The sequence below is a fragment of the Enterobacter sichuanensis genome, from assembly GCF_002939185.1.
GTDB lineage: Bacteria > Pseudomonadota > Gammaproteobacteria > Enterobacterales > Enterobacteriaceae > Enterobacter > Enterobacter sichuanensis.
The window spans coordinates 56,820-113,525 of record NZ_POVL01000006.1 but is presented as its reverse complement, the minus strand read 5'-3'; the positions used below and the strand labels follow the sequence as shown (position 1 = coordinate 113,525).

The 56,706-nt window shown below is 56.5% G+C and carries 56 protein-coding genes and 1 pseudogene (1 of these 57 cut by a window edge); 43 read left to right on the top strand and 14 right to left on the bottom strand.

Annotated elements, in window-relative coordinates; all coding sequences use genetic code 11:
• On the top strand, positions 1-152 hold the 3' end of the coding sequence (locus C5687_RS04895; RefSeq protein ID WP_104556512.1) for a YjbH domain-containing protein. The gene continues 1,945 nt to the left of window position 1, outside the view; only the last 152 of its 2,097 coding nucleotides appear in the window; its start codon lies beyond the left edge, outside the window; the stop codon is at positions 150-152.
• Between the two features lie 79 nt (positions 153-231).
• On the opposite strand, the gene C5687_RS04890 is transcribed toward C5687_RS04895, so the two are convergent.
• The gene (locus C5687_RS04890; protein ID WP_104556511.1) at positions 232-684 is read right to left on the bottom strand and encodes an acyltransferase; all 453 of its coding nucleotides are present in this window, start codon (positions 682-684) and stop codon (positions 232-234) included.
• 96 nt (positions 685-780) lie between these two features.
• Here C5687_RS04890 and psiE point away from each other — a divergent pair, with 96 nt between their 5' ends.
• Complete coding sequence (gene psiE, locus C5687_RS04885; protein WP_000202963.1) at positions 781-1,191, top strand: phosphate-starvation-inducible protein PsiE; 411 nt, start codon at positions 781-783, stop codon at positions 1,189-1,191.
• A 97-nt stretch (positions 1,192-1,288) separates the two neighbouring features.
• Here psiE and malG read toward each other — a convergent pair whose 3' ends face one another.
• The 3 genes from malG to malE form a co-directional block, all read right to left on the bottom strand.
• Positions 1,289-2,179: a maltose ABC transporter permease MalG gene (malG, locus tag C5687_RS04880; RefSeq protein WP_104556510.1), complete on the bottom strand. Its 891-nt coding sequence runs from the start codon at positions 2,177-2,179 to the stop codon at positions 1,289-1,291.
• 14 nt (positions 2,180-2,193) lie between these two features.
• Positions 2,194-3,738: a maltose ABC transporter permease MalF gene (gene malF, locus C5687_RS04875; RefSeq protein WP_104556509.1), complete on the bottom strand. Its 1,545-nt coding sequence runs from the start codon at positions 3,736-3,738 to the stop codon at positions 2,194-2,196.
• 120 nt (positions 3,739-3,858) lie between these two features.
• Positions 3,859-5,049: a maltose/maltodextrin ABC transporter substrate-binding protein MalE gene (malE, locus tag C5687_RS04870; protein ID WP_059386340.1), complete on the bottom strand. Its 1,191-nt coding sequence runs from the start codon at positions 5,047-5,049 to the stop codon at positions 3,859-3,861.
• 370 nt (positions 5,050-5,419) lie between these two features.
• Here malE and malK point away from each other — a divergent pair, with 370 nt between their 5' ends.
• From malK to ubiA, 5 genes are all read left to right on the top strand, one after another.
• Complete coding sequence (malK, locus tag C5687_RS04865) at positions 5,420-6,529, top strand: maltose/maltodextrin ABC transporter ATP-binding protein MalK (protein WP_104556508.1); 1,110 nt, start codon at positions 5,420-5,422, stop codon at positions 6,527-6,529.
• Between the two features lie 71 nt (positions 6,530-6,600).
• Positions 6,601-7,914, top strand: coding sequence for a maltoporin (locus C5687_RS04860; protein WP_094919308.1), 1,314 nt, complete (start codon positions 6,601-6,603; stop codon positions 7,912-7,914).
• Positions 7,915-8,028: 114 nt separating this feature from the next.
• Complete coding sequence (gene malM / locus C5687_RS04855) at positions 8,029-8,982, top strand: maltose operon protein MalM (RefSeq protein ID WP_025758984.1); 954 nt, start codon at positions 8,029-8,031, stop codon at positions 8,980-8,982.
• Between the two features lie 180 nt (positions 8,983-9,162).
• Positions 9,163-9,660, top strand: a complete 498-nt coding sequence (gene ubiC, locus C5687_RS04850) for a chorismate lyase (RefSeq protein WP_025758980.1) — start codon at positions 9,163-9,165, stop codon at positions 9,658-9,660.
• 12 nt (positions 9,661-9,672) lie between these two features.
• Positions 9,673-10,542, top strand: coding sequence for a 4-hydroxybenzoate octaprenyltransferase (gene ubiA / locus C5687_RS04845; protein ID WP_025758979.1), 870 nt, complete (start codon positions 9,673-9,675; stop codon positions 10,540-10,542).
• 88 nt (positions 10,543-10,630) lie between these two features.
• On the opposite strand, the gene zntA is transcribed toward ubiA, so the two are convergent.
• The gene (gene zntA, locus C5687_RS04840) at positions 10,631-12,802 is read right to left on the bottom strand and encodes a Zn(II)/Cd(II)/Pb(II) translocating P-type ATPase ZntA (protein WP_104556507.1); all 2,172 of its coding nucleotides are present in this window, start codon (positions 12,800-12,802) and stop codon (positions 10,631-10,633) included.
• A gap of 76 nt (positions 12,803-12,878) precedes the next feature.
• Positions 12,879-13,505: a lysoplasmalogenase gene (locus C5687_RS04835; protein WP_025758977.1), complete on the bottom strand. Its 627-nt coding sequence runs from the start codon at positions 13,503-13,505 to the stop codon at positions 12,879-12,881.
• A gap of 129 nt (positions 13,506-13,634) precedes the next feature.
• Here C5687_RS04835 and C5687_RS04830 point away from each other — a divergent pair, with 129 nt between their 5' ends.
• Entirely contained in the window at positions 13,635-13,991 is a 357-nt protein-coding gene (locus C5687_RS04830) for a DUF2500 domain-containing protein (protein ID WP_059386343.1), read from the top strand.
• A 60-nt stretch (positions 13,992-14,051) separates the two neighbouring features.
• On the opposite strand, the gene C5687_RS04825 is transcribed toward C5687_RS04830, so the two are convergent.
• Both C5687_RS04825 and rsmD read right to left on the bottom strand, forming a co-directional pair.
• Positions 14,052-14,333, bottom strand: coding sequence for a DUF1145 family protein (locus tag C5687_RS04825; protein ID WP_008500088.1), 282 nt, complete (start codon positions 14,331-14,333; stop codon positions 14,052-14,054).
• Positions 14,317-14,919, bottom strand: a complete 603-nt coding sequence (gene rsmD, locus C5687_RS04820; RefSeq protein WP_047957528.1) for a 16S rRNA (guanine(966)-N(2))-methyltransferase — start codon at positions 14,917-14,919, stop codon at positions 14,317-14,319. Before rsmD ends, C5687_RS04825 begins: the two co-directional genes overlap by 17 nt.
• Before the next feature lie 127 nt (positions 14,920-15,046).
• Between rsmD and ftsY the strand changes: the two genes are divergently transcribed.
• From ftsY to livJ, 6 genes are all read left to right on the top strand, one after another.
• Entirely contained in the window at positions 15,047-16,510 is a 1,464-nt protein-coding gene (gene ftsY / locus C5687_RS04815; RefSeq protein ID WP_025758974.1) for a signal recognition particle-docking protein FtsY, read from the top strand.
• Positions 16,511-16,512: 2 nt separating this feature from the next.
• A complete protein-coding gene (ftsE, locus tag C5687_RS04810) occupies positions 16,513-17,178 on the top strand; it encodes a cell division ATP-binding protein FtsE (protein ID WP_025758973.1) in 666 nt (221 codons plus the stop codon).
• The gene (gene ftsX / locus C5687_RS04805) at positions 17,171-18,226 is read left to right on the top strand and encodes a permease-like cell division protein FtsX (RefSeq protein WP_025758972.1); all 1,056 of its coding nucleotides are present in this window, start codon (positions 17,171-17,173) and stop codon (positions 18,224-18,226) included. Before ftsE ends, ftsX begins: the two co-directional genes overlap by 8 nt.
• A 251-nt stretch (positions 18,227-18,477) precedes the next feature.
• The gene (gene rpoH / locus C5687_RS04800; protein ID WP_008500093.1) at positions 18,478-19,335 is read left to right on the top strand and encodes an RNA polymerase sigma factor RpoH; all 858 of its coding nucleotides are present in this window, start codon (positions 18,478-18,480) and stop codon (positions 19,333-19,335) included.
• Between the two features lie 137 nt (positions 19,336-19,472).
• Positions 19,473-20,738 (top strand): 4-aminobutyrate--2-oxoglutarate transaminase, encoded by a 1,266-nt coding sequence (locus tag C5687_RS04795; protein ID WP_104556506.1) that lies wholly within the window; start codon positions 19,473-19,475, stop codon positions 20,736-20,738.
• Between the two features lie 197 nt (positions 20,739-20,935).
• Complete coding sequence (gene livJ / locus C5687_RS04790; protein ID WP_141237280.1) at positions 20,936-22,036, top strand: branched chain amino acid ABC transporter substrate-binding protein LivJ; 1,101 nt, start codon at positions 20,936-20,938, stop codon at positions 22,034-22,036.
• Between the two features lie 90 nt (positions 22,037-22,126).
• Here livJ and panM read toward each other — a convergent pair whose 3' ends face one another.
• Positions 22,127-22,516: an aspartate 1-decarboxylase autocleavage activator PanM gene (gene panM, locus C5687_RS04785; protein ID WP_025758967.1), complete on the bottom strand. Its 390-nt coding sequence runs from the start codon at positions 22,514-22,516 to the stop codon at positions 22,127-22,129.
• Between the two features lie 424 nt (positions 22,517-22,940).
• On the opposite strand from panM, the gene livK reads away from it, so the two are divergent.
• The 10 genes from livK (at position 22,941) to ugpQ (ending at position 33,048) form a co-directional block, all read left to right on the top strand.
• Entirely contained in the window at positions 22,941-24,050 is a 1,110-nt protein-coding gene (gene livK / locus C5687_RS04780; RefSeq protein WP_025757804.1) for a high-affinity branched-chain amino acid ABC transporter substrate-binding protein LivK, read from the top strand.
• A 46-nt stretch (positions 24,051-24,096) separates the two neighbouring features.
• Positions 24,097-25,023 carry a high-affinity branched-chain amino acid ABC transporter permease LivH gene (gene livH / locus C5687_RS04775; protein WP_025757805.1) on the top strand — a complete coding sequence of 309 codons (927 nt, stop codon included), beginning with the start codon at positions 24,097-24,099 and terminating at the stop codon, positions 25,021-25,023.
• Positions 25,020-26,297 (top strand): branched chain amino acid ABC transporter permease LivM, encoded by a 1,278-nt coding sequence (gene livM / locus C5687_RS04770; protein ID WP_104556505.1) that lies wholly within the window; start codon positions 25,020-25,022, stop codon positions 26,295-26,297. The genes livH and livM overlap by 4 nt, the downstream gene beginning before the upstream one ends.
• Entirely contained in the window at positions 26,294-27,058 is a 765-nt protein-coding gene (gene livG / locus C5687_RS04765) for a high-affinity branched-chain amino acid ABC transporter ATP-binding protein LivG (RefSeq protein ID WP_025757808.1), read from the top strand. Before livM ends, livG begins: the two co-directional genes overlap by 4 nt.
• A 1-nt stretch (position 27,059) precedes the next feature.
• The gene (gene livF / locus C5687_RS04760) at positions 27,060-27,773 is read left to right on the top strand and encodes a high-affinity branched-chain amino acid ABC transporter ATP-binding protein LivF (protein ID WP_008500102.1); all 714 of its coding nucleotides are present in this window, start codon (positions 27,060-27,062) and stop codon (positions 27,771-27,773) included.
• 257 nt (positions 27,774-28,030) lie between these two features.
• A complete protein-coding gene (gene ugpB, locus C5687_RS04755) occupies positions 28,031-29,347 on the top strand; it encodes a sn-glycerol-3-phosphate ABC transporter substrate-binding protein UgpB (RefSeq protein WP_045285563.1) in 1,317 nt (438 codons plus the stop codon).
• Between the two features lie 156 nt (positions 29,348-29,503).
• Positions 29,504-30,391: a sn-glycerol-3-phosphate ABC transporter permease UgpA gene (ugpA, locus tag C5687_RS04750; RefSeq protein WP_104556504.1), complete on the top strand. Its 888-nt coding sequence runs from the start codon at positions 29,504-29,506 to the stop codon at positions 30,389-30,391.
• Positions 30,388-31,233, top strand: coding sequence for a sn-glycerol-3-phosphate ABC transporter permease UgpE (gene ugpE, locus C5687_RS04745; protein WP_047957533.1), 846 nt, complete (start codon positions 30,388-30,390; stop codon positions 31,231-31,233). Before ugpA ends, ugpE begins: the two co-directional genes overlap by 4 nt.
• Before the next feature lies 1 nt (position 31,234).
• Complete coding sequence (locus tag C5687_RS04740; RefSeq protein ID WP_025757813.1) at positions 31,235-32,305, top strand: sn-glycerol-3-phosphate import ATP-binding protein UgpC; 1,071 nt, start codon at positions 31,235-31,237, stop codon at positions 32,303-32,305.
• Positions 32,302-33,048: a glycerophosphodiester phosphodiesterase gene (gene ugpQ, locus C5687_RS04735; RefSeq protein WP_047957535.1), complete on the top strand. Its 747-nt coding sequence runs from the start codon at positions 32,302-32,304 to the stop codon at positions 33,046-33,048. The genes C5687_RS04740 and ugpQ overlap by 4 nt, the downstream gene beginning before the upstream one ends.
• On the opposite strand, the gene C5687_RS04730 is transcribed toward ugpQ, so the two are convergent.
• Entirely contained in the window at positions 33,032-33,409 is a 378-nt protein-coding gene (locus tag C5687_RS04730; RefSeq protein WP_095452264.1) for a DUF2756 family protein, read from the bottom strand. The genes ugpQ and C5687_RS04730 overlap by 17 nt on opposite strands.
• A gap of 123 nt (positions 33,410-33,532) precedes the next feature.
• Here C5687_RS04730 and ggt point away from each other — a divergent pair, with 123 nt between their 5' ends.
• Complete coding sequence (gene ggt, locus C5687_RS04725; RefSeq protein WP_176472248.1) at positions 33,533-35,278, top strand: gamma-glutamyltransferase; 1,746 nt, start codon at positions 33,533-33,535, stop codon at positions 35,276-35,278.
• Between the two features lie 42 nt (positions 35,279-35,320).
• Here the strand turns inward: ggt and yhhY are convergent, their stop codons facing one another.
• On the bottom strand, positions 35,321-35,809 hold the full coding sequence (yhhY, locus tag C5687_RS04720) for an N-acetyltransferase (RefSeq protein WP_059386348.1): 489 nt from the start codon (positions 35,807-35,809) through the stop codon (positions 35,321-35,323).
• A 256-nt stretch (positions 35,810-36,065) separates the two neighbouring features.
• Between yhhY and C5687_RS04715 the strand changes: the two genes are divergently transcribed.
• The 5 genes from C5687_RS04715 to gntU all read left to right on the top strand — a co-directional run bounded on the left by C5687_RS04715 (position 36,066) and on the right by gntU (position 41,017).
• Positions 36,066-37,103 (top strand): oxidoreductase, encoded by a 1,038-nt coding sequence (locus C5687_RS04715; RefSeq protein ID WP_025757821.1) that lies wholly within the window; start codon positions 36,066-36,068, stop codon positions 37,101-37,103.
• A gap of 123 nt (positions 37,104-37,226) precedes the next feature.
• A complete protein-coding gene (locus C5687_RS04710) occupies positions 37,227-37,922 on the top strand; it encodes a pirin family protein (RefSeq protein ID WP_025757822.1) in 696 nt (231 codons plus the stop codon).
• Between the two features lie 101 nt (positions 37,923-38,023).
• Entirely contained in the window at positions 38,024-39,019 is a 996-nt protein-coding gene (gntR, locus tag C5687_RS04705; RefSeq protein WP_025757824.1) for a gluconate operon transcriptional repressor GntR, read from the top strand.
• A gap of 126 nt (positions 39,020-39,145) precedes the next feature.
• A complete protein-coding gene (gene gntK / locus C5687_RS04700) occupies positions 39,146-39,673 on the top strand; it encodes a gluconokinase (RefSeq protein ID WP_025757825.1) in 528 nt (175 codons plus the stop codon).
• 3 nt (positions 39,674-39,676) lie between these two features.
• A complete protein-coding gene (gntU, locus tag C5687_RS04695) occupies positions 39,677-41,017 on the top strand; it encodes a gluconate transporter (RefSeq protein WP_045285558.1) in 1,341 nt (446 codons plus the stop codon).
• A gap of 106 nt (positions 41,018-41,123) precedes the next feature.
• Here the strand turns inward: gntU and plsB are convergent, their stop codons facing one another.
• A complete protein-coding gene (gene plsB / locus C5687_RS04690) occupies positions 41,124-43,544 on the bottom strand; it encodes a glycerol-3-phosphate 1-O-acyltransferase PlsB (RefSeq protein WP_025757827.1) in 2,421 nt (806 codons plus the stop codon).
• Positions 43,545-43,698: 154 nt separating this feature from the next.
• Here plsB and C5687_RS04685 point away from each other — a divergent pair, with 154 nt between their 5' ends.
• From C5687_RS04685 to C5687_RS04670, 5 genes and pseudogenes are all read left to right on the top strand, one after another.
• Positions 43,699-44,067: a diacylglycerol kinase gene (locus C5687_RS04685; protein ID WP_047957539.1), complete on the top strand. Its 369-nt coding sequence runs from the start codon at positions 43,699-43,701 to the stop codon at positions 44,065-44,067.
• Between the two features lie 108 nt (positions 44,068-44,175).
• Positions 44,176-44,784 carry a transcriptional repressor LexA gene (gene lexA / locus C5687_RS04680; protein WP_025757830.1) on the top strand — a complete coding sequence of 203 codons (609 nt, stop codon included), beginning with the start codon at positions 44,176-44,178 and terminating at the stop codon, positions 44,782-44,784.
• 63 nt (positions 44,785-44,847) lie between these two features.
• Positions 44,848-46,185: an MATE family efflux transporter DinF gene (dinF, locus tag C5687_RS04675; protein WP_104556503.1), complete on the top strand. Its 1,338-nt coding sequence runs from the start codon at positions 44,848-44,850 to the stop codon at positions 46,183-46,185.
• A pseudogene (locus C5687_RS25250) lies at positions 46,182-46,256 on the top strand (hypothetical protein); the annotation flags it as partial. The gene dinF and the pseudogene C5687_RS25250, both read left to right, overlap by 4 nt.
• A 49-nt stretch (positions 46,257-46,305) precedes the next feature.
• On the top strand, positions 46,306-46,515 hold the full coding sequence (locus C5687_RS04670) for a CsbD family protein (protein WP_014882139.1): 210 nt from the start codon (positions 46,306-46,308) through the stop codon (positions 46,513-46,515).
• A gap of 49 nt (positions 46,516-46,564) precedes the next feature.
• Here C5687_RS04670 and zur read toward each other — a convergent pair whose 3' ends face one another.
• On the bottom strand, positions 46,565-47,077 hold the full coding sequence (gene zur / locus C5687_RS04665) for a zinc uptake transcriptional repressor Zur (RefSeq protein ID WP_025757832.1): 513 nt from the start codon (positions 47,075-47,077) through the stop codon (positions 46,565-46,567).
• A 115-nt stretch (positions 47,078-47,192) separates the two neighbouring features.
• Between zur and C5687_RS04660 the strand changes: the two genes are divergently transcribed.
• From C5687_RS04660 to pspG, 4 genes are all read left to right on the top strand, one after another.
• Positions 47,193-47,681 carry a cupin domain-containing protein gene (locus tag C5687_RS04660; protein WP_025757833.1) on the top strand — a complete coding sequence of 163 codons (489 nt, stop codon included), beginning with the start codon at positions 47,193-47,195 and terminating at the stop codon, positions 47,679-47,681.
• Positions 47,682-47,853: 172 nt separating this feature from the next.
• Positions 47,854-49,164: a conjugal transfer protein TraF gene (locus C5687_RS04655; protein WP_025757834.1), complete on the top strand. Its 1,311-nt coding sequence runs from the start codon at positions 47,854-47,856 to the stop codon at positions 49,162-49,164.
• Between the two features lie 82 nt (positions 49,165-49,246).
• Positions 49,247-50,242, top strand: a complete 996-nt coding sequence (gene dusA, locus C5687_RS04650) for a tRNA dihydrouridine(20/20a) synthase DusA (protein WP_104556502.1) — start codon at positions 49,247-49,249, stop codon at positions 50,240-50,242.
• 136 nt (positions 50,243-50,378) lie between these two features.
• Positions 50,379-50,621, top strand: coding sequence for an envelope stress response protein PspG (gene pspG, locus C5687_RS04645; protein WP_025757837.1), 243 nt, complete (start codon positions 50,379-50,381; stop codon positions 50,619-50,621).
• Between the two features lie 184 nt (positions 50,622-50,805).
• Here the strand turns inward: pspG and C5687_RS04640 are convergent, their stop codons facing one another.
• Positions 50,806-51,789, bottom strand: a complete 984-nt coding sequence (locus tag C5687_RS04640) for a quinone oxidoreductase (protein ID WP_045285555.1) — start codon at positions 51,787-51,789, stop codon at positions 50,806-50,808.
• Positions 51,790-51,849: 60 nt separating this feature from the next.
• Here C5687_RS04640 and dnaB point away from each other — a divergent pair, with 60 nt between their 5' ends.
• The 4 genes from dnaB (at position 51,850) to aphA (ending at position 56,650) form a co-directional block, all read left to right on the top strand.
• Complete coding sequence (gene dnaB, locus C5687_RS04635; RefSeq protein ID WP_025757838.1) at positions 51,850-53,262, top strand: replicative DNA helicase; 1,413 nt, start codon at positions 51,850-51,852, stop codon at positions 53,260-53,262.
• A gap of 16 nt (positions 53,263-53,278) precedes the next feature.
• Positions 53,279-54,358, top strand: a complete 1,080-nt coding sequence (gene alr / locus C5687_RS04630) for an alanine racemase (RefSeq protein WP_095450296.1) — start codon at positions 53,279-53,281, stop codon at positions 54,356-54,358.
• A gap of 117 nt (positions 54,359-54,475) precedes the next feature.
• On the top strand, positions 54,476-55,669 hold the full coding sequence (tyrB, locus tag C5687_RS04625) for an aromatic amino acid transaminase (protein WP_104556501.1): 1,194 nt from the start codon (positions 54,476-54,478) through the stop codon (positions 55,667-55,669).
• A gap of 267 nt (positions 55,670-55,936) precedes the next feature.
• Positions 55,937-56,650 carry an acid phosphatase AphA gene (gene aphA / locus C5687_RS04620; protein ID WP_047957545.1) on the top strand — a complete coding sequence of 238 codons (714 nt, stop codon included), beginning with the start codon at positions 55,937-55,939 and terminating at the stop codon, positions 56,648-56,650.
• Positions 56,651-56,706 lie beyond the last annotated feature (56 nt).

Below are 56,706 nucleotides of genomic sequence, written 5' to 3'. Positions count from 1 at the left end.
TGTCGATTCCGCTGGATCTCTTCTCGTCAGGCCCAACCCGCAGCCGTGCGGCCATTGGCTGGACGCCGCTGACGCGTGACGGCGGTCAGCAGCTGGGTCGTAAGTTCCAGCTGTACGACATGACCAGCGATAAGAATATTAACTTCCGCTGATGCCTGATTGCCGGGCGGCACTGCGTTGGCCCGGCCTACGGTTTCGTAGGCCCGGTAAGCGCCAGCGCCACCGGGCGACCTACAGGCGGCGCAGAAGCCTCGCCGGGTTCCCGGCATAAATGCCTTTCTCGGTGATGGATTTGGTTACCACGCTGCCTGCGCCAATCACCGCGCCATCGCAGATGGAGACCGCCAGGATGGTGGCACCGCTGCCTATCGATACATCATTCCCTACGGTAATTCGCCCCCAGCTGTTCCGGTCAGCATTGGGTTTGCCTTCGCGAAACAGGTCGTTGGCAAACATCGCACCATGGCCGATAAAACAGCGTTCGCCGACAGTGACGTACTCACAGATGAAGGTGTGCGACTGGATCTTGCTGTCGTCGCCAATTCGCGTATTGCCCTGAATTTCAACAAACGGGCCGACGAACACCCCGTTACCGAGCACGCAGTCATAAAGATTGGCCGGTTCGTACACGGTGACATTTTCGCCACAGGTGACGTTACGAACCCCGGTGGGTTTGCGCTCCATCGTTTACCTCCGTACATAAAACATAATTAAAAAATATAGATCCACGTCACATTTTTGCGTTATACAGGAACCTCGCCCTGGAGAATGAGGTGCTGTATGACATCCCTGACTCGCCCGCGCGTTGAGTTTATCTCAACAATCCTCCAGACCGTGCTGAACCTCGGTCTGCTGAGCCTTGGCCTGATACTGGTCGTCTTTTTGGGTAAAGAGACGGTGCATCTGGCGGATGTGCTGTTCGCCCCCGAGCAAACCAGCAAATATGCGCTGGTGGAAGGACTGGTGGTCTACTTTCTCTACTTTGAATTTATCGCCCTGATTGTGAAGTATTTTCAGTCAGGCTTTCACTTCCCGCTACGCTATTTTGTCTACATTGGGATCACCGCGATAGTGCGGCTGATCATCGTCGATCATAAATCTCCCCTTGATGTGCTGATCTACTCGGCGGCGATCCTGCTGCTGGTGATCACCCTTTGGCTGTGTAATTCGAAGCGGCTTAAGCGAGAATAAAAAAATGGCGCTCCGAAGAGCGCCTAACAACAGTCACAAGTTGGGTCAATACAATACGTCTAAAGTTGAGGGTTGCAGTGGCATAACAAAATGAAACTTAACCTTTCACACCGCCCGCCGTCAGGCCGTTGACCAGCCAGCGCTGCGCCAGCAGGAACACCACGGTAATCGGGATGGCAGAGAGTACGGCCGCTGCGGCAAAGTCACCCCACAGGTAGTTTTGCGGGTTGAGGTATTGCTGCATCCCTACGGCCAGGGTGTAGCTGTTAACATCGCGCAGCAACAGCGACGCGACAGGCACTTCGGTGATGGCGGCGATAAACGACAGGATAAACACCACCGCCAGGATTGGCACCGAGAGCGGCAGCAGCACCAGACGGAACGCCTGCCACGGGGTTGCCCCATCCAGCGCGGCTGCTTCTTCCAGCGAACCGTCGATGGTTTCGAAATAGCCTTTAATTGTCCACACATGCAGTGCGATACCGCCCAGATAGGCGAAGATCACGCCGCCGTGGGTGTTGAGACCGATAAACGGCACATACTGGCCCAGACGGTCAAACAGGGCATACAGCGCCACCAGGGAGAGCACTGCCGGGAACATCTGGAAAATCAGCATCCCTTTCAGCAGCGTTGCTTTGCCCGGGAAACGCATACGGGCGAAGGCGTAAGCGCAGGTGGTGGAAAGCGTCACGATACCAACCGCCGTAATACCTGCGATTTTCACCGAGTTCCACAGCCAAAGCAGGACCGGGAACGGCGGCGGCGTGACGCGGCCATCCGCATGTTCCACACTGAAGCCCAACGCGAGCTTCCAGTGCTCCCAGGAGATTTCGTCCGGGATCAGGCTCCCGGTGGCGAAGTTACCCGAACGCAGGGAGATGGCGATAACCATCAGCAGCGGGAACATGATCGCCGCGATAAAAATCAGCAGACCTAAGTGCGTCACGAGGAGGCGCAGTTTTTGAGATTTGGGTTGTACCATAGCCATGATCGTTGCCCTCCTTAGTCAAATTTCATACGTGTGGCTTTCAGATTCACAATCGCCAGTGCGCCAACCAGCAGGAAGATCAGGGTGGCAATCGCTGCCGCCAGACCGAAGTCCTGTCCGCCGCCGCCTTCGAAAGCGATACGGTAGGTGTAGCTCACGAGCAGGTCGGTATAGCCTGCCGGCGTGGTGGTGCCAAGACGGTCCGGACCACCGTTGGTCAACAGCTGAATCAGCACGAAGTTGTTAAAGTTAAAGGCGAAGCTGGCGATCATCAGCGGCGTCAACGGTTTAATGAGCAGCGGCAGCGTAATCTTAAAGAAGTTCTGGAACGGGCCTGCGCCATCCATCGCTGAGGCTTCGTACAGGTCGTCCGGGATGGCCTTCAGCAGACCCATGCACAGGATCATCATGTACGGATAGCCCAGCCAGGTATTCACAATGATAATCATCGCGCGGGCGGTGGTCGGGTCGCTGAACCAGGCTGGTTTGATGCCAAACAGCGCGCTCAGCATCATGTTGATTTCACCGAAGCTCTGGTTAAACAGCCCTTTGAAAATCAGAATCGAGATGAACGACGGTACGGCATAGGGCAGGATCAGCAGCACGCGGTAAATCGCTTTCCCTTTCAGGGATTCCCACTGAACCAGGCAGGCCAGCACCATGCCCACGGCCACGGTCAGCAGCACGGTCAGCACCGAGAAGACGACTGTCCAGACAAAGATGGCGAAGAACGGTTTCTGAATACCTTCGTCGGTGAACACGCGGGTAAAGTTGTCCCAGCCGATGGTCACGGTATAGCCCGGGCTGAGTTTGTCATCACCCCATTTGCCGTCGGCGGTAATGGACTGATAGAAACCAATGTCGTTGTTCGGACGATATTTCACGCCGCTCTGGTTGTTGGTCAGTGTGCCGTCATCCGCCAGGGTGTAGAGCGGCTGTGTGCCGGAGAACTGGCGCAGCGAGCTCATCGTCACTTTGCTTTCGTCTGGCAACACGGCAGTGAGCTGGGTCAGCGCCTGACGGTTCTGGGTAATGACGCGCAGGTTGGCGCGTTCACCTTCCGGCAGGGCGGCAGCCTCTTTTAAGGCCAGCTTCTGTTCGCCGCCGAACGTGAAGGCGTCGGAGACATAGTATTTGCCGCTAGCTTCGTCAGTGAGCGCTAACTTCCACTCTTTACCGGCAGGATACAGGCCGAAGTTAAAGGTCTTGCCGGCCTGATAAGAGCGGTCCAGCAGGACCTGCTGCGCGCGTTCCTGCGCAAGCTGGTTGGTGCTGCTGTAGTTGGTAAACGCAATGGCGATAGTACAAATCAGCGGGAAAAGGACAAACAGCCCCATCCCGGCCACGCCCGGATAGACATAACGCCAGGCATAGGTTTTACGGTTGGCGAAAATATACAGGCCAGCAGAGCTTAAAATCAGCGTCATGATGGCAAACAGATATTCCCCTTGTACGTACATTAAAACAACAAGGTAACCCACCAGCAGACTCAGCAGACCTATCGCTGACCATTTCAGCGTGTCGCTTTGCCACCAGCGTTTCTTTTTAATGACATCCATGGGGTTTTTCCTCTACAACGGTGAAAACTTATCGTCAGGTGGCGCTGCGCTTACCTGACCTACGGATCGTGCCGTAGTCGTAGGGCGGGTAAGCGCAAGCGCCACCCGCCGTTTTTCTGCTTACTTGGTAATACGACCCTGTGCATCTTTCAGCGCGGCATCGACAGTCTGACGACCGCTTGCGGCGTTGATGACGGCAGTACGAGTGGCGTACCAGAATGCGGCCATCTGTGGGATGTTCGGCATGATTTCGCCTTTCTGGGCGTTATCCATGGTGGCGGCGATACGGGGATCTTTCGCCAGCTGATCCTGGAAGGATTTCAGCGCAACAGCCCCCAGCGGTTTGTCCTTGTTCACTTCATCCAGACCCTGATCGGTCAGCAGGTAGTTTTCCAGGAACTCTTTCGCCAGCTCTTTGTTCGGGCTGGCGGCGTTGATACCGGCGCTCAGCACGCCAACGAACGGTTTAGACGGTTTGCCTTTGAAGGTTGGCAGCAGCGTCACGCCGTAGTTGATTTTGCTCTTGTCGATGTTGCTCCAGGCCCACGGACCGTTGATGGTCATCGCGGTTTCGCCTTTGTTGAACGCCGCTTCTGCGATGGAGTAGTCGGTATCCGCGTTCATGTGTTTGTTCTTGATGAGGTCAACCAGGAAGGTCAGGCCTGCTTTCGCGCCAGCGCTGTCTACGCCCACGTCTTTCACGTCATATTTGCCGTTTTCAAACTTGAACGCGTAGCCGCCGTCGGCTGCAATCAGCGGCCAGGTGAAGTACGGCTCCTGCAGGTTGAACATCAGCGCGCTCTTGCCTTTCGCTTTCAGCTCTTTATCCAGTTTCGGGATCTCTTCCCAGGTTTTCGGCGGGTTAGGTACCAGGTCTTTGTTGTAAATCAGAGACAGGGCTTCTACCGCAACCGGGTAAGCGATCAGTTTGCCGTTATAGCGAACGGCGTCCCAGGTGAACGGGAACAGCTTGTCCTGGAAGGCTTTGTCCGGGGTGACTTCAGCCAGCAGGCCAGACTGTGCGTACCCACCGAAGCGGTCATGTGCCCAGAAGATAATGTCCGGACCGTCACCCGTTGCCGCAACTTGCGGGAATTTCTCTTCCAGTTTGTCCGGGTGCTCTACGGTGACTTTGATACCGGTGTCTTTCTCGAATTTTTTACCCACTTCGGCCAGGCCGTTATAGCCTTTGTCGCCGTTAATCCAGATAACCAGCTTGCCTTCTTCAATTTTGGCGAGCGCCGGTGCGGAAATCATCATTGCTGCGAGGGCGGACAATGCGAAAACGCGTGCGCCAGTCTTGATATTCATATCTGCCATCCTTTTTGGTGATGTCTCATGGTATGACTTCAGTGGTTCAACGTGACTCAGTCTCCTTATTTGACATCCTCTTTCCATCCTCCCAACCCCTACGCCCCACCCCCCGTTTGTGTGATCTCTGTTGCATAAATTTAAGTTATGAGTGCTGGCGCACATAAAAACACACTGAATTTTGCAGGCCGCTTCACGAATTTCGCCTCACCCCGCCAGCGACGGTCGCAGAGCCTGCTCTCTCATCCTCCCGCCTCCTCCCCCATAAAAAAGCCGGGGGGTGGAGGATTCAGGAAAGTAATGGATACCCCATAGTGAACTTATCTTGAATGTTTCTGTCGGTGACAGGTTGTAACGAAGGGAGAAGGGCATGGCGAGCGTACAGCTGCGTAATGTAACGAAAGCCTGGGGCGATGTTGTGGTGTCGAAAGACATCAATCTGGACATCCACGAAGGTGAATTCGTGGTATTTGTCGGCCCATCAGGCTGCGGTAAATCAACTCTGCTGCGCATGATTGCCGGTCTTGAAACCATCACCAGCGGCGACTTGCTGATCGGTGATACCCGAATGAACGACATCCCACCCGCCGAACGTGGCGTCGGGATGGTGTTCCAGTCTTATGCACTCTATCCCCATCTTTCCGTGGCCGAGAACATGTCCTTCGGTCTGAAGCTGTCCGGCGCGAAGAAAGAGGTCATTAACCAGCGCGTCACCCAGGTGGCGGAAGTGTTACAGCTTGCGCACCTGCTGGAGCGTAAACCGAAAGCGCTTTCCGGCGGTCAACGTCAGCGTGTGGCGATTGGCCGTACCCTTGTCGCCGAACCGCGCGTGTTTCTGCTCGATGAACCGCTTTCCAACCTGGATGCCGCTCTGCGCGTCCAGATGCGTATCGAAATCTCCCGTCTGCATAAACGTCTTGGCCGCACAATGATTTACGTCACCCACGATCAGGTCGAAGCGATGACTCTGGCGGACAAAATTGTGGTGCTGGATGCCGGTCGCGTGGCGCAGGTGGGCAAACCGCTGGAGCTCTATCACTACCCGGCAGACCGCTTTGTTGCGGGCTTTATTGGCTCGCCAAAGATGAACTTCCTGCCCGTCAAAGTGACCGCGACAGCCATTGAACAGGTACAGGTGGAGCTGCCAAACCGTCAGCAAGTCTGGCTGCCGGTCGACAGCGCCAACGTACAGGTGGGGGCAAACATGTCCCTCGGTATTCGTCCTGAACATTTACTGCCGAGCCACATCGCCGATGTGACGCTGGAAGGTGAGGTTCAGGTCGTCGAACAGCTTGGTCACGAAACACAGATTCATATCCAGATCCCCGCCATTCGTCAGAACCTGGTCTACCGCCAGAATGACGTGGTGTTGGTAGAAGAGGGTGCCACATTCGCTATCGGCTTGCCGCCAGAGCGTTGCCATCTGTTCCGTGAGGATGGCACTGCATGTCGTCGGTTGCATAAAGAGCCAGGCGTTTAAGCAATCCCAAAAGAAGACACGAAACCGACAGGTGAAGTGTTCAAAGAAAAGCAATGATCTCAGGAGATAGAATGATGATTACTCTGCGCAAACAAGTCCCTCTGGCAATCGCCGTTGCGGCAGGCATCCTGTCTGCCCAGGCGGGCGCCGTGGACTTTAAAGGTTATGCTCGTTCCGGCATTGGCTGGACCGGGAGTGGCGGTGAACAACAATGTTTCCAGGCAACCGGTGCTCAAAGTAAATACCGTCTCGGTAACGAATGTGAGACCTACGCCGAGCTGAAACTGGGCCAGGAAGTGTGGAAAGAGGGCGATAAGAGCTTCTACTTTGACACCAACGTCGCGTATTCCGTTTCTCAGCAGAATGACTGGGAAGCCACCAGCCCGGCATTCCGTGAAGCTAACGTGCAGGGTAAAAACCTGATTGAGTGGCTGCCAGGTTCCACCATCTGGGCCGGTAAGCGCTTCTATCAGCGTCATGACGTTCACATGATCGACTTCTACTACTGGGATATTTCTGGTCCTGGTGCGGGTATCGAAAACATCGACCTGGGCTTCGGCAAGCTCTCCCTGGCCGCCACCCGTTCTTCTGAAGCGGGCGGTTCCGGCACCTTCGCCGATCGCGATATTAACGGCGACCGTACCTATGATCGTATCGTGCCGAACGATGTCTTCGACGTGCGTTTAGCCGGTCTGGAAACCAACCCGGGCGGTACGCTGGAGCTGGGTGTTGACTACGGTCACACCAACATTCCAGACGATTACTACCTGCAGCCTGGCGCCTCCAAAGATGGCTGGATGTTCACTGCTGAACATACCCAGAGCATGATGAAGGGCTTCAACAAGTTCGTACTGCAGTACGGTACGGATTCCATGACCTCTAACGGCAAAGGTATTCCACAGGGCGGTAGCGTTGATAACGATGGCTCCATGTGGCGTGTGCTGGACCACGGTGCAATCACCCTGGCAGACCGTTGGGACCTGATGTACGTCGGTATGTACCAGAACATCGATCGTGACAACAACAACGGTACCGAGTGGTGGACCGTGGGTGTTCGTCCAATGTTCAAATGGACGCCGATCATGAGCACCTTGCTGGAAGTGGGCTACGACAACGTCAAATCTCAGAGAACTGACGAGAAAAACAGCCAGTACAAAATCACCCTGGCACAGCAATGGCAGGCAGGCGACAGCATCTGGTCTCGTCCGGCTATCCGTGTCTTCGCAACCTACGCGAAGTGGGATGAGAAATGGGGTTATGCGAACAACGATTCCGGTGCAGCCTACACCCCTGGTGTAGCGTATAGCGATACTTCCGCGAAAACCTTCAGCCGTGGCGACGACGATGAGTGGACCTTCGGCGCCCAGATGGAAATCTGGTGGTAATTCGTTAGACCTGACGTAATGACCTAAAAAGAGGGGCGAAAGCCCCTCTATCCTTAGGGTGCTGCGCGCTATTGCCTGGCCACCGCAGTGCTCACGCTATCAGAGGTAATAACAATGAAAATGAAGAAAAGTCTCGTCGCGCTGTGCCTCTCTGCGGGGCTGATGGCCTGTGTTCCGGCGGTCTCCCTGGCAGATGTGAATTTCGTGCCACAAAATACCAGCGCTGCGCCAGCTATCCCGGCGGCGGCGCTCCAGCAACTGACCTGGACACCGGTTGATCAATCCAAAACGCAATCCACCCAGCTTTCTACAGGCGGACAACAGCTGAACGTGCCGGGGATCACCGGGCCGGTTGCCGCCTACAGCGTGCCAGCCAATATTGGTGAACTGACCCTGACGTTAACCAGTGAAGTGGACAAACAGACCAGCGTATTTGCGCCGAACGTGCTGATTCTGGACCAAAACCTGACGCCTTCTGCTTTCTTCCCGAGCAGCTACTTTAGCTATCAGGAGCCTGGCGTGATGAGTGCAGATCGCCTGCAAGGCGTGATGCGCCTGACGCCAGCCCTGGGACAGCAAAAAATTTACGTGCTGGTCTTCACCACCGAGAAAGATTTGCAGCAGACCACAAAGCTGGTTGACCCGGCGAAAGCCTATGCGAAAGGCACCGGCAACTCGGTTCCGGATATTCCGGACCCGCTTGCCCGTCATACCACTGATGGCCTGATCAAACTGAAAGTCTCCACCAACAGCGCCTCCAGCGTACTCGTTGGCCCACTGTTTGGTTCCTCTGGCCCAGGGCCGGTGACCGTGGGGAATACCGCTGCACCTGTCTATGCCGCGCCAGCTGCCACGGCAGCCGCACCGGTAGCGACCGCAGCGCCGGCCCCGGCGAAGAAAGCTGAGCCGGTACTGAACGACACCGAAGAGTACTTCAACAACGCCATTAAGCAGGCGGTGAAGCGCGGCGATGTCGATAAAGCGCTGAAACTGCTTGATGAAGCCGAACGTTTAGGTTCAACCACTGCCCGTTCCACCTTTATCAGCAGTGTAAAAGGCAAGGGGTAACCGTTTCCCCACAGTGCTGATTTGTTAGTAGTTTAGTGCGCCTGAGTGGGCGCACTTTTTTTCGTCTCGTCCTGGTTGTTGCGCCCTTGTTGCGATCGTGATCGTTAAATAACGTTTGGCCCCCCTCAATCCGCGTTTCTGCGATACAATGCCAGTACGTTATGTATCGGAGAGTCTGGCATGTCACACCCCGCGCTAACGCAACTGCGTGCGCTGCGCTATTTCGACCACATCCCTGCGCTTGATCCGCAGCAGCTTGACTGGCTGTTGCTGGAAGATTCCATGACGAAACGTTTTGAGCAGCAGGGGAAAACGGTCACGGTGACCCTGATTCAGGAAGGGTTTGTCTCTGGCGATGAGATCGCCAGCGAACTGCCGCTGCTGCCGCAGGAGCCTCGTTACTGGCTGCGTGAAATTTTACTCTGTGCTGACGGTGAACCGTGGCTTGCCGGACGGACGGTAGTACCCGAGTCCACCCTTTCCGGGCCCGAGCTGGCGCTGCAGCGTCTGGGGAAAACGCCGCTGGGGCGTTACCTCTTCACCTCGTCTGAACTTACCCGGGATTTTATTGAAATTGGTCGTGATGCCGAACTGTGGGGGCGTCGTTCCCGCCTTCGCCTGAGTGGTAAACCGTTAATTCTGACGGAGCTTTTTTTACCGGCATCACCGTTGTACTAAGAGGAAGAAAAAATGGAGTGGAGCCTGACGCAGAATAAGCTGTTGGCTTATCACCGCTTAATGCGTACCGATAAACCTATTGGCGCGTTACTGTTGCTGTGGCCGACCTTATGGGCGCTGTGGGTGGCGACGCCAGGCGTGCCGCCGCTGTGGATCCTTGGCGTGTTTGTTGCCGGGGTCTGGCTGATGCGTGCGGCGGGCTGCGTGGTCAATGACTATGCCGACCGTAAATTCGACGGCCATGTCAAACGGACTGCCGGGCGTCCGTTACCCAGTGGGCAGGTGACCGGGAAAGAGGCCCGCGTGCTGTTCGTTGTTCTGGTGCTGCTCTCCTTCCTGCTGGTGTTAACCCTGAACACCATGACCATTCTGCTCTCCGTGGCGGCGCTGGCACTGGCCTGGGTTTATCCGTTTATGAAGCGCTACACCCATCTGCCGCAGGTTGTGCTGGGCGCGGCGTTTGGCTGGTCGATTCCGATGGCGTTTGCGGCAGTTAGTGAGTCCTTACCGCTCAGCTGCTGGCTGATGTTTCTGGCGAACATTCTCTGGGCCGTGGCTTACGATACCCAATACGCGATGGTTGACCGCGACGACGACCTGAAAATTGGCATCAAATCCACCGCCATTCTGTTTGGCCGTCACGACAAGCTGATCATCGGGATTCTGCAGGTTGCCGTGCTGGCGCTGATGGTGGCGATCGGTCGCCTCAACGGTCTGAACTGGGCGTTTTACTGGTCAGTGCTGGTGGCAGGTCTGCTGTTTGCTTATCAGCAGAAGCTGATCGCTAAGCGTGAACGTGACGCCTGCTTTAAAGCGTTTATGAACAATAACTACGTCGGTCTGGTGCTGTTTTTAGGCCTGGCGATGAGCTATTTCTTATAAAAAAGTCGGGTAGCGGCTACGCCTTACCCGACCTGTGATCTGGCAGGACATGTAGGCCCGGTAAGCGTTAGCGCCACCGGGCGTTTTTTTACCGGCGACGCAACAGCCGGAGCGCGTTTGCCGTCACCAGCACCGTTGCCCCGGTATCCGCCAGCACCGCCAGCCATAATCCGGTCATGCCCAGCAGCGTGGTGACCAGGAAAATCCCTTTCAGCCCCAGCGCGATGCCGATGTTCTGGCGGATGTTGGCCCGCGTCGCCCGCGCAAGCGCGATCATCTGGGCCAGCCCGGTCAGGCGGTTGTGGGTCAGTGCCGCGTCAGCGGTCTCCAGCGCCACGTCGGTACCGCTGCCCATGGCGATGCCAATGGTGGACGCCTTCATCGCCGGCGCATCGTTAATCCCGTCGCCGACCATCGCCAGCGGGGCGTGTGCGTTCAGCTCCGTCACCGCGCTGACCTTATCCGCAGGCAGCAGGCTGGCTTTAAACTCGAGCCCCAGCTCACCGGCAATGGCCGCCGCCGCGCGAGGGTTGTCCCCGGTTAAAATCACACCCTGCACGCCCAGCTGATGCAGCGCCGCTACGGCCTCTCTGGCATCGTCACGCAGGGTATCGCGCAGCGCCAGAATGCCTTTCACGCCGCCGTCCAGCATGACGGCAACAACCGTCTGTCCGGCTTTCTCTAACGCCTCGACCTCTGGATTAGCAGACTTGCCAGCCGCGACAATCAGTACCTTTTTACCGTCAACGGTGGCCTCAATCCCTGACCCTACCAGCGCTCGCTGCGCGGTCGCCGCCGGGATGGTTAATCCTCGCGACTGTGCTTCACGCACAATTGCCATCGCCAGTGGGTGAGTGGAACCCTGTTCAACGGCGGCGGCCAGGGTCAGCAGTTCATCTTCACTGATTTCCTGCGGATACACGCCGGTGACCTGCGGCTTGCCGACGGTCAGTGTGCCGGTTTTATCGAAGGCGATGTGTTCAACCTGGCTCAGCTGCTCCAGCGCCGCGCCGCCCTTAATCAACGCGCCGCGACGTGCCGCCGCCGCCAGGCCGGACGTAATGGCCGCCGGGGTGGAGATGACCAGCGCGCACGGGCAGCCGATCAGCAGCAGCGTCAGCCCTTTATAAATCCAGCCCTCCCACGGCGCGCCAAAGAACAGCGGGGGAATGACGGTAACCAGCAGGGCAACCAGCATAATGGCGGGGGTGTAGATACGGCTGAAGCGGTCGATGAAGCGTTCGACAGGCGCGCGGCGTTCTTCGGCCTCTTCAATCAGCTTCAGGATACGGTCTATGGCGCTGTCGCCCGGTTCGGAAAGAACCTTAAGCTGCACCAGACGATCGACGCTGGTGGCGCCCGCAGGCACTTTTTCGCCCATTGCGCGTTCCACCGGAATGGACTCCCCGGTGAGAGCACTTTCGTCGAAGCTTGCCGTGGCGGTGAGCAACTCACCGTCCGCAGGCAGACGGCCCCCTGCGGCAACGTCTATCACGTCGCCCGGGCGGAGCGTACTGATCGCGACCGTTTCACGCGTACCGTTTACCACGCGGGTGGCGGTTTCCGGTTTCAGGGCCATTAACGCGCTGACCCCTTTACGCGCCCGGCTGGCAGCCCAGCCCTCAAGGCGTTCACCGATTAAGAACAGCAGCAGCACCATCGCCGCTTCTGCCGTCGCGCCAATAAACAGCGCGCCGATGGCGGCCACGCTCATCAGCGTTTCGATGGCAAACCAGCTGCCGCTTCTCATCAGACGCCATGCCTGACGGGCAATCGGGAACAGGCCGACCAGGGTGGTGGCGATAAACGCCAGGTTGCCAAACGGGTGGTTGATCTGTTCCAGCCCCCAGCTCAGGGCCATCATAATGATGAGCGTAACGAGCGGCAGATTTTCGCGCAGGGATGACGTTTTTTCCGCGGGGGCGGTTTCGCTACGCAGGCTGTAACCGGCCTGACTGACCGCGGCTTCCACCTGTTTGCTGACGTCCTTTTCGGCGCTGATCAGCAGTTTTTCGGTGGCGAACAGCACCTGAACGTGACTCACGCCCGGAACCTGTTTCACCGCGTTTTCAACTTTACGGGCGCAGGCGGCGCAGTCCATACCGTTGACTACCCAGCTGTAGCGATTTCCGCTTTCGGGCAGCGGCTGCGTTTGCGTTTCACACGCGCCTTCGCAGCAGCAGTCGTCTTTCGACGGCACCGGGCTGAGCTTAAGCGCCGAGAATTGAGGAACTTTTTTAGGTATTTCTGGAGTCGACATGGCAGTCTCCGGCAATGATAATTTTCTCATTAACCGCAGCATACACTCTGGAGTCGACTCCAGAGTCAAGCGTTATTTAGATATACAGGGAACGCACAATCAGGAAGTGCCCGGCAAAGTAACAGGCGGCGGCAATTGCGTTATCTGCCCGGAAACGGCGGCGATAGTGGCTACCCAGCCAGACGATATTGCCGATCAACAGCAGCGCCGCTCCGAAGAATGCTGACATCGCCGGGGCCGTTGGGCGGAAGAACCACAGTTCACCTGCCAGCCATACCATCACCAGCGTCATGGCGATAAACGTGCAGATCGGCAATCGCATCTCTTCCAGACGCGACCAGATCACCGCAATCAGCAGGGCGCCAATCACCAGCAGCACCAGCGGCAGCGGCCAGAAGAACGAGAGCGTCATCTGACTGGCGAAGTAGATGGTGTACAGCAGATGCGACAAGAAGAACGCCCCCACGGCATACAGCAGGCGCTGGCGCGGCAGCAGGGTCAGGGCATCGCCAATCAGGGAGGCGCACAGTCCGGCGAGGACCAGATAGCTTATGGCGTTGAACATCGGTGCTTGCCAGGCAAGCAGCAGGAGCAGCAGCAGTGTGACGGGTTTAAACAGCCAGCGCTGCCAGGTGGGACCACGGTACGACGCATCGACATAAAGCCATGCGGAAAAACAGACAGCGATAAATGACCAAAGCATATTAACTCCCTGTATCTGTTAAGGCTGAATAATCAGTTTCTCATTCAGTGTAGTGACGCGGGCGGGCGTTTGGCAATGGCGGGGAAGGCAGGGTATCCTGAATTCCGCATAATCTTATGGGATGGTTGAATGAGCAAGATGCCGCTGTTTTTCATTATCGTGGTGGCGATTATCGTTATTGCCGCGTCGTTCCGTTTTGTGCAACAGCGCCGCGAAAAGGCGGATAACGACGCTGCGCCACTGATGCAAAAGCGCGTGATTGTGAGCAACAAACGCGAGAAACCCCTTAACGACCGCCGCTCGCGGCAACAGCAGGTCGCGCCGGCGGGTACCGCTATGCGCTATGAAGCGAGCTTTAAGCCGGAAACGGGTGGTCTGGAGATGACCTTCCGCCTGGAGGCGCCGCAGTACCATCAACTGACGGTGGGGGAGAAAGGGACGCTGAGTTATAAAGGGTCGCGATTCGAAGGGTTTACGCCTGAATAATGCGCGATCGGTTCCCTCTCCCTGTGGGAGAGGGTTAGGGTGAGGGCATCAGGCCACACTTTACTTCTTCACCTGCGCCTTAAACTTCTTCATCCACACCAGCAGTTCAAACACGCCGAAAATAAAGACGCGCAGCTGCTGCCAGCCGGTCATCTGTGGGCCATCTTTCGGCAGGCCATTTTTCAGCATCACCATCTGCAGGGCGTGCATGAACGAGGTGAAAATCAGCGCGACGTTAACAAAAATATTCATCGGGCGCGGGAACGGGTGCACCAGGTTGAGAAGCAAAAACGCCCAGACGCCCAGCATCAACAAACGTCCCAGATTAATCAGTACCGGCATCGGATCCTCCTTGTGCCTGACGGTGATACAGACGATAAGCGACCTGACCGGCCACTTTCTCACGGTGCAGTTCCCAGTGGGCGGGAACCGGGGGTAAACCGTTTTCCACTTCGCTTTCCACGTAAATTAATGCGTCATCCGCCAGCCAGCCGTTTTGCTCCAGCAGGGATAACGTCTCTTCCAGCAGACCCTTACGGAACGGCGGGTCGACAAACACCACGTTATGCGGCGTGCCCTTCTGTGCCAGAAAGCTCAGGGTGTTGGTGTTCACCACTTTCGCGTTGCTCGCTTTCAGCGTCGCCAGATTCTGCTGCAAGGTCTGCGCAACACCGCGCTCCATCTCCAGCAGCGTGGCGCTGGCGGCATAGCGCGACAGCGCTTCCAGCCCGAGTGCGCCGCTGCCGGCGAAGCAGTCAAGACAGTGGGCGTCGACCATTGACGGGGCCAGCCAGTTAAACAGCGTTTCGCGCACGCGGTCGGTGGTGGGGCGTAAACCGGGGCTGTCCGGCACCGGTAATTTCCGGCCTCGCCACTGACCACCGATAATACGAATTTGACCGGCCGGGGCGCGGTTGGGTTTCTTCATTTCAGGAAAGCTCTGTTAACAATTGGCCTGCGATTGCGGGCGGTGATGTCAATTAAGTAAAGTGTTAGACTATTTCATCATTTTTTTAGCTTCCATGTATATAGCGCCGCGAGGAGTGTAGTCGCAGATGGCAAAACAAAAAAAACGTGGCTTCTTTTCCTGGCTGGGCTTCGGTGAAAAAGAGCAAGAAACAGAACAGAAAACCGAAGAGCAACATGCCGTTGAAGAGCAATCGCAGCCTGAAACCCCTGTAGAAACCGCCGCGGTTGTCGAGGCGGAAGAAACGGCGCACAGCAAAGAAGAGATCGAATCTTTCGCTGAAGAGGTGGTTGCGGTCACTGAAGAGGTTCAGGAGAGCGAGAAGCCAGAACCGGTCGTGGTTGATGAGATCCCCGACGCGCCACAGGCCGTTATCGAACATGAAGAGTTACCGCTGCCGGAAGAGGTGAAAGCCGAAGCCGTTTCTGCCGAAGAGTGGCAGGCCGAAGCGGAAACCGTTGAAATTGTTGAAGCGGTGGAAGAAGAGGCCGAAAACGAACCTGAGCTGACCGACGAAGAGCTGGAAGCCCAGGCGCTGGCGGCAGAGGCCGCTGAAGAAGCGGTTATCGTCGTGCCGGTGGAAGAGCCAGAGCAGACCGAAGAGATTGTCCAGGAGCAGGAAAAACCGACCAAAGAAGGTTTCTTCGCTCGCCTGAAACGCAGCCTGCTGAAGACCAAAGAAAACTTAGGTTCCGGATTTATCAGTCTGTTCCGCGGCAAAAAGATCGACGACGATCTGTTTGAAGAACTGGAAGAACAGTTGCTGATCGCGGACGTGGGGGTAGAAACCACCCGTAAGATCATCACCAATCTGACCGAAGGGGCGAGCCGCAAGCAATTGCGTGACGCCGAGGCGCTGTACGGCCTGCTGAAAGACGAGATGGGTGAAATTCTCGCAAAAGTTGACGAACCGCTTAATATTGAAGGCAAAACGCCATTTGTTATTCTGATGGTCGGCGTGAACGGCGTGGGCAAAACCACCACCATCGGCAAGCTGGCGCGTCAGTTCGAGCAGCAGGGCAAATCAGTGATGCTGGCGGCGGGCGATACCTTCCGTGCGGCAGCGGTTGAGCAGCTTCAGGTCTGGGGCCAGCGCAATAACATTCCGGTGATTGCTCAGCATACCGGCGCGGACTCCGCATCCGTGATCTTCGACGCCATTCAGGCGGCGAAGGCGCGCAACGTGGACGTGCTGATTGCCGATACTGCAGGCCGTTTGCAGAACAAATCGCACCTGATGGAAGAGTTGAAGAAAATCGTCCGCGTGATGAAGAAGCTGGACGAAGACGCACCGCATGAAATTATGCTGACCATTGATGCCAGCACCGGACAGAACGCCATCAGCCAGGCGAAGCTGTTCCATGAAGCGGTAGGACTGACGGGGATCACGCTGACCAAACTGGACGGCACCGCGAAAGGCGGGGTGATCTTCTCCGTGGCTGACCAGTTCGGCATTCCTATCCGCTACATCGGTGTGGGCGAGCGTATTGAGGATTTACGTCCGTTTAAAGCGGACGACTTTATTGAGGCATTATTTGCCCGAGAGGACTAACAATGATTCGCTTTGAACACGTCAGCAAGGCCTATCTCGGTGGGAGACAAGCGCTGCAGGGGGTGACATTCCACCTGCAGCCGGGCGAGATGGCATTCCTGACCGGCCATTCCGGCGCGGGGAAAAGTACCCTGCTCAAGCTTATCTGTGGGATCGAGCGGCCAAGCGCCGGGAAAATCTTTTTCGGCGGCCATGAGATCAGCCGCCTGAAAAACCGCGAAGTGCCGTTCCTGCGTCGGCAGATCGGCATGATTTTCCAGGACCACCACCTGCTGATGGATCGCACCGTTTTCGATAACGTGGCCATTCCGCTGATTATTGCCGGTGCCAGCTATGACGATATCCGCCGTCGCGTCTCTGCGGCGCTGGATAAGGTCGGGCTGCTGGACAAAGCGAAGAACTTCCCGATCCAGCTCTCCGGCGGTGAACAGCAGCGTGTGGGCATTGCCCGTGCGGTGGTGAATAAGCCTGCGGTACTGCTGGCGGATGAACCGACCGGTAACCTGGACGATGCCCTGTCCGAAGGGATTTTGCGTCTGTTTGAGGAATTTAACCGCGTGGGGGTCACCGTATTGATGGCGACGCACGATATCGGGCTCATTTCCCGTCGTTCGTACCGCATGCTAACCCTGAGCGACGGTCATTTGCACGGAGGCCACGGTGAATAAGCGTGATGCAATGAACCAGATTCGGCAGTTTGGCAACCGGTTAGACCGTTTCCGCAAGCCGCAGAGCGGGGGTGACGGTAATCGTAATGCGCCGAAGCGCCAGAAGGCCGCGCCTAAGCCGGCTTCCCGCAAAACCAACGTGTTCAACGAGCAGGTACGCTACGCCTTCCACGGCGCGCTGCAGGACCTGAAAAGCAAACCACTGGCGACGTTCCTGACGGTGATGGTGATTGCCATCTCCCTCACGCTGCCAAGCGTCTGTTATATGGTTTATAAGAACGTTAACCAGGCGGCTTCACAGTATTATCCTTCTCCGCAGATTACGGTCTATCTGGATAAAGCGCTCGACGATAACGCGGCGGCGCAGGTGGTCGGGCAAATTCAGGCCGAGCAGGGCGTGGAGAAGGTTAATTATCTCTCGCGTGAAGACGCGCTGGGCGAGTTCCGCAACTGGTCAGGCTTTGGCGGTGCGCTGGATATGCTTGAAGAGAACCCGCTGCCTGCCGTGGCGGTGGTGATCCCGAAGCTGGATTTCCAGGGTACCGATTCCCTTAACACCCTGCGCGATCGCATTACCCGCATTAAAGGCATTGACGAAGTGCGCATGGATGACAGCTGGTTTGCGCGTCTTTCTGCTCTGACCGGCCTGGTCGGGCGTGTGGCGGCGATGATTGGCGTGCTGATGGTGGCGGCGGTCTTCCTGGTCATCGGCAACAGCGTGCGCCTGAGCATCTTCGCCCGTCGCGATACCATCAACGTGCAGAAACTGATTGGTGCGACGGATGGCTTCATCCTCCGACCGTTCCTTTACGGCGGCGCACTGCTCGGGTTTTCCGGCGCATTTCTTTCACTGATATTGTCAGAAATTTTGGTGATGCGGCTTTCCTCTGCCGTGACTGAAGTTGCGCAGGTTTTCGGAACGAAGTTTGATATCAGTGGCTTAGGGTTCGATGAGTGCCTGCTGCTGCTGCTGGTGTGCTCGATGATCGGGTGGGTGGCCGCCTGGCTGGCAACCGTTCAACATTTACGCCACTTTACTCCCGACTAAGAAAAGCGTGATATAATCTTTCCCTGCACCGAGATGTTCGCTCTGCAGGGAAAGCGTCCCTGTTGTCACTTCCCCTGTTATCATCTCCATGTCACATTTTGTGCGTAATTTATTCACCGTTGCACCTGGAACTTGTGGATAAAATCACTGTCTGATAAAAGAGTGAATGCTAATCTCGTTGCTCAAACGCTTTGGCATGGTTGTTGCCTGACGGGGACAACCAGGACCAGAAGAAACATTGAGAGGAATGAATGACCAAAGAAATGCAAACTTTAGCTTTAGCCCCTGTTGGTAACCTGGAATCGTATATCCGGGCTGCGAACACCTGGCCGATGTTAACGGCCGAGGAAGAAAAGGAGCTTGCTGAAAAGCTGCATTACCAGGGCGATCTGGAAGCAGCGAAAAAGCTGATCCTGTCTCACCTGCGCTTTGTTGTTCACATTGCTCGTAATTACGCGGGCTATGGCCTGCCGCAGGCGGACTTGATTCAGGAAGGTAACATCGGTCTGATGAAGGCTGTGCGTCGCTTTAACCCGGAAGTGGGTGTGCGACTGGTCTCCTTCGCTGTGCACTGGATCAAAGCAGAGATTCACGAATACGTGCTGCGCAACTGGCGTATCGTGAAAGTCGCCACAACAAAAGCGCAACGCAAACTGTTCTTTAACCTGCGTAAAACCAAGCAGCGTCTGGGCTGGTTCAATCAGGATGAAGTCGAAATGGTGGCGCGCGAGCTGGGCGTATCCAGTAAAGACGTGCGTGAGATGGAATCCCGTATGGCCGCGCAGGACATGACTTTTGATATGTCCTCTGACGACGATGCTTCCGACAGCCAGCCAATGGCGCCGGTTCTGTATCTGCAGGATAAGACCTCTAACTTTGCTGACGGCATCGAAGAGGATAACTGGGAAGATCAGGCCGCGAACAAGCTGAGCTATGCGATGGAAGGCCTGGACGAGCGTAGCCAGGATATTATCCGCGCCCGCTGGCTGGACGAAGACAACAAGTCCACGCTGCAGGAGCTGGCCGACCGCTACGGCGTCTCCGCTGAACGTGTGCGTCAGCTTGAAAAGAACGCCATGAAAAAACTTCGCGCCGCTATCGAAGCGTAATTTCCGCGAAGTATGACGAGAACCCCTGGATGCCAAGTCCGGGGGTTTTGTTTTTTTAGCGCCCGCTCTGGCGAATTTCCGCCCCCTGGCAAACACTTACTGATGCGCTAAGCAGGCGACTTTCTCAGGGGGACAGGGTGAAAAATAACGAACTCAACGACCGGCGTTTACAGGCGACGCCGCGCGGCATCGGCGTGATGTGTAACTTCTATGCCGATAAAGCGGAGAACGCCACGGTGTGGGACATCGAGGGCAACGAGTACATCGACTTTGCTGCGGGGATCGCGGTGCTGAATACCGGCCATCGGCATCCAAAGGTCATTGCCGCCATCGAAAAACAACTCCACGCCTTTACCCATACGGCTTACCAGATTGTGCCGTATGAAGGCTATGTGTCGCTTGCCGAGCGTATCAACGCACGCGTGCCCATTGACGGCCCGGCGAAAACGGCGTTCTTCTCGACGGGCGCAGAAGCGGTGGAAAACGCCGTAAAAATTGCCCGCGCCTTTACCAGACGTCCTGGCCTTATCACCTTCGGCGGCGCGTTCCACGGCCGTACCTTTATGACCATGGCGCTGACCGGCAAAGTCGCACCGTACAAGCTCGGCTTTGGCCCTTTCCCCGGCTCGGTTTATCACGCCCAGTATCCGAATGAACTGCATGGCGTCAGCACCGCGGAGGCGCTAAAGAGCCTGGAACGCATCTTTAAAGCGGATATCGCCCCGGATCAGGTTGCGGCGATTATTCTCGAACCGGTTCAGGGGGAGGGCGGTTTCAACATCGCCCCGGCTGATTTTATGCAGGCCCTGCGCACCCTTTGCGATACCCACGGTATTTTGCTGATTGCCGACGAGGTGCAAAGCGGTTTCGCCCGCACCGGCAAGCTGTTCTCAATGGAGCACCACTGCGTGAAGCCGGATCTGATCACCATGGCGAAAAGCCTGGCGGGCGGGATGCCGCTCTCGGCGGTGTCGGGTCGTGCTGAGGTGATGGATGCGCCTGCGCCTGGCGGGCTGGGTGGCACCTACGCGGGGAACCCGCTGGCGATTGCCGCGGCTCATGCCGTGCTGGATGTGATTGATGAAGAAGACCTCTGCACCCGCTCGGCGCATCTTGGCCATCACCTGGTGGAGGTGCTGAACAAAGCGAAGGAACACTGCCCGTATATCGCGGATATTCGCTCGCAGGGCTCGATGGTGGCGGTGGAGTTTAACGACCCGCAAACGGGTCAGCCTTCGCCGGAATTTACCCGCCAGGTTCAGGAGCGTGCATTGCAGGAAGGTTTGCTGCTTCTGAGCTGCGGCGTGTACGGCAACGTCATTCGCTTCCTCTATCCGCTGACGATCCCCGAGGTGCAGTTCCGTAAAGCGCTGGACATTATCTCCGCGTCGCTGACACGTTAAAGCCACATGCCCGGCAGAACACCCTGCCGGGCTTATCATATATTCATTTCAAATTTGCTATTCCAAAATCATAAAAATGGGGTATGTTTTAGCAGAGTATGCTGAAAAAGCGCGAACAGCACACCTATAACTGAAATAAAGCGCTGCACAACAACATCACAACAATCGTAATAACCATAATAATGGGGAATCTCAGGATGAACATGAAGGGTAAAGCGTTACTGGCAGGATGTATCGCGTTGGCATTCAGCACCATGGCACAGGCAGACATCAAAGTGGCTGTGGTAGGCGCGATGTCCGGTCCGGTAGCGCAGTACGGCGACCAGGAGTTTACTGGCGCAGAACAGGCGGTTGCAGACATTAACGCTAAGGGCGGTATCAAGGGCGAAAAACTGCAGATCGTAAAATATGATGATGCCTGTGACCCGAAACAAGCGGTCGCGGTCGCGAACAAAGTGGTGAACGACGGGATCAAATACGTTATCGGTCACCTGTGTTCTTCCTCTACGCAGCCTGCGTCTGACATCTACGAAGACGAAGGGATTCTGATGATCACCCCGGCGGCGACCGCACCGGAGCTGACCGCACGCGGCTACAAGCTGACCCTGCGTACCACCGGTCTGGATTCTGACCAGGGTCCAACCGCGGCAAAATACATTCTTGAAAAAGTGAAGCCGCAGCGTATCGCCATTGTTCACGATAAACAGCAGTACGGTGAAGGTCTGGCGCGTGCGGTGCAGGAGGGTCTGAAGAAAGGAAATGCGAACGTCGTCTTCTTCGACGGGATCACTGCTGGCGAGAAAGACTTCTCCACGCTGGTTGCGCGTCTGAAGAAAGAGAATATCGACTTCGTTTACTACGGTGGCTACCACCCGGAAATGGGCCAGATCCTGCGTCAGGCACGCGCGGCCGGTCTGAAAACCCAGTTTATGGGACCAGAAGGGGTGGCGAACGTTTCCCTGTCTAACATCGCGGGTGAGTCTGCGGAAGGCCTGCTGGTGACCAAGCCGAAGAACTACGACCAGGTCCCTGCGAACAAACCTATCGTTGATGCCATCAAGGCGAAGAAACAGGATCCAAGCGGCGCGTTCGTCTGGACCACCTACGCGGCGCTGCAGTCTCTGCAGGCGGGCCTGAACCAGTCAGCCGATCCAGCTGAAATTGCCACCTGGCTGAAAGCGAACACCGTCGAGACCGTTATGGGGCCTCTCTCCTGGGACGCGAAGGGCGATCTGAAGGGCTTCGAGTTCGGCGTGTTTGACTGGCATGCTAACGGCACGGCGACGGACGCCAAATAAAAGCAAAAAGGCAACGTAAGTTGCCTTTTTTAATGTTTTCTCCCTCTCCCTGTGGGAGAGGGCCGGGGTGAGGGCATCAGGCCGCACATATCAACTCTGGCGCTTCTCCCACCCGCTCTCCTGCGCCGTAAACCCTAACGCCTGCATAAATGCCGCCATCACACCGCGGTCTTCTACCCCCACGTCGGCCATCCACCATGAGGTCACATTCGGGTTTGTGCGAATCACTTCTTCAATTAAGTACTGTCCTACACCGCGACGACGGGTAACGTCACGTACGCGCAATGAGTCCAGCGCCCCTTCTGTCCCGCTTAGCGTCACGCGAACCGCAGCCAGCAGGCGCTCGTTGAAGCGCGCGGCATAAATGCGGTGGGTCTCATCGACGCGTAGCGACGAAGGGGAATATTCCGGCCAGATCTTGCCCAGGTCGATATGATCCTGGTCGCTAAAGGTCACCAGACGCACGATAGTCAGTTTCATTAGCCACTTGTCCAAATCAAATTGAGTAGGGGCAGTGTACTCAATTTATTCGCTCAGCGGCTTCCTCTTTTTATTCTCATTCGCCAGGTGATTAGTTTTTTGACAACGCAATGGGCAGATTGAAAACACATGGATCGAAAAATAAGCAGAATTTTAACCTGAATGGTAGTGATTTATTCGGCGCTTTGTACCGTTATTTTATGCTGCAAACTGCACTTTTAGTTGTTTATCTCTGCCTGATTTCAGAATATTATCTTTGCTTAATCGCCTGAAAAATAGAGATTTTAGTCTGGTTTTTGACAAAAAACTGCGCTAAACCATTAAAGGCACTGGTAAAAATAGCGTTGTTCATTAAAAGTACAGAATGCTTTTTAACCATAATAAAACAAAATATAAACACGACATCACGAATGGGGATTCAGAGATGAAAAGGAACGCGAAGACGATACTCGCGGGGATGGTCGCACTGTCGATCTCGCATGCCGCTATGGCGGAGGACATTAAAGTTGCGGTTGTAGGGGCGATGTCCGGTCCTGTTGCTCAGTGGGGTGACATGGAGTTCAACGGTGCGCGCCAGGCCATCAAAGACATCAACGCCAAAGGCGGCATCAAAGGCGACAAGCTGGTAGGCGTGGAATATGACGACGCCTGCGATCCGAAACAGGCCGTCGCGGTCGCTAACAAAATCGTCAACGATGGCATCCAGTACGTGATCGGCCATCTGTGCTCATCCTCCACCCAGCCGGCGTCTGATATCTACGAAGATGAAGGCATTCTGATGATCACCCCCGGTGCGACCAACCCGGAGCTGACCCAGCGCGGCTATCAGCACATTATGCGTACCGCCGGTCTGGACTCCTCTCAGGGGCCGACTGCCGCCAAATTTATCCTCGAAAACGTCAAGCCACAGCGCATCGCCATTATTCATGACAAACAACAGTATGGCGAAGGCCTGGCGCGTTCCGTTCAGGACGGCCTGAAAAAAGGCGGCGCAAACATCGTCTTCTTCGACGGTATTACCGCCGGTGAGAAAGACTTCTCCGCGCTGATTGCCCGTCTGCAAAAAGAGAATATCGACTTCGTTTACTACGGTGGCTACTACCCGGAAATGGGGCAAATGCTGCGTCAGGCGCGTTCGGTAGGGTTGAAAACCCAGTTTATGGGGCCGGAAGGCGTGGGTAACGCCTCCCTGTCTAACATTGCGGGTGATGCCGCCGAAGGCATGCTGGTGACGATGCCAAAACGCTATGACCAGGATCCGGCCAACAAGGCTATCGTTGATGCGCTCAAGGCGCAGAAAAAAGATCCGAGCGGTCCGTACGTCTGGATCACTTACGCCGCCGTACAGTCTCTGGCGACGGCGCTGGATCGTACCGGCAGCAAAGAACCGCTGGATCTGGTGAAAGATTTAAAAGCGCACGGGGCGAACACCGTGATTGGGCCGCTGAACTGGGATGAGAAAGGCGATCTGAAGGGATTTGAGTTTGGTGTCTTTAAGTGGCACGCCGACGGTTCGTCCTCGGTCGCCAAATAATTATCCCACCGCCCGGACCGCCGGGCGGGTATAAAAAGGTTTGCATATGTCCGAGCAGTTTCTCTATTTCCTGCAGCAGATGTTTAACGGCGTCACGCTGGGAAGCACCTACGCGCTGATTGCCATCGGCTATACGATGGTTTACGGCATTATCGGCATGATCAACTTCGCCCACGGCGAGGTGTACATGATCGGTAGCTATGTCTCCTTTATGATCATCGCCGCGCTGATGATGATGGGTATCGACAGCAGCTGGCTGCTGGTCGCCGCCGGGTTTGTCGGCGCGATTGTGATTGCCAGCGCCTACGGCTGGAGCATCGAACGCGTGGCCTACCGGCCGGTGCGCAGCTCCAAGCGCCTGATTGCGCTCATCTCCGCGATTGGGATGTCCATCTTCCTGCAAAACTACGTCAGCCTGACCGAAGGCTCGCGCGACGTGGCGTTGCCAAGCCTGTTTAACGGCCAGTGGGTTGTGGGGGCCAGCGAAAACTTCTCTGCCTCTATCACCACCATGCAGCTGGTTATCTGGGTGGTGACCTTCATTGCGATGCTCGCCCTGACGCTCTTCATCCGTTACTCGCGCATGGGACGCGCCTGCCGCGCCTGCGCGGAAGACCTGAAGATGGCGAGCCTGCTGGGGATCAACACCGACCGCGTCATTGCCCTGACCTTTGTGATCGGTGCCGCGATGGCGGCCGTTGCCGGGGTTCTGCTCGGCCAGTTCTACGGCGTGATTAACCCGTACATCGGCTTTATGGCCGGGATGAAAGCCTTTACCGCGGCGGTGCTGGGCGGTATCGGCAGTATTCCGGGGGCAATGATTGGCGGCCTGATCCTGGGCGTGGCGGAAGCGCTCTCCTCGGCGTATCTGAGCACTGAGTATAAAGATGTGGTGTCGTTTGCCCTGCTGATTCTGGTTCTGCTGGTGATGCCTACCGGTATTCTGGGCCGTCCGGAGGTAGAGAAAGTATGAAACCGATGCATTTTGCAATGGCGCTGCTCTCTGCCGCCATGTTCTTCGTGCTGGCGGGCGTCTTTATGGGCGTTCAGTTAGAGCTGAACGGCACTAAGCTGGTGGTCGACACCGCTGCCGACATTCGCTGGCAGTGGGTATTTATCGGCACGGCGGTCGTCTTCCTGTTCCAGCTGCTGCGTCCGCTGTTTCAGAAGACGCTGAAAGGCGTCTCCGGGCCGAAGTTTGTTCTGCCGGCAATTGACGGTTCGACCGTTAAGCAGAAGCTGTTCCTCGTGGCGCTGCTGGTGGTCGCGGTGGCGTGGCCGTTCGTGGTCTCCCGCGGCACGGTGGATATCGCCACCCTGACCATGATCTACGTGATACTTGGTCTGGGTCTGAACGTGGTGGTGGGGCTTTCCGGCCTGCTGGTGCTGGGCTACGGCGGCTTCTATGCCATCGGTGCCTACACGTTTGCGCTGCTGAACCACTATTACGGCCTCGGCTTCTGGACCTGTCTGCCGCTGGCGGGGCTGGTCTCTGCCGCCGCCGGTTTCCTGCTTGGCTTCCCGGTGCTGCGCCTGCGTGGTGACTACCTGGCGATTGTGACCTTAGGCTTCGGTGAAATCGTCCGTATCCTGCTGCTCAACAACACCGAAGTGACCGGTGGCCCGAACGGTATCAGCCAGATCCCGAAACCGACCTTCTTCGGTCTGGAGTTCAGCCGTACCGCCCGTGAAGGCGGCTGGGACACCTTCAGCAACTTCTTTGGCGTGAAATATGATCCGTCCGACCGCGTTATCTGGCTCTATCTGGTGGCGCTGCTGCTGGTGGTGATTACCCTGTTCGTGATTAACCGCCTGCTGCGTATGCCGCTGGGCCGTGCGTGGGAAGCGCTGCGCGAAGATGAGATCGCCTGCCGTTCTCTGGGCCTGAACCCGACCCGCATCAAGCTGACCGCGTTTACCATCAGCGCCGCGTTTGCCGGTTTTGCCGGGACGCTGTTTGCCGCGCGTCAGGGCTTCGTCAGCCCGGAATCGTTCACCTTTGCCGAATCCGCCTTTGTGCTGGCGATTGTGGTGCTTGGTGGGATGGGCTCGCAGTTTGCCGTTATTCTGGCGGCCATTCTGCTGGTGGTCTCGCGTGAGCTGATGCGTGACTTTAACGAATACAGCATGCTGATGCTGGGTGGTTTGATGGTGCTGATGATGATCTGGCGTCCGCAGGGCCTGCTGCCGATGACCCGTCCACAGCTGAAGCTGAAGAACGGGCAAGCGAAAGGAGAGCAGGCATGAAGCCTTTATTATCCGTTAACGGTCTGATGATGCGTTTTGGCGGCCTGCTGGCGGTCAATAACGTGAATCTGGATCTGCACAAGAAAGAGATCGTCTCCCTGATTGGCCCGAACGGCGCGGGGAAAACCACGGTCTTTAACTGCCTGACCGGTTTCTATAAGCCGACGGGCGGCACCATCATGCTGCGCGACCAGCATCTCGAAGGTTTACCGGGTCAGCAGATTGCCCGCATGGGCGTGGTGCGTACCTTCCAGCACGTACGTCTGTTCCGCGAAATGACGGTGATTGAGAACCTGCTGGTAGCACAACATCAGCAGCTGAAAACCGGGCTGTTCTCCGGCCTGCTGAAAACACCGGCGTTCCGCCGCGCGCAGGATGAAGCGCTCGACCGCGCCGCCACCTGGCTCGACCGAATTGGCCTGCTTCAGCACGCCAACCGTCAGGCGAGCAACCTCGCCTACGGCGACCAGCGTCGTCTTGAAATTGTGCGCTGCATGGTGACCCAGCCGGAAATCCTGATGCTCGACGAACCGGCGGCAGGACTGAACCCGAAAGAGACCAAAGAGCTGGACGAGCTGATTGCCGAACTGCGCGATCATCACGACACCACCATTCTGCTGATTGAGCATGACATGAAGCTGGTGATGGGCATTTCTGACCGTATCTACGTGGTCAACCAGGGCACGCCGCTGGCAAACGGCACGCCGGAAGAGATCCGCAACAACCCGGACGTGATCCGCGCATACCTTGGTGAGGCATAAGATGGAAAAAGCGATGTTAACGTTCGATAAGGTCAATGCGCACTACGGTAAGATCCAGGCGCTGCACGACGTCAGCCTGCATATCAACCAGGGGGAAATCGTGACCCTGATCGGGGCCAACGGCGCGGGTAAAACCACGCTGCTCGGCACCCTGTGCGGCGACCCGCGCGCCACCAGCGGGCGGATTGTGTTCGATGGCAAAGACATTACCGACTGGCAGACCGCCAGAATCATGCGTGAGGCGGTGGCGATTGTGCCGGAAGGACGTCGCGTGTTCTCGCGTATGACGGTGGAAGAGAACCTGGCGATGGGCGGTTTCTTCGCCCACCGCGATGAATATCAGACCCGCATCAAGTGGGTGTACGAACTCTTCCCGCGTCTGTGGGAGCGCCGCATCCAGCGTGCGGGCACCATGTCCGGCGGTGAACAGCAGATGCTGGCGATCGGCCGCGCGCTGATGAGTCAGCCGCGGCTGTTGCTGCTGGATGAACCGTCGCTCGGTCTGGCACCGATCATCATCCAGCAGATCTTCGATACCATCGAACAGCTGCGTAAAGAGGGGATGACCATCTTCCTCGTCGAGCAGAACGCCAACCAGGCGCTGAAGCTGGCTGACCGTGGCTACGTGCTGGAGAACGGCCGTGTGGTGCTTGAGGATACTGGCGACGCGCTGCTGGCGAACGAAGCGGTGCGGAGTGCGTATTTAGGGGGATAGGTAAAAGCAAAATGGCAACACACGTTGCCATTTTTAGTGTTTTCTCCCTCTCCCTGTGGGAGAGGGGCGGGGTGAGGGCACCAGACCGCACCTAAATCACTCACCCAACCCCCTTCACACAACCATCATCCCCCTGACCTTTTGTTGTCACTTATCTGTAAACAAACAGTTATTTTTCTGTCATTCGAGCATGTCATGTTACCTCGCGAGCATAAAACGCGTGATATCGCGCATCCGGCACAATAAGAGAGATGACAATGACATCGTTACGACACACAGCTTTGGGTCTGGCACTGGGTCTGGCTTTTGCGACGAACGCAATGGCTGTGACGACCATTCCGTTCTGGCATTCCATGGAAGGGGAGTTGGGTAAAGAAGTTGACTCCCTGGCACAGCGTTTCAACGACACCCATCCGGATTACAAAATTGTGCCGGTATACAAAGGGAACTACGAGCAGAGCCTGAGCGCAGGCATTGCCGCCTTCCGTACCGGTAACGCCCCTGCGTTGTTACAGGTTTATGAAGTGGGTACCGCGACCATGATGGCCTCGAAAGCCATCAAGCCGGTCTATGAAGTGTTCAAAGAAGCGGGTATCAACTTCGACGAATCCCGGTTCGTACCAACCGTGGCGGGATACTACACGGATTCCAAAAGCGGCCATCTGCTGTCTCAGCCGTTTAACAGCTCTACGCCGGTGCTCTACTACAACAAAGATGCCTTCAAAAAAGCCGGTTTAGACCCGGAGCAGCCGCCAAAAACCTGGCAGGATCTGGCTGAATATACCGCGAAGCTGAAAGCGGCAGGGATGAAGTGCGGCTACGCCAGCGGCTGGCAGGGCTGGATCCAGATTGAAAACTTCAGCGCCTGGCACGGCCTGCCGGTTGCCACCAAAAATAACGGCTTCGACGGCACTGATGCGGTACTGGAATTCAACAAGCCAGAGCAGGTGAAGCACATCGCGCTGCTTGAAGAACTCAACAAGAAGGGCGACTTCAGCTACTTCGGGCGTAAAGACGAATCCACCGAGAAGTTCTATAACGGTGACTGCGCCATTACCACCGCCTCTTCCGGCTCGCTGGCGGATATCCGTCACTACGCCAAATTCAACTACGGCGTGGGCATGATGCCGTACGACGCTGACGTGAAAGGCGCGCCGCAGAACGCCATCATCGGCGGGGCAAGCCTGTGGGTGATGCAGGGTAAAGACAAGGGCACCTACAAAGGGGTGGCCGAGTTCCTCGACTTCCTGGCGAAGCCGGAAAACGCCGCCGAATGGCACCAGAAGACCGGCTATCTGCCGATCACTAAAGCGGCCTATGACCTGACCCGCGAGCAGGGCTTCTACAGCAAGAACCCGGGCGCAGATATCGCGACGCGCCAGATGCTGAACAAGCCGCCGTTGCCGTTCACCAAAGGCCTGCGCCTGGGCAATATGCCGCAGATCCGCACCATCGTGGATGAAGAGCTGGAAAGCGTGTGGACCGGGAAGAAAACGCCACAGCAGGCGCTGGATTCCGCGGTAGAGCGCGGGAATCAGCTGCTGCGCCGCTTTGAGCAGTCGACTAAATCGTAAAAAAATGCCCGGTGACGCGTAGCGATCCGGGCCTACGGATGAATGCGGCCTGATGCCCTCACCCCAACCCTCTCCCACGGGGAGAGGGAGAAAACCGAAACCGTAGGCCGGGTAAGGCGTAGCCGCCACCCGGCATTGTTCAGGAACCCAATCTCAATGTCCTCATCCCGTCCGGTGTTTCGTTCCCGCTGGCTGCCGTACCTGTTGGTCGCGCCGCAGCTGGTCATCACCGTTATCTTCTTTATCTGGCCTGCGGGCGAAGCGCTGTGGTACTCGGTACAAAGCGTTGATCCGTTCGGAATCTCCAGCCAGTTTGTTGGCCTGGACAACTTTACCGCGCTGTTCCATGACAGCTACTACCTGGATTCCTTCTGGACGACGATGAAGTTCAGCGCGCTGGTCACCGTCAGCGGCCTTGTCGCCTCGTTGTTCTTCGCCGCGCTGGTAGATTATGTCGTGCGCGGCAGCCGTCTGTATCAGACCCTGATGCTGCTGCCGTACGCCGTGGCGCCTGCCGTCGCCGCCGTGCTGTGGATCTTCCTGTTTAACCCCGGTCGCGGGTTGATTACCCATTTCCTGGCAGAGTTTGGCTACGACTGGAACCACGCCCAGAACAGCGGCCAGGCCATGTTCCTGGTGGTGTTTGCCTCGGTTTGGAAGCAGATCAGCTACAACTTCCTGTTCTTCTTTGCCGCGCTGCAGTCTATTCCGCGTTCGCTGGTGGAAGCCGCGGCGATCGACGGCGCAGGGCCGATTCGTCGCTTCTTCCGGCTGTCACTGCCGCTGATCGCCCCGGTGAGTTTTTTTCTGCTGGTGGTGAACCTCGTGTACGCCTTTTTCGACACCTTCCCGGTGATCGACGCCGCCACCGCCGGCGGCCCGGTACAGGCGACCACCACGCTGATTTATAAGATCTACCGCGAAGGGTTCGCTGGGCTGGATCTCTCAGCCTCCGCCGCGCAGTCCGTCGTGCTGATGTTCCTCGTCATCATCCTTACGGTGGTGCAGTTCCGCTATGTTGAAAGTAAGGTGCGCTACCAATGATTGAGAACCGTCGCGGGCTGACGATTTTCAGCCACACCATGCTGATTCTGGGGATCATCGTCATCCTGTTCCCGTTGTACGTGGCGTTTGTCGCCGCCACGCTGGACACCAAAGCGGTGTTCGACACGCCGATGACGCTGATCCCAGGCACGCATTTGCTCGAGAACATGAAAACCATCTGGACCCAGGGCGTGGGGGCCAACAGCGCGCCGTTCTGGCTGATGATGCTCAACAGCTTCATCATGGCGTTTGGCATTACGGTCGGAAAAATCACGGTATCGATGCTCTCGGCGTTCGCCATCGTCTGGTTCCGCTTCCCGCTGCGTAACCTGTTCTTTTGGATGATTTTCATCACCCTGATGCTGCCGGTGGAGGTACGTATCTTCCCAACGGTGGAAGTGATCGCCAACCTCAAGATGCTGGACAGCTATGCGGGCTTAACCCTGCCGCTGATGGCCTCGGCGACGGCCACCTTCCTGTTCCGCCAGTTCTTTATGACCCTGCCGGACGAGCTGATTGAAGCCGCGCGGATCGATGGCGCCTCACCGATGCGCTTCTTCCGCGACATTGTGCTGCCGCTGTCGAAAACCAACCTTGCGGCGCTGTTTGTGATCACCTTTATCTACGGCTGGAACCAGTACCTGTGGCCGCTGCTGATTATTCAGGACGTCAACCTCGGCACTGCCGTGGCAGGTATCAAAGGCATGATTGCCACCGGCGAAGGCACCACCCTCTGGAACCAGGTGATGGCGGCGATGCTGCTCACCCTTATCCCACCCGTAGTCATTGTTTTAGCCATGCAGCGCGCGTTTGTCCGCGGCCTGGTCGATAGCGAGAAATAAGATGGCAGGTTTAAAACTTCAGGCAGTAACCAAAAGCTGGGACGGCAAAACCCAGGTGATCCAGCCGCTCACGCTCGACGTGGCGGACGGGGAATTCATCGTCATGGTCGGCCCGTCCGGCTGCGGCAAATCCACCCTGCTGCGCATGGTGGCGGGGCTGGAGCGCGTGACCTCTGGCGATATCTGGATTGACCGCCAGCGCGTGACCGAGATGGAGCCGAAAGACCGCGGCATCGCGATGGTGTTCCAGAACTATGCGCTGTACCCGCACATGAGCGTGGAAGAGAACATGGCCTGGGGGCTGAAAATCCGCGGCATGGGCAAAGGTCATATTGCGGAGCGCGTGAAAGAGGCGGCGCGTATTCTGGAGCTGGATGGCCTGCTGAAGCGCCGTCCGCGCGAGCTCTCCGGCGGCCAGCGCCAGCGCGTGGCGATGGGGCGCGCTATTGTGCGCGATCCAGCGGTGTTCCTGTTCGATGAACCCCTCTCTAACCTTGACGCCAAGCTGCGTGTGCAGATGCGTCTTGAGCTGCAGCAGCTGCATCGTCGTCTGAAAACCACCTCCCTGTACGTTACCCACGATCAGGTCGAAGCCATGACTCTGGCCCAGCGGGTGATGGTGATGAACAAAGGCATCGCTGAGCAGATTGGCACCCCGGTGGAAGTCTATGAAAAACCGGCGACCCGCTTTGTGGCGAGCTTTATCGGCAGCCCGGCGATGAACCTGCTGGAAGGCCGCATCAGCAACTCGGGCACGCACTTTGAGCTGGAAAGCGGGATGGCATTGCCCATCAACTGGTACTATCGTGGCTACGCCGGGCGTAAGATGACGCTCGGTATCCGCCCGGAGCATATCGGTTTAACCTCACAGGCGGACGGCGGCGTGCCGCTGGTGATGGATACGCTGGAGATGCTGGGCGCGGATAACCTCGCGCACGGGCGCTGGGGCGAGCAAAAAATGGTGGTGCGTCTTGCGCATCAGGAGCGCCCGAAAGCGGGCAGCACGCTGTGGCTGCATCTGCCGGAAAATCACCTGCACTTATTTGACGGTGAAACAGGACAACGAGTATGAGCAACTGGCCTTATCCCCACATCGTCGCCCACCGGGGCGGCGGTAAACTGGCGCCGGAGAACACCCTGGCGGCAATCGATGTTGGCGCGCGCTACGGCCACACGATGATCGAGTTCGACGCTAAGCTGTCAAAAGACGGCGAAATTTTCCTGCTGCACGACGATAACCTTGAGCGAACCAGCAACGGCTGGGGCGTGGCGGGTGAACTGCCGTGGCGCGATCTGCTGAAAGTGGACGCCGGAAGCTGGTACAGCGGCGAATTTAAGGGCGAGCCGCTGCCGCTGCTGGCGGAAGTGGCCGACCGTTGCCGTCAGCACGGCATGATGGCCAATATCGAAATTAAACCGACCACCGGCACCGGGCCGCTGACGGGCAAGGTGATTGCTCTTGCCGCGCGCGAGCTGTGGGAAGGGATGACGCCACCGCTGCTCTCTTCGTTTGAAATCGACGCGCTGGAAGCCGCACAGGCAGCCGTACCGGCGCTGCCGCGCGGGCTATTGCTGGACGAGTGGCGTGAAGACTGGCGCGAGCTGACGACGCGTTTAGGCTGCGTGTCTATTCACCTTAACCACAAGCTGCTGGATGAGGCGCGGGTGAAGATGTTGAAAGCGGAAGGGCTGCATATTCTGGTCTACACCGTCAACAAACCCCAGCGTGCGGCCGAGCTGCTGCGCTGGGGCGTGGACTGCATCTGTACCGATGCAATTGACCTGATCGGTCCGGACTTTAGTTCTGCGGATTAAGCATACTGCCATTCGACTGCGGCGGCAGCATATGCTGCTGCCCGCTGCCTGACGACGTCATGCCACCTAACATCCCGCCGTTCTTATTGGGCAGTGGCTGCTCGCGGACCTGGCCCTGCTGCACGCGCTGGGTGTTGGCGTTCATCTGATTTTGCAGACTCTGCTGCTGCAGCTGGGTCTGGGTTTTTAGCTGCTGGTTCAGCATCCCTTTTTGCTGTTGTTGCTGGCTCATCATCTCGGTCTGCATACGCTGCTGGCTCGGGATAACGTAACCCGGCTGGTTCGGGTTATTCATCGTATTGAGTGGCTGTGCGAGCGCGGCAAATGGGATCAGCGCCGTAAGAATCATCAAGCGTTTCATTGTCATTTCCTCCTCTTGAGGTCTCTCTTAAGTTTACCCTGATTTCACCATGACGATGATTTTTTAGGAGTTGTGAACCAGGCTTAAGCGGGGAATATGGATCCCTTCACCTGGAGAACAATAATGATGAAACCAACGTTTTTGCGCTGGGTCGCCATCGCTGCGCTGATGGCAGGCGGCACATTTAGCGTGGCGGCCAACCCGCCAGCGGCGCCTCCGGTCTCTTACGGCGTGGAGGAAGATGTCTTTCATCCCGTGCGGGCAACGCATGGCATGGTGGCCTCTGTGGATGCGCTGGCAACGAAAGTGGGCGTCGATATTCTTAAGCAGGGCGGTAATGCGGTGGATGCCGCGGTGGCGGTCGGCTACGCGCTGGCGGTGACGCATCCGCAGGCCGGGAACCTGGGCGGTGGCGGCTTTATGATGCTGCGCACCAAAGACGGGAAAACCACCGCCATCGACTTCCGCGAGATGGCGCCTGCTCAGGCTTCCCGCGATATGTTCCTCGACGATCAGGGTAACCCCGACAGTAAAAAATCCCTGACGTCGCATCTCGCCTCCGGCACGCCGGGCACCGTTGCGGGCTTCTCGCTGGCGCTGGAAAAATACGGCACGATGCCGCTGAATAAAGTGGTCCAGCCTGCGATAAAACTGGCGCGGGAAGGTTTTATCGTGAATGACGCCCTGGCCGACGACCTCAAAACCTACGGCAGCGAAGTCATTCCCCATCACGAGAACAGTAAGGCTATCTTCTGGAAAGACGGCGAGCCGCTGAAGAAGGGCGATAAACTGGTGCAGAAGAACCTTGCCAAAAGCCTGGAGCTGATTGCGGAGCACGGTCCGGACGCGTTCTACAAAGGGGCGATTGCCGACCAGATTGCGCAAGAGATGCAAAAGAACGGCGGGCTCATCACCAAAGCGGACCTGGCGGAGTACAAAGCGGTAGAGCGCGAGCCGATTAGCGGAACCTATCGCGGCTACGAGGTCTTCTCCATGCCACCGCCGTCTTCCGGGGGCATTCACATCGTGCAGATCCTCAACATTCTCGAAAACTTTGATATGCACAAGTTCGGCTTCGGCAGTGCGGATGCCATGCAGATAATGGCGGAAGCGGAGAAACGCGCCTACGCTGACCGGTCGGAGTACCTCGGCGACCCGGACTTCGTGAAGGTGCCGTGGCAGGCGCTGACCAACAAGGCGTATGCCAAATCCATTGCCGATCAGATTGATATCAATAAGGCTAAGCCGTCGAGCGAGATCCGCCCCGGCAAGCTGGCACCGTACGAGAGCAACCAGACCACCCACTTCTCGGTGGTGGATAAAGACGGTAACGCAGTTGCGGTGACCTATACGCTCAACACCACGTTTGGTACCGGGATTGTGGCGGGCAACAGCGGCATTCTGCTCAACAACGAGATGGATGACTTCTCCGCCAAGCCGGGCGTGCCGAACGTCTACGGGCTGGTCGGCGGCGATGCGAACGCGGTAGGGCCGAAGAAACGCCCGCTGTCGTCTATGTCGCCCACTATCGTGGTGAAAGACGGTAAGACCTGGCTGGTGACGGGCAGTCCGGGCGGCAGCCGGATTATCACCACCGTGCTGCAGATGGTGGTGAACAGTATCGATTTTGGGATGAACGTCGCGGAAGCGACCAACGCGCCACGTTTCCATCACCAGTGGCTGCCGGATGAACTGCGCGTTGAGAAGGGCTTTAGCCCGGACACCCTTAAACTGCTGGAGCAGCGCGGACAGAAGGTGGCAGTGAAAGAGGCGATGGGCAGTACCCAGAGCATTATGGTGGGTCCAGACGGGGCGCTGTTTGGCGCGTCAGACCCGCGTTCGGTGGATGATTTAACGGCGGGGTATTAACGGTTCCCCTCACCCTCTCCCCATTGGGGAGAGGGGAATGTGTTACTTCATTCTCGCCATATAATACGCGTCCACATATTCACCGTTGCGCAGGGCATAGCGCTTGCCGGTGCCTTCAATTTCGAACCCGTGTTTTTTGTACACCGCAATCGCCGGTTCGTTATCGACAAACACCGTCAGCTCAATGCGGTCAACGCGCAGCCAGTTATCGCACATATCAATCATGGTGCGCATCAGCGCGCTGGCAACGCCCCGGTTTTGCCACTGCGCGCCGACACAAATCCCAAAATCAGCCACATGGCTGCGGCGCGGGCGTTGCGCGACGGCGATGCACAGATGGCCGGCGACTTGACCGTCTATGCAGGCGACGAGCTGCTTGATGCCGGGCTGGTCGGATAGCCGTTCTTGCCACATCTGCTCAGAGGGATGAGGAACCTGTAGTGTGTTGTGGTACACCTCCGGCTGGGCGTGGATCTGACGAATGGCGTCATAATCTTTCGGTTCCGCATGGCGTATCACTATCTCACTCATTCCTTGTTCCTCAGTCAGTTAAATGTCCCTTCCAACATCAATGAGTTTAAAATTTGAGTCAACCGCTATTTTTTGCAAAAAGTATTGGACAAGTGCGAATGAGAATGATTATTATTGCTTTGCATTCAGGAAGACCGCTACGGGAACCTGAAAGCACGACATTGCTCACATTGCTTCCAGTATTACTTTAGCCAGCTTTTAGCTGGCTTTTTTTTTGTTATGGTTAGACTCAGTAACCTTCCAAAAGGACTGAGCCATGACACTACATTGCGCATTTATTGGATTTGGTAAAAGCACCACCCGCTATCACCTTCCGTATGTCCTCAACCGTAAAGACAGCTGGCATGTGGCGCATATCTACCGTCGCCGCGCGAAGCCTGAAGAGCAATCCCCGCAGTATTCCCATATTCATTTCACCAGCGATCTGGATGAGGTGCTGGGCGACCCGCAGGTTAACCTGGTCGTCGTCTGTACCCATGCCGACAGCCATTTTGACTATGCGAAACGCGCGCTCGAAGCGGGCAAAAACGTGCTGGTAGAAAAGCCCTTCACCCCGACTATCGCCGAAGCGAAGGCGCTATTCGCGCTGGCGAAAAGCAAAGGCCTGACCGTCACGCCGTATCAGAACCGACGCTTTGACAGCTGCTTCCTGACGGCGAAAAAAGCGATTGAGAGCGGCAAGCTGGGCGAGATCGTGGAAATCGAAAGCCACTTCGACTACTACCGTCCGGTGGCGGAAACCCAACCCGGCCTGCCGCAGGACGGTTCCTTCTACGGTCTCGGCGTCCATACGATGGATCAGATCATCTCCCTGTTTGGTCGACCTGACCACGTGGCGTACGACATTCGCAGCCTGCGCAACAAAGCCAACCCGGATGACACCTTTGAAGCGCAGCTGTTTTACGGCGATCTCAAAGCCATCGTTAAGACCAGCCATCTGGTGAAAATCGACTACCCGAAATTTATCGTTCACGGCACCAAAGGTTCGTTTATCAAATACGGTATCGACCAGCAGGAGACCAGCCTGAAGGCCAACATCATGCCGGGTGAACCGGGCTTTGCGGCGGATGATTCAGTGGGCGTGCTGGAGTACGTCAACGCTGAGGGGGTGACGGTCCGAGAAGAGCTTACGCCAGAAACCGGCGACTATGGCCGCGTCTATGACGCACTGTTTGCGACCCTGACTCGCGGCACGCCGAATTACGTCAAGGAATCTGACGTTCTGACCAACCTCGAAATCCTTGAGCGGGCCTTTGAACAGGCTTCTCCTGCCACGGTAACCCTCGCGAAATAAGCAAAAATGGCTCCTCTGCGCTTGTTCATAATTTTTGAACAGAGGAGTCAATTTTCACCCTCTATGATCCCAGACCGTTTGCGTCCACACTTACTCCATCGAAACGAACTGAGGGTGAAAACAATGATCTACTTACGCAAAGCAAACGAACGTGGTCACGCGAATCATGGCTGGCTGGACTCATGGCATTCATTCTCGTTTGCCGACTACTACGACCCGAATTTTATGGGCTTCTCCGCCCTGCGCGTGATTAACGATGACGTCATTGATGCAGGCCAGGGCTTCGGTACCCATCCGCACAAAGACATGGAAATCCTCACCTATGTGCTGGAAGGCGCGGTGGAGCACCAGGACAGCATGGGCAACAAAGAGCAGGTTCCGGCGGGCGAGTTCCAGATTATGAGTGCGGGTACCGGGGTACGTCACTCCGAGTACAACCCGAGCAAAACGGAAAAATTGCACCTGTATCAAATCTGGATCATTCCAGAAGAGACCGGCATCACGCCGCGCTATGAGCAGCGCCGCTTCGACGCGAAACAGGGCAAACAGCTGGTACTGTCCCCGGATGCGCGCGACGGTTCCCTGAAAGTACATCAGGATATGGAATTGTACCGCTGGGCGCTGGCGAAAGATGAACAGTCTGTACATCAGATTGCCGCTAACCGCCGCGTCTGGATCCAGGTGGTGAAAGGTGAAGTCTCCATCAACGGTACGAAAGCGACAACCGCCGATGGTCTGGCAGTCTGGGATGAGCAGGCGCTCTCCGTGCATGCCGACAGCGAAAGTGAAATTCTGCTGTTTGACCTGCCGCCGGTGTAATAAAACATAAATAAATACCCATCCTTCCCTTTGACAGGGGAAGGATGGGCTTTGTCCGTGATAAACTGAGCAAATCTCTCTCTTCAAGATTTCTCAGGACGATGAAAAAGAAACGCCCCGTACTTCAGGATGTCGCCGATCGCGTCGGTGTGACCAAAATGACGGTCAGCCGTTTTTTACGTAACCCGGAGCAGGTTTCCGTGGCATTGCGTGGCAAGATTGCTGCTGCCCTTGATGAACTGGGTTATATCCCCAACCGTGCGCCCGATATCCTCTCCAATGCGACCAGCCGTGCGGTGGGCGTCCTCCTGCCTTCTTTAACCAACCAGGTGTTTGCCGAAGTGCTGCGCGGCATTGAAAGCGTCACCGACGCCTTTGGTTACCAGACCATGCTCGCCCACTACGGGTACAAGCCGGAACTGGAAGAGGAGCGTCTTGAATCGATGCTTTCCTGGAACATCGACGGCCTGATTTTAACCGAACGTACTCACACTCCCCGCACGCTGAAGATGATTGAAGTCGCCGGTATTCCGGTGGTGGAGCTCATGGACAGCCAGTCGCCGTGCCTCGATATCGCCGTCGGCTTTGATAACTTCGAAGCGGCGCGGCAGATGACAGCGGCAATCATCGCCCGCGGACATCGTCATATCGCCTATCTGGGTGCGCGTCTGGATGAACGTACTATCATCAAACAGAAGGGATACGAGCAGGCGATGCTCGACGCAAACTTAACCCCGTACAGCGTGATGGTGGAGCAGTCCTCTTCCTACACCTCGGGTATTGAGCTGATGCGTCAGGCACGACGCGAGTATCCGCAACTGGACGGTATTTTCTGTACCAACGATGACCTTGCGGTCGGCGCGGCGTTTGAGTGCCAGCGTCTGGGGCTGAAGATCCCTGACGATATGGCCATCGCCGGTTTCCACGGCCACGACATTGGTCAGGTGATGGAGCCGCGTCTGGCGAGCGTGCTGACGCCGCGTGAACGCATGGGGCGCATTGGTGCAGAACGCCTGCTGGCGCGCATTCGGGGTGAGACGGTTACGCCGAAAATGTTAGATTTAGGTTTCACCTTGTCACCGGGTGGATCTATTTGAATCGACAAATTTGAAGTAGCTCACACTTATTCACTTCGCGCACGTTTGGATATTGCTTCTCTTTTGCCCCGGCAGGACAATGTTACCGATAACTGTTACCCGTAACTATTGACTGAGGGACACCCTTTGAGCACGACTAATCATGATCACCACGTTTACGTCCTGATGGGCGTTTCCGGTAGCGGGAAATCAGCCGTGGCCAGCGAAGTGGCGCATCAACTCCATGCTGCGTTTCTTGATGGCGACTTCCTCCATCCGCGCAGCAACATCATGAAAATGGCCTCCGGCGAGCCGCTGAACGACGACGACCGCAAACCGTGGTTGCAGGCGCTGAATGACGCCGCGTTCGCCATGCAGCGCACCAACAAAGTTTCCCTGATCGTCTGCTCCGCGCTGAAAAAAACCTACCGCGATCTGCTGCGTGACGGCAATCCGAACCTCTCGTTCATCTACCTGAAAGGTGATTTCGAGGTGATTGAAAGCCGCCTGAAGGCGCGTAAAGGTCACTTCTTCAAAACGCAGATGCTGGTGACGCAGTTCGAAGCGCTGCAGGAGCCGGGTGAAGATGAGAAAGACGTCTTAGTGGTTGATATCGATCAGTCACTGGAGGGTGTTGTTGCCAGCACCATCGAGGTCATTAATAAAAGGCAGTAAGTTTTGAGTACATTAACGCTAGTTTTGACAGCAGTGGGTTCCGTATTGCTGCTGCTGTTTTTAGTGATGAAGGCACGTATGCATGCCTTTGTTGCCTTGATGGTGGTTTCTATTGGTGCAGGTCTCTTTTCCGGTATGCCGCTCGACAAGATCGCCGCGACAATGGAAAAAGGGATGGGTGGCACGCTGGGCTTCCTGGCGATTGTGGTCGCGCTGGGCGCCATGTTTGGCAAGATTTTGCACGAGACGGGCGCGGTCGATCAGATTGCCGTCAAGATGCTGAAATCCTTCGGCCACAGCCGCGCACATTATGCGATAGGTCTGGCGGGACTGATCTGCGCGCTGCCGCTGTTCTTTGAAGTTGCCGTGGTGCTGCTGATTAGCGTGGCGTTCTCTATGGCGCGCCATACCGGCACTAACCTCGTGAAGCTGGTGATTCCGCTTTTTGCGGGCGTGGCGGCAGCGGCAGCGTTTCTGCTACCCGGGCCCGCGCCAATGCTGCTGGCCTCCCAGATGCATGCTGACTTTGGCTGGATGATCCTGATTGGCCTGTGTGCGGCGATCCCGGGGATGATTATTGCCGGCCCGCTGTGGGGCAACTTCATCAGCCGTTACGTTGAACTGCACATCCCGGATGATGTCACCGAGCCGCACCTGGGCGAAGGCAAAATGCCCTCCTTTGGTTTCAGTCTGTCGCTGATCCTGCTGCCGCTGGTTCTCGTGGGCCTGAAAACCATCGCCGCGCGCTTTGTGCCGGTAGGCTCCACCGCGTATGAGTGGTTTGAGTTTATTGGTCATCCGTTCACGGCGATCCTGGTGGCCTGTCTGGTAGCGATTTACGGCCTGGCGATGCGTCAGGGAATGGCGAAAGACCGGGTGATGGAAATCTGCGGTGCAGCGCTGCAGCCTGCGGGGATTATCCTGCTGGTGATCGGTGCCGGCGGCGTGTTCAAGCAGGTGCTGGTGGATTCTGGCGTCGGCCCGGCGCTGGGCGAAGCGCTGACCGGGATGGGGCTACCGATTGCAGTCACCTGCTTCGTGCTGGCGGCGGCGGTGCGTATCATCCAGGGTTCCGCAACCGTGGCGTGTTTAACCGCCGTGGGTCTGGTGATGCCGGTGATTGAACAGCTCAACTACTCTGGTGCACAGATGGCCGCGCTTTCTGTCTGTATCGCGGGCGGTTCGATTGTGGTCTCTCACGTTAACGATGCCGGATTCTGGCTGTTCGGCAAGTTTACCGGCGCCACCGAAGCGCAAACCCTGAAAACCTGGACGCTGATGGAAACCATCCTTGGCACGACAGGGGCGATTGTCGGAATGATTGCGTTTACGCTATTGAGCTAAACGCGACGCGTTAACAACGCTCAAAAAATAAGGCCCGGTAGCGTTAGCGCTTACCGGGCCTTTTTATTATCCAGGGCGTCAGGCCGGGCCATAACCCGGCATTGTATTACTCGCCCTGCGTGGCGCTCTCAATCGTCAGGCGCACGTCTGAGGTGATCAGCTCTGCCAGCATCTGGTAAACCTTCAGCGTCTCTTCCGGCTCGGCATCACCCGTATCACTGATATAACCTTCATCACGCAGCGTCAGAACCAGGGAGCTGAAGACCGCTTTGTCGAAGAATTCAGGCGCGTTAATGCCGTGCAGCACGGACAGGCGTTGTGCCAGCGTCCGGCTCTCTTTCTCCAGCGTACCGCGGTTGATGGACGGGTTCGCACTCAGCAGCCAGAACGTAATGGCGTAGCGCTGCAGCGTTTCGCGCGCACCGGCCGCCAGCAGCTGCAGGGTACGGGAGCGTGACGGATTGATGTGCAACTCGTCATTCGTCACGGTGATCAACCCCTGACGACGCAGCTCTTCGGTCAGCTTATCCAGCACGCCCGCCAGCTCGTCTTTGCTCCAGCGCAGGAACAGCTCCGCTTTCAGCATCGGGTAGAGTGTCTCAACGTGGTGCAACAGCGCCTGGCGCGAGATGCGACGATGCTGGGTAATAATGGCCGCCATGAGCGACGGCAGCATCAGCATGTGGGTAATGTTGTTGCGGTAGTACGTCATCAGCACGGCCTGCTCGCGCGGCAGAATGATGATGTCGCCGATGGTGTCTTTTTCGACTTCGAACTTGTTCATCTGCAACGCGTGATCGATAAGCTCACTGGCCGTTGCAGAAGGCACGGTTGAATCAACCGAATACGGCACGTTGCGCATCATATCCAGATAGCAGTCCAGCTGCTCTGTCAGCTGTTCACGGGTTAGCGAACGTTGACGTGAAGCCAGAAGCGCCGTACAGCACAGGTTCATGGCGTTAGCCGCACCGGCGTTGTTAATGCGCACCATCAACTCAGAGGCGATGCCATTGACCGTTGGCGTCAGCCAGGCCGGACGAACCGCTTCGATAGGGTCAATGGACTCGCGCCACTCCGGAACGTGGTGGTTCAGGTACGTCATCAGCGGCATCGGCTCGCCAAAGTTGACGTAGCCCTGGCCGAGGTTGCGTAACTTGCTCAGGCCACGCAGCATCTGCGGCAGGCTCTCTTTCTCTTTGGTCGCCCCACGCAGCTCTTTGGCGTAAGTTCCGACTTCCATCACGTGCTCATAGCCAATGTAGATTGGCACCAGCGTGATGGGACGGGTTCCTCCGCGCAGCATCGCCTGGATGGTCATCGACAGCGTGCCGGTTTTCGGATCGAGCAGACGCCCGGTACGGGAACGACCGCCCTCCACGAAGTACTCCACGGAATAGCCACGGCTGAACAGCTCGCCCAGATATTCACGGAATACGGTGGAGTAGAGCTTGTTGCCCTTGAAGGTACGACGAATAAAGAAGGCACCCAGTCGGCGGAAAATCGGGCCTGCTGGCCAGAAGTTCAGGTTAATCCCGGCAGCGATGTGCGGCGGCACCAGCCCCTGGTGATAGAGCACATAAGACAGAAGCAGGTAGTCCATGTGGCTGCGGTGGCAGGGAACATAAACAATCTCATGGCCATCATGCGCCAGCTGACGTACACGCTCGGCATTATGAACGTTGATGCCCTGATAGAGGCGGTTCCAGGTAAAGCCGAGAATACGGTCGGAAAGGCGAATCATCTCGTAAGAGAAATTCGCGGCGATCTCTTCCATCAGCGCAATGGCGTTCTGCTGGGCTTTCTCATGCGAAATTTTCTTGCTGCGCGCTTCATCTTCAACGGCGCGGGCAATCGCTTTGGAGGCCAACAATTTGTTGAACAGATCCTGACGCGCCGGGAGACGTGGCCCGACGGCAGCCAGGCGCTGACGGGCGAAGTGCATACGCGCCACGCGCGCCAGTTTTTGCGCGATGATCTTGTCGGTGCCGTGCTCGTCCGCCATTCGACGCAGCGACACGGAAGGGGAGAAACGGACGAAACTGTCGCGTCCCAGCCAGGAGACCGCAAAGAACTTCTGGATGCCGTTAAGCATGCGCAACGGTGGGTTCTCTTCCCCTTTTTCGCGGCCCGGGCGGCGACCAAACATCACCGACACCGGCACCATCTGTACATCCAGGTCAGGATTGCTGCGGTGCAGGTCGAGATAGTCATGGAACAGCTTGATGGACTCTTCCTTTGGCGTGTAATAGGTAAACACACGCGGCCCACCGTGGATGAACACGTAGCGCGGCAGCAGCGTACCGTCAACTTCCAGCGGTTCAAGCGGGTCAGGTAAGTCATGCGCCAGACACTGGGCGCGAAGCGTCAGTAAGTCTGCCTTCGAGTTATAAGGCAAAACATACATAATGGGACGCGACGTATCGAGCCCCAATTCCAGCGCGGGTTCTGCTGGGATAGACTTGCTTTTTACCAGGATGCTTAATGGTAAATTAAGTAATTTGTAGTAAATTCGTGGCCAGCCGGACATAAACGATGTAAAGCCTCTGGTTAATAATGCAATTGCGGCGCAAGGATAACAGAAAGCGCGCAAAATTTCTGTTGTTACCCGTCATACTTCAGGCTGTAGCGAAACGCGTTACGGCCCCTGTTACTGACGCTCTTTTTTAAAAAAGGTTCTTTTAATGGCCAATAATACCACTGGGTTAACCCGAATCATCAAAGCTGCTGGCTACTCCTGGAAAGGTTTTCGCGCCGCGTGGGTCAACGAAGCGGCCTTCCGCCAGGAGGGCATCGCCGCGATTGTCGCGGTGATTATCGCCTGTTTCCTTGATATTGATGCGATAACGCGCGTTCTTCTGATCGGATCCGTATTGTTGGTGATGATAGTGGAAATTCTGAATAGCGCTATTGAGGCCGTTGTGGATCGTATCGGCTCTGATTTCCACGAACTTTCAGGCCGGGCAAAAGACATGGGCTCTGCTGCCGTGTTGCTGGCGATTATCACTGCCGTTATCACCTGGGTCACGCTGCTTTGGTCACATTTCCGATGAGCCTCGAGGAATAATTAAGTCCCTGGTTTTTTGTGCAGTTTTTGGTTCCAAAATCGCCTTTGACTGTATATACTCACAGCATAACTGTATATACACCCAGGGGGCGGAATGAAAGCGTTAACGACCAGGCAGCAAGAGGTGTTTGATCTCATTCGGGATCATATCGGCCAGACGGGTATGCCACCCACGCGTGCGGAAATCGCGCAGCGTCTGGGCTTCCGTTCTCCGAATGCTGCCGAAGAACACCTGAAAGCGCTGGCGCGTAAGGGTGTCATTGAGATTGTTTCGGGCGCGTCACGGGGTATCCGCCTGCTGGTGGAAGAAGAGACGGGCATTCCGCTGGTAGGGCGTGTTGCTGCAGGTGAGCCTTTACTGGCTCAGCAGCATATTGAAGGCCATTACCAGGTCGATCCTGGCATGTTCAAACCGAGCGCTGATTTCCTGCTGCGCGTAAGCGGTATGTCGATGAAAGACATCGGCATTCTTGATGGCGATCTGCTTGCGGTTCACAAAACGCAGGATGTACGAAACGGCCAGGTTGTGGTCGCACGTATTGATGATGAAGTGACCGTCAAGCGTCTGAAAAAACAGGGTAACACCGTACAGTTACTGCCTGAAAACAGCGAGTTCTCCCCGATTGTGGTGGACCTCCGTGAACAGAACTTCTCTATCGAAGGGCTGGCGGTTGGGGTGATTCGCAACGGTGAATGGCTTTAATCTTTTCCTGACAGGCTACAGCTCCGCTGTAGCCTGATTCATTTTCCACTTCCGGTATTTTTCATGTCACTGCTGACGGCATCCGATAAGGCATTGTGGCGTCTTGCTTTGCCGATGATTTTCTCCAATATCACCGTGCCCTTGCTGGGGCTGGTCGATACCGCCGTTATTGGTCATCTGGATTCGCCTGTTTATCTTGGCGGCGTGGCGATTGGCGCGACGGCAACCAGCTTTCTGTTCATGTTGCTGCTCTTTTTGCGCATGAGTACGACCGGCCTTACCGCGCAGGCTTACGGTGCAAAAGATCCGTTGCGTCTGGCGCGTGCGCTGGTACAGCCGATGATGCTTGCGCTTGGCGCAGGGGCGTTGATCGTTTTACTGCGCGCTCCCCTGATTGACCTTGCACTCCATATCGTTGGCGGCAGCGAGGCAGTACTGGAACAGGCGCGGCGTTTTCTTGAAATCCGCTGGCTTAGCGCGCCCGCCTCGCTGGCTAATCTGGTTCTGCTGGGGTGGCTCCTGGGCGTCCAGTATGCCCGTGCGCCTGTCATTCTGCTGGTGGTGGGCAACCTGCTCAACATTGTGCTGGATGTCTGGTTGGTAATGGGGCTGCAGATGAACGTGCAGGGGGCAGCGCTGGCGACGGCGATTGCCGAATACGGGACCTTTATTATTGGTCTGTGGATGGTCTGGCGTGTGCTGGTGATGCGCGGGATCTCCCTTACGCTGCTCAAAACCGCCTGGCGCGGCAATATCCGTAAGCTGCTGGCGCTCAACCGTGACATCATGCTGCGTTCATTGCTGCTTCAACTCTGCTTTGGTGCACTAACGGTCTTTGGCGCACGGCTCGGGCCAGACATCGTTGCGGTTAATGCCGTCCTGATGACGCTGCTGACCTTTACCGCCTATGCGCTGGACGGCTTTGCCTATGCGGTTGAAGCGCATTCGGGGCAGGCGTATGGCGCACGGGAAAGCGGGCATCTGCGGGATGTCTGGCGGGCGGCCTGTCGACAGTCGGGTCTGGTGGCGCTGGCATTCGCGCTGATTTACGCCTGCTTTGGCGAACAGATTATCGCGTTACTCACCTCCCTGCCGGCACTGCGCGAACTGGCGAGCCATTATCTCATCTGGCAGGTCATTTTGCCGGTGGTGGGTGTCTGGTGTTATCTGCTGGACGGCATGTTTATTGGCGCGACGCGCGGAGCCGAAATGCGTAACAGCATGGCTGTTGCGGCGGCCGGGTTTGGCCTGACGCTGCTGACGCTTCCGTGGCTTGGTAACCACGGTTTATGGCTGGCGTTGGCCGTCTTTCTCTCACTGCGCGGGTTATCGCTGGCGTTTATCTGGCGCCGACACTGGCAAAACAATACCTGGTTCCCCTCACGCCACGATATATCGTGACGGTTAAAGATTCCGAATATAAAACTAACAGCGGAATCCTTAACTACAATAATTATCACGTCCAGCAGAAAAGAACGTAACGGACGTTACGACCCGACGCTTAACGAAGAGGACACGATGATGAATAAAGACGAAATCGGCGGCAACTGGAAGCAGTTCAAAGGTAAAGCGAAAGAACAGTGGGGTAAGCTGACGGATGACGATATGACCGTCATTGAAGGTAAACGCGACCAGCTTGTCGGTAAAATTCAGGAGCGTTACGGCTACGCAAAAGACCAGGCGGAAAACGAAGTCAAAGACTGGGAAACCCGTAACGATTACCGCTGGTAACGCTGAATAACCCACTGAGGCGGCTTAAAAGCCGCCTTTTCTTTTGCTGCTAACGCGGCTTTTTCTTTACCAGAATCGAGTGGTCGTGCTGACATGCGTCCTGATGACGACAGGCTTCCACTTCCACACACGCTGAGCACAGACCGTGTGCCTCAATCACGTTATGGCGCAGGGCAAAGCCCATTTTAGCGGCCAGCGTATGCATAATGTCTTCCACACCTTCCGCACCTTCTTCTTTCACCACGCCGCAGCGGTCACAAATAAACATCGCCGATGTATGGGTAGGCTGATCGAACAGATGACACAGCACATAGCTGTTTGTGGATTCGACTTTATGCACAAACCCTTGTTCCAGCAGGAAATCCAGCGCACGATAGACCGTCGGTGGCTTTGCCTGCGGCTCGCTTTCGCGGAGCAGGTCGAGCAGATCGTAGGCGCTGATGGCACCCTGTTGCAGACTCATCAAGCGCAACACTTCAAGGCGCTGCGGAGTCAGGCGCACATTGCGTTGCGCGCACAGCTTTTCGGCCTGCGCTAACAGCTCTTTTGTGGACTTATCCATTTAGCACCCCGGATGTTATAGGACGGAAAACCCTCACTTTATCATGTTCTGCTAAAAACACCGAGATCGGCCAGTCTGTGCTATACCTGACCCATCGCAAACCGGGAGATAAACAATGAAAAGACCTGACTGTATTCGGCACTGGCGTGATGTTGAAGGTGCGGATGACTCGACTTACCCCGACAGCGATGAGCTGTTTTCCATCGGTGCGCCGCTGGCCCGCAAGCTCGGGCTCGGGCGCATTGGCATCCATCATGAGCGTTTGCCGCCAGGACGCAGGACATCCTATCCCCACGCGGAAAGCGATGAAGAAGAGTTTATTTACGTGATTGAAGGCTACCCTGAAGCCTGGATTAATGGCTACTTGTGGAAGCTGGAGCCTGGCGACAGCGTGGGCTTTCCTGCCGGAACCGGCATCTGTCATACCTTTATCAATAACACGGACGAAGAGGTTCGGTTACTGGTCGTTGGCGAGGCTAACAAGAAGCACAACCGTATCTACTATCCGCTCAACCCGGAGTACGCCGCCACGCGGCAAGATCGCTGGGTAGACCATCCTCCCCAGTTTTTTGGGCCGCATGATGGAAAACCTGGGAAAAAATAATTTCCTCTTCTATAAATATTGAGGGCCGTCACAAATTACAACAGGCCGTAAGGAAGTTTTACTTAGGGAAAGAATTAGCGGGTCTTTTACTACTTATTCACAGCAATAGTTCGTTCCTGTTTGGGTGATAACAGACAGGGGTTATTTCATAACAGACTATAACGGGCATACTGTGAAAAAAAATTTTAAATTTTCGGTGGTTAGCATTGCTGTCTCCTTGTTTATGGCAAATCAGGCGGGAGCAGCCAATACCTGGACAGAATCACGCAGCGACGCAATGGGTGGCACCGGCGTGGCTTCGGGAAGCTATGGCAGTGGGGCGTTAATCAACCCCGCGCTGCTGGCAAAGGCAAAACCGGACGATGATGTGACGGTCATATTGCCTTCGGTTGGCGCGCAGATCACGGATGAAGACAATCTTCAGGACGAGATTGATAATATCAACGACAAAATTAATCACTATAAGGATGTGGTGGATAATCTTACGCCGGTTGAAATTATCACCAATCCATTAGGTTCTATTAACCAGTTCCAGGGCGCGGCAAAAGATCTTGCTGATGAGCTGGACTATCTCAAGGGCAAGACCGCACGCGCTACGGCAGGGGCAGGCATTGCCGTGAGTATCCCTAACGATGTCCTTTCCGTGGCGTTTATGGCGAAAGGCTACGCCCATGGTCGGGTGAGTTCGTCGATCGACCAGCAGGATATTGATTACCTCCGCGGTATTCAAAACAGTGATGCGGTCGCGGCCGGCGTCGCGCTGGATGCTGCGCTGAACGGCACGGACCAAATCACCAAAAACCTCAACTCGACGGCCTCTGGCCGGGCGGCAATTGTGTCCGACTATGGCGTTGCCATTGCCCGTCAGTTCGATCTTGGCGGCGTTCCGGTTTCCGTGGGCGTGACGCCAAAACTGCAAAAAACCTGGGTCTATAACTACACGACCTCAATCTACGATTACGACAGTAATAAGTGGAACGACAGCCGCTACCGTACAGACGATACGGGCTTCAACGTGGATGCCGGGATTGCGGCCGATTTCGGCGAAAACTGGACCGTCGGCGTGAGCGGACAAAACCTGATGTCGCGTGATATCGACACCAAAGATATCCGTATCCGCAACGGGCGTACGGGAGAAGTGGTGAGCTATAAAGACACCTACCAGATCCGTCCGCTGGTGACCGCCGGGGCCGCCTGGCACAACGATCTGGTGACGCTGACCGCCGATGGTGATCTGACGGAAACCAAGGGCTTCAAGAGCGAAGATACGTCACAGTATGTTGGTGTCGGTGCCGAAGTCACGCCGCTGAGCTGGCTGGCGGTGCGGGCGGGTTATCGCGCAGACGTGAAGGGTAACGACAGCAATGTCTTTACCGGCGGTGTCGGTTTCGCGCCGTTTAGCACCGTGCATGTTGACCTGATGGGTCTGTACGGCGAAGACGAGACCTGGGGAGCAGGGGCTCAGCTGAGCATGACGTTCTAAAGTCCACCGGAGGCGCTGCGCCTCCGGCTTTTCTTTGTGCTATAGTAGCGCCCCTTTTCCACCAGATGCTTAAAACTTCGCCATGTCGTCAGAATTACAGACTGCTTTTTCCGCACACCGTTTTTCCATTGCGCCGATGCTCGACTGGACGGACAGACACTGCCGCTACTTCCTGCGTCAGCTCTCCCGCCATACGCTGCTTTACACCGAGATGGTGACCACGGGCGCAATCATCCACGGCAAGGGCGACTATCTGGCCTATAGCGAGGAAGAGCATCCGGTTGCCCTGCAGCTGGGCGGCAGCGATCCGGCCGCGCTGGCGCAGTGCGCGAAGCTGGCAGAAGCGCGCGGCTACGACGAGATCAACCTCAACGTCGGCTGCCCGTCCGATCGCGTGCAAAACGGCATGTTCGGCGCGTGCCTGATGGGGAACGCTCAGCTGGTGGCGGACTGTATCAAGGCGATGCGCGACGTGGTCTCCATCCCGGTGACGGTCAAAACCCGCATCGGCATTGACGACCAGGACAGCTACGAATTCCTGTGCGATTTTATCAATACGGTTTCCGGGAAAGGCGAATGCGAGATGTTTATCATCCACGCGCGTAAAGCCTGGCTTTCTGGTCTTAGCCCAAAAGAGAACCGTGAAATTCCACCGCTGGACTATCCTCGCGTGTATCAGCTGAAGCGTGATTTCCCGCACCTGACGATGTCGATCAACGGCGGCATTAAGTCGCTGGAAGAGGCGAAAGCGCACCTTGAACATATGGATGGTGTGATGGTCGGGCGCGAGGCGTATCAAAACCCGGGCATTCTGGCGTCGGTCGATCGCGAAATCTTTGGCGTTGAAGAGGCAGACACCGACCCGGTTGCCGTGGTGCGTGCCATGTATCCTTACATTGAGCGCGAGCTGAGCAACGGCACATATCTTGGCCACATTACCCGCCATATGCTCGGCCTGTTCCAGGGGATCCCCGGGGCGCGCCAGTGGCGTCGCTACCTGAGCGAGAACGCGCATAAAGCCGGCGCCGATATCGATGTGCTGGAGCATGCGCTGCGACTGGTGGCTGATAAGCGATAATTTTCGCTAAAAGTTCGTCAAATTCACCACGCCCTGCGACGTCTCGCGGGGCGTTTTGCTTTAAGAACAAGAGATTAGATTTGGCATGGATTTTGTAATGCCTGTTGCATTACTCGGGAACTCGTGGGAGAGCACCATGCTGGAACTACTTTTTGTGATTGGCTTTTTTGTCATGCTGTTAGCGACAGGTGTGTCGCTGCTCGGCATTCTGGCGGCTATCGTCGTGGCGACGGTGGTGATGGTTATCGGCGGTTTATTTGCCCTGACGATCAAGCTGTTGCCGTGGTTACTGCTGGCCATTGCGGTGGTGTGGGTGATACGGGCGATAAAATCACCAAAACTGCCCACTTATCAGCGCAATAACCGCTTTCGTTACTAAGGTATTGAGGGGTTCGTCACATACTTGTAACTTTTCCGGCAGCAGGGCTTAGAACAGAATAGGATTTACTTATCGAATCTGTCACTATGGCTGCCGCTAAAGAATTCATCGAGCTGTACCCTACATACAGCCGAACTAAAAAAAGAAAGGGCTTCCTTAAGGAAGCCCAATTTCTTTTCAGGGCTCAGGGAATCAGCAAACTCGACCCCTGCGTGGCCCGACTCTCCAGCACCTCATGTGCGCGCTGCGCATCGATTAGCGGATATTTCTGCGCCTCTGCCACATCCACTTTTATCACCCCGCTGGCGATCAGCGAGAACAGCTCGTTACTGGCTTCCTCCAGCTCTTCCCGGTTGGTGATGTAACCCTGCAGGGATGGGCGCGTGACGTACAGCGAGCCTTTCTGATTCAGAATGCCGAGATTTACCCCGGTCACCGCGCCTGACGCATTCCCGAAGCTGACCATCAGCCCACGACGCTGCAGACAATCCAGCGAGGCTTCCCAGGTATCTTTCCCTACAGAGTCATACACGACGCGGACTTTTTTGCCGTTGGTTATCTCTTTCAGCCGTTCGGTAATGCTCTCTTCACGGTAGTTAATGACCTGCCAGGCGCCCGCCTGCAACGCGCGCTGCGCTTTTTGCGCATTGCCCACGGTACCGATCAGTTTCGCGCCCAGTGCTTTTGCCCACTGGCAGGCGATAAGCCCGACGCCACCCGCCGCGGCATGGAACAGGAACTGCTCGTCGGGTTTTATTTCATAGGTTTTGCGCAGCAGGTAGTAAACGGTCAACCCCTTCAGGAACGAGGCCGCCGCCTGCTCAAAGGTGATGGCGTTGGGCAGCAGGGCGGCTTTATCCGCCGGGACGTTATGGACGGAGCTGTAAGCCCCAAGAGCCGATTGCGCATACACCACGCGGTCGCCCTCCTTAAGATGCTTAACCGCGCTGCCCACTTTGCTGACGATACCGGCCGCCTCGGTGCCCAGCCCGCTCGGCAGTGACGGAGGCGGGTAGAGACCGCCGCGAATATAGGTATCGATATAGTTAATGCCGATGGCTTTGTTTTCGACCTGCACTTCATTTTCGCCAGGCGCGGCGGGGGTGAACTCCACCGCTTTGAGTACGTCAGGGCCACCATGCTTGTGAAATTCAATACGTGTTGCCATGCTTCCTCCAGAATGTGGTAATCTTTCGACCCACTCTTTATCTCGGTAACTCCATTCACTATGGCAGGAAACAAACCCTTCAACAAACAGACTGAACCTCGCGAGCGTGATTACCAGGTCGCAGGGTTAAAGGTCCCGCCGCACTCGATTGAAGCGGAACAGTCGGTGTTGGGCGGTTTAATGCTGGATAACGAACGCTGGGACGACGTCGCTGAGCGCGTGGTGTCTGAAGATTTCTACACCCGTCCGCACCGTCATATCTTTACCGAAATGGCGCGTCTGCAGGAGTCGGGCAGCCCGATTGACCTGATCACGCTCGCGGAATCGCTGGAGCGTCAGGGTCAACTGGACAGCGTCGGCGGGTTCGCCTATCTGGCAGAATTGTCGAAAAACACGCCAAGTGCGGCGAACATTAGCGCCTACGCCGACATTGTGCGCGAACGTGCGGTTGTCCGCGAGATGATCTCAGTGGCGAATGAGATCGCCGAAGCCGGTTTCGATCCGCAGGGCCGCACCAGCGAAGATCTGCTCGACCTCGCCGAGTCCCGCGTCTTTAAAATCGCCGAAAGCCGCGCCAATAAAGACGAAGGCCCGAAAAACATCGCCGATGTCCTCGACGCCACCGTCGCCCGTATCGAACAGCTGTTCCAGCAGCCGCATGACGGTGTGACCGGGGTGAACACCGGCTATGACGATCTCAACAAGAAAACCGCCGGCCTGCAGCCGTCGGATTTGATTATCGTCGCCGCGCGTCCGTCGATGGGTAAAACGACCTTTGCGATGAACCTCGTCGAAAACGCGGCGATGTTGCAGGACAAGCCGGTACTCATCTTCAGTCTTGAGATGCCCTCCGAGCAGATCATGATGCGTTCTCTGGCATCGCTGTCGCGCGTGGACCAGACCCGCATCCGTACCGGTCAGCTTGACGATGAGGACTGGGCGCGCATCTCCGGCACCATGGGCATTCTGCTGGAAAAACGTAACATTTATATTGATGACTCCTCCGGCCTGACGCCGACGGAAGTCCGTTCCCGCGCGCGCCGTATCGCCCGCGAGCACGGCGGCATCGGTCTTATCATGATCGACTACCTTCAGCTGATGCGCGTGCCGTCGCTTTCCGACAACCGTACGCTGGAAATCGCCGAGATTTCCCGCTCGCTCAAGGCGTTAGCCAAAGAGCTGCACGTGCCGGTCGTGGCGCTGTCGCAGCTTAACCGCTCTCTGGAACAACGTGCCGACAAACGTCCGGTCAACTCTGACCTGCGTGAATCCGGCTCCATCGAGCAGGATGCGGACTTAATCATGTTCATCTACCGTGATGAGGTTTATCACGAGAACAGCGACCTGAAAGGGATCGCCGAAATTATTATTGGTAAACAACGTAACGGCCCGATTGGGACGGTGCGTCTGACCTTTAACGGCCAGTGGTCGCGTTTCGACAACTATGCCGGTCCTCAATATGATGATGAGTAATTTCTAAGGAATTCAAATGCAAGCGGCAACAGTCGTCATCAACCGCCGCGCTCTGCGACACAACCTGCAACGTCTGCGTGAACTGGCACCCGCCAGCAAGCTCGTTGCAGTCGTGAAAGCGAACGCTTACGGACACGGTCTTCTCGAGACCGCGCGAACGCTCCCCGATGCCGACGCCTTTGGCGTCGCCCGTCTTGAAGAAGCTCTCCGCCTGCGCGCGGGGGGGATCACGCAACCGATTCTGCTGCTGGAAGGTTTTTTCGAAGCCACAGATTTGCCGACCATTGCAGACCAGCATCTTCACACGGCGGTGCATAACGAAGAGCAGCTCGCCGCACTGGAAACCGCCGAGCTAAGCGAACCGGTCACCGTGTGGATGAAGCTCGACACGGGCATGCACCGTCTGGGTGTGCGTCCGGAGAACGCGGACGCGTTTTACCAGCGTTTGTGCCAGTGCAAAAACGTGCGTCAGCCGGTGAATATTGTCAGCCACTTCGCCCGCGCCGATGAGCCCGAGTGCGGTGAGACCGAGCGGCAACTGGATATCTTTACCACCTTCTGCGAAGGCAAGCCCGGAATGCGATCCATTGCGGCATCCGGCGGAATTTTACTGTGGCCTCAGTCGCACCTCGACTGGGCTCGCCCGGGCATCATTCTTTACGGCGTGTCGCCGCTGGAGAACAAACCCTGGGGACCGGACCTGGGTTTCCAGCCGGTGATGTCTCTGGTGTCTAATCTGATTGCCGTGCGCGAACACAAAGCGGGTGAGCCGGTAGGTTACGGCGGCACCTGGACCAGCGAGCGTGATACCCGTCTCGGCGTCGTGGCAATGGGCTATGGCGACGGCTATCCGCGCGCCGCGCCGTCCGGTACGCCGGTTCTGGTCAACGGCCGCGAAGTGAAGATTGTGGGGCGGGTGGCGATGGACATGATCTGCGTCGATCTGGGGCCCGACGCCCAGGATAAACCCGGCGACGATGTGGTGATGTGGGGCGAAGGGTTGCCTGTTGAACGCATTGCCGAAATGACAAAAGTGAGTGCTTACGAACTTATCACGCGCCTGACATCAAGGGTGGCGATGAAATACATCGATTGAACCGACAATGAAGTGAGGCCAATAACCTCACTTCAACTTTATTAACATCCACTCGATCTTCTCCCACTTCCGGTTTATTGTTGAATTCCCTGCCTCATCGAATTCCGGAGACATCGCGTGTTTCAGAAAGTTGACGCCTACGCCGGCGACCCCATTCTCTCCTTAATGGAGCGTTTCAAAGAAGATCCTCGCAGCGATAAAGTGAACCTCAGCATTGGCCTGTATTACAACGAGGATGGCATTATTCCTCAGTTGAAAGCCGTCGCTGAAGCCGAAGCGCGTCTGAACGCCGCGCCGCACGGTGCGTCGCTATATTTGCCGATGGAAGGGCTCAACAGCTACCGCAACACCATCGCGCCGCTGCTGTTTGGTGCCGATCACGCCGTGCTGGCGCAAAAACGGGTGGCGACCATCCAGACGCTGGGCGGGTCGGGTGCGCTTAAAGTGGGTGCCGACTTCCTGAAAAAATATTTCCCGGATTCGGGAGTGTGGGTCAGCGACCCAACGTGGGAAAACCACGTAGCGATTTTTGAAGGCGCAGGATTTAAGGTGTCGACCTACCCGTGGTTCGACAGCGAAACCAACGGCGTGCGCGTTGAGGCGCTGCTGGAAAAACTGAATACGCTGCCGGAGCGCAGTATCGTCCTGCTGCATCCGTGCTGCCATAACCCGACCGGTGCAGACCTGACAAATGCTCAGTGGGATGCAGTGATTGAGGTGCTGAAAGCGCGCAATCTGATCCCGTTCCTCGATATTGCCTATCAGGGCTTTGGCGCAGGGATGGAAGAGGATGCCTACGCGATCCGCGCCGTTGCCAGCGCTGGGCTGCCTGCACTGGTGAGTAACTCCTTCTCGAAAATCTTCTCCCTGTACGGCGAGCGCGTCGGTGGCCTTTCCGTGGTGTGCGAAGACGCCGAAGCGGCGGGCCGTGTACTGGGGCAGTTGAAGGCGACGGTGCGCCGTATCTACTCCAGCCCGCCAAACTTTGGTGCGCAGGTGGTGGCGACCGTTCTCGGTGATGAGCAGCTGAAAGCTAACTGGCTTGCTGAAGTGGAATCCATGCGTAAGCGTATTCTGTCGATGCGTCAGGAACTGGTTAACGTGCTGAAAGAGGCCGTGCCGGGGCATAACTTTGGCTATCTGCTGAAACAGCGCGGGATGTTCAGCTACACCGGACTGAGCGCCGCTCAGGTCGATCGCCTGCGTGAAGAGTTTGGCGTCTATCTGATTGCCAGCGGGCGTATGTGTGTAGCAGGTCTGAATGCCAGTAACGTGCATCGTGTGGCGCAGGCATTTGCCGCTGTAATGTAAGTATTTACTTACTTGTATGCCCTTTGTAGGCCGGGTAAGGCGTAGCCGCCACCCGGCTTTTTTGTTTGCACCAGTGTAAAATTTCGCCCGGTGGCGCTGCGCTTACCGGGCCTACACGCCTCTTCTGTGCTTTGTGATCGTCTTCTTTTTATTCGACTTCATAAGTAAAAACTCCTTCCCTTCACCTCCCGCTGGGGTTATGGTCGGAAAGTTTTTGACCATTCGCTCAAAATAAAACGATAACGAACTGAATATTCAGGGGAAAATATGCGCAAGATCACACTGGCGCTCAGCGCCGCCTGCTTATTGTTCTCGCTTAACAGTGCTGTCGTCGCGCGCGCTTCCGCCCCGACGCCGCTTTACACCGGCACCACCGCTGCCATTCTTGCCGAACAGGCACCCATTCACTGGGTTTCCGTGGCCCAGATCGAGAACAGCCTGATGGGGCGTCCGCCAATGGCCGTGGGCTTTGATATTGACGATACCGTTCTGTTCTCCAGCCCGGGATTCTGGCGCGGCAAAAAAATGTATTCCCCCGACAGCGAAGCGTATCTGAAAAACCCCGAATTCTGGGAAAAAATGAACAACGGCTGGGACGAATTCAGCATCCCGAAAGAGGTGGCCCGCGCGCTTATCGCCATGCACGTGAAGCGCGGCGACAGCATTTACTTTGTCACCGGACGCAGTCAGACCAAAACGGAAACCGTCTCTAAAACCCTGCAGGATGATTTCATGATCCCGGCGGCCAACATGAACCCGGTGATCTTTGCGGGTGACAAAGAAGGGCAAAACACCAAAACCCAGTGGCTGGAAATGAAAAATATCAAACTGTTCTACGGTGATTCAGATAACGACATTACCGCTGCGCATGACGTCGGGGCCAGAGGGATCAGAGTATTACGCGCTTCTAACTCGACCTATCGACCGCTGCCGATGGCCGGAAAGTTTGGCGAAGAGGTGATCGTCAACTCGGAGTATTAAGCCCCAGGCAGCGGCTTTGACTCTTTTTTAGTCAAATCTCGCTGCTGCGGGTTTTA

Excerpts from the sequence above, each read along its gene's own strand:
- C5687_RS04890 (WP_104556511.1), bottom strand. The coding sequence starts at position 684 with ATGGAGCGCAAACCCACCGGGGTTCGTAACGTCACCTGTGGCGAAAAT.
- psiE (WP_000202963.1), top strand. The coding sequence starts at position 781 with ATGACATCCCTGACTCGCCCGCGCGTTGAGTTTATCTCAACAATCCTC.
- malG (WP_104556510.1), bottom strand. The coding sequence starts at position 2,179 with ATGGCTATGGTACAACCCAAATCTCAAAAACTGCGCCTCCTCGTGACG.
- malF (WP_104556509.1), bottom strand. The coding sequence starts at position 3,738 with ATGGATGTCATTAAAAAGAAACGCTGGTGGCAAAGCGACACGCTGAAA.
- malE (WP_059386340.1), bottom strand. The coding sequence starts at position 5,049 with ATGAATATCAAGACTGGCGCACGCGTTTTCGCATTGTCCGCCCTCGCA.
- malK (WP_104556508.1), top strand. The coding sequence starts at position 5,420 with ATGGCGAGCGTACAGCTGCGTAATGTAACGAAAGCCTGGGGCGATGTT.
- C5687_RS04860 (WP_094919308.1), top strand. The coding sequence starts at position 6,601 with ATGATGATTACTCTGCGCAAACAAGTCCCTCTGGCAATCGCCGTTGCG.
- malM (WP_025758984.1), top strand. The coding sequence starts at position 8,029 with ATGAAAATGAAGAAAAGTCTCGTCGCGCTGTGCCTCTCTGCGGGGCTG.
- ubiC (WP_025758980.1), top strand. The coding sequence starts at position 9,163 with ATGTCACACCCCGCGCTAACGCAACTGCGTGCGCTGCGCTATTTCGAC.
- ubiA (WP_025758979.1), top strand. The coding sequence starts at position 9,673 with ATGGAGTGGAGCCTGACGCAGAATAAGCTGTTGGCTTATCACCGCTTA.
- zntA (WP_104556507.1), bottom strand. The coding sequence starts at position 12,802 with ATGTCGACTCCAGAAATACCTAAAAAAGTTCCTCAATTCTCGGCGCTT.
- C5687_RS04835 (WP_025758977.1), bottom strand. The coding sequence starts at position 13,505 with ATGCTTTGGTCATTTATCGCTGTCTGTTTTTCCGCATGGCTTTATGTC.
- C5687_RS04830 (WP_059386343.1), top strand. The coding sequence starts at position 13,635 with ATGAGCAAGATGCCGCTGTTTTTCATTATCGTGGTGGCGATTATCGTT.
- C5687_RS04825 (WP_008500088.1), bottom strand. The coding sequence starts at position 14,333 with ATGCCGGTACTGATTAATCTGGGACGTTTGTTGATGCTGGGCGTCTGG.
- rsmD (WP_047957528.1), bottom strand. The coding sequence starts at position 14,919 with ATGAAGAAACCCAACCGCGCCCCGGCCGGTCAAATTCGTATTATCGGT.
- ftsY (WP_025758974.1), top strand. The coding sequence starts at position 15,047 with ATGGCAAAACAAAAAAAACGTGGCTTCTTTTCCTGGCTGGGCTTCGGT.
- ftsE (WP_025758973.1), top strand. The coding sequence starts at position 16,513 with ATGATTCGCTTTGAACACGTCAGCAAGGCCTATCTCGGTGGGAGACAA.
- rpoH (WP_008500093.1), top strand. The coding sequence starts at position 18,478 with ATGACCAAAGAAATGCAAACTTTAGCTTTAGCCCCTGTTGGTAACCTG.
- livJ (WP_141237280.1), top strand. The coding sequence starts at position 20,936 with ATGAACATGAAGGGTAAAGCGTTACTGGCAGGATGTATCGCGTTGGCA.
- panM (WP_025758967.1), bottom strand. The coding sequence starts at position 22,516 with ATGAAACTGACTATCGTGCGTCTGGTGACCTTTAGCGACCAGGATCAT.
- livK (WP_025757804.1), top strand. The coding sequence starts at position 22,941 with ATGAAAAGGAACGCGAAGACGATACTCGCGGGGATGGTCGCACTGTCG.
- livH (WP_025757805.1), top strand. The coding sequence starts at position 24,097 with ATGTCCGAGCAGTTTCTCTATTTCCTGCAGCAGATGTTTAACGGCGTC.
- livM (WP_104556505.1), top strand. The coding sequence starts at position 25,020 with ATGAAACCGATGCATTTTGCAATGGCGCTGCTCTCTGCCGCCATGTTC.
- livG (WP_025757808.1), top strand. The coding sequence starts at position 26,294 with ATGAAGCCTTTATTATCCGTTAACGGTCTGATGATGCGTTTTGGCGGC.
- livF (WP_008500102.1), top strand. The coding sequence starts at position 27,060 with ATGGAAAAAGCGATGTTAACGTTCGATAAGGTCAATGCGCACTACGGT.
- ugpB (WP_045285563.1), top strand. The coding sequence starts at position 28,031 with ATGACATCGTTACGACACACAGCTTTGGGTCTGGCACTGGGTCTGGCT.
- ugpA (WP_104556504.1), top strand. The coding sequence starts at position 29,504 with ATGTCCTCATCCCGTCCGGTGTTTCGTTCCCGCTGGCTGCCGTACCTG.
- ugpE (WP_047957533.1), top strand. The coding sequence starts at position 30,388 with ATGATTGAGAACCGTCGCGGGCTGACGATTTTCAGCCACACCATGCTG.
- C5687_RS04740 (WP_025757813.1), top strand. The coding sequence starts at position 31,235 with ATGGCAGGTTTAAAACTTCAGGCAGTAACCAAAAGCTGGGACGGCAAA.
- ugpQ (WP_047957535.1), top strand. The coding sequence starts at position 32,302 with ATGAGCAACTGGCCTTATCCCCACATCGTCGCCCACCGGGGCGGCGGT.
- C5687_RS04730 (WP_095452264.1), bottom strand. The coding sequence starts at position 33,409 with ATGAAACGCTTGATGATTCTTACGGCGCTGATCCCATTTGCCGCGCTC.
- ggt (WP_176472248.1), top strand. The coding sequence starts at position 33,533 with ATGATGAAACCAACGTTTTTGCGCTGGGTCGCCATCGCTGCGCTGATG.
- yhhY (WP_059386348.1), bottom strand. The coding sequence starts at position 35,809 with ATGAGTGAGATAGTGATACGCCATGCGGAACCGAAAGATTATGACGCC.
- C5687_RS04715 (WP_025757821.1), top strand. The coding sequence starts at position 36,066 with ATGACACTACATTGCGCATTTATTGGATTTGGTAAAAGCACCACCCGC.
- C5687_RS04710 (WP_025757822.1), top strand. The coding sequence starts at position 37,227 with ATGATCTACTTACGCAAAGCAAACGAACGTGGTCACGCGAATCATGGC.
- gntR (WP_025757824.1), top strand. The coding sequence starts at position 38,024 with ATGAAAAAGAAACGCCCCGTACTTCAGGATGTCGCCGATCGCGTCGGT.
- plsB (WP_025757827.1), bottom strand. The coding sequence starts at position 43,544 with ATGTCCGGCTGGCCACGAATTTACTACAAATTACTTAATTTACCATTA.
- C5687_RS04685 (WP_047957539.1), top strand. The coding sequence starts at position 43,699 with ATGGCCAATAATACCACTGGGTTAACCCGAATCATCAAAGCTGCTGGC.
- lexA (WP_025757830.1), top strand. The coding sequence starts at position 44,176 with ATGAAAGCGTTAACGACCAGGCAGCAAGAGGTGTTTGATCTCATTCGG.
- dinF (WP_104556503.1), top strand. The coding sequence starts at position 44,848 with ATGTCACTGCTGACGGCATCCGATAAGGCATTGTGGCGTCTTGCTTTG.
- C5687_RS04670 (WP_014882139.1), top strand. The coding sequence starts at position 46,306 with ATGAATAAAGACGAAATCGGCGGCAACTGGAAGCAGTTCAAAGGTAAA.
- zur (WP_025757832.1), bottom strand. The coding sequence starts at position 47,077 with ATGGATAAGTCCACAAAAGAGCTGTTAGCGCAGGCCGAAAAGCTGTGC.
- C5687_RS04660 (WP_025757833.1), top strand. The coding sequence starts at position 47,193 with ATGAAAAGACCTGACTGTATTCGGCACTGGCGTGATGTTGAAGGTGCG.
- dusA (WP_104556502.1), top strand. The coding sequence starts at position 49,247 with ATGTCGTCAGAATTACAGACTGCTTTTTCCGCACACCGTTTTTCCATT.
- pspG (WP_025757837.1), top strand. The coding sequence starts at position 50,379 with ATGCTGGAACTACTTTTTGTGATTGGCTTTTTTGTCATGCTGTTAGCG.
- C5687_RS04640 (WP_045285555.1), bottom strand. The coding sequence starts at position 51,789 with ATGGCAACACGTATTGAATTTCACAAGCATGGTGGCCCTGACGTACTC.
- dnaB (WP_025757838.1), top strand. The coding sequence starts at position 51,850 with ATGGCAGGAAACAAACCCTTCAACAAACAGACTGAACCTCGCGAGCGT.
- alr (WP_095450296.1), top strand. The coding sequence starts at position 53,279 with ATGCAAGCGGCAACAGTCGTCATCAACCGCCGCGCTCTGCGACACAAC.
- aphA (WP_047957545.1), top strand. The coding sequence starts at position 55,937 with ATGCGCAAGATCACACTGGCGCTCAGCGCCGCCTGCTTATTGTTCTCG.